49 protein-coding genes (1 of these 49 running past the window's edge) are annotated in these 56,666 nt (G+C 71.8%); 21 read left to right on the forward strand and 28 right to left on the reverse strand.

The annotated features are described in order from the left end of the window. The 3 genes from G3I42_RS11090 to G3I42_RS11100 all read right to left on the reverse strand — a co-directional run. On the reverse strand, window positions 1–531 hold a 531-nt coding region (locus tag G3I42_RS11090; RefSeq protein WP_343244516.1), incomplete at its 3' end, for an EsaB/YukD family protein. A 299-nt stretch (window positions 532–830) separates the two neighbouring features. After that, the gene (locus G3I42_RS11095) at window positions 831–1,127 is read right to left on the reverse strand and encodes a YbaB/EbfC family nucleoid-associated protein (RefSeq protein ID WP_164284928.1); all 297 of its coding nucleotides are present in this window, start codon (window positions 1,125–1,127) and stop codon (window positions 831–833) included. Between the two features lie 82 nt (window positions 1,128–1,209). Continuing rightward, the gene (locus G3I42_RS11100) at window positions 1,210–2,190 is read right to left on the reverse strand and encodes a ricin-type beta-trefoil lectin domain protein (RefSeq protein ID WP_164284931.1); all 981 of its coding nucleotides are present in this window, start codon (window positions 2,188–2,190) and stop codon (window positions 1,210–1,212) included. A 238-nt stretch (window positions 2,191–2,428) separates the two neighbouring features. Between G3I42_RS11100 and G3I42_RS11105 the strand changes: the two genes are divergently transcribed. The 3 genes from G3I42_RS11105 to G3I42_RS37505 all read left to right on the forward strand — a co-directional run bounded on the left by G3I42_RS11105 (window position 2,429) and on the right by G3I42_RS37505 (window position 4,352). Further along, entirely contained in the window at window positions 2,429–2,758 is a 330-nt protein-coding gene (locus G3I42_RS11105; protein WP_164284934.1) for a WXG100 family type VII secretion target, read from the forward strand. Between the two features lie 91 nt (window positions 2,759–2,849). Continuing rightward, window positions 2,850–3,173, forward strand: coding sequence for a WXG100 family type VII secretion target (locus G3I42_RS11110; RefSeq protein WP_164284936.1), 324 nt, complete (start codon window positions 2,850–2,852; stop codon window positions 3,171–3,173). Window positions 3,174–3,563: 390 nt separating this feature from the next. Then, the gene (locus G3I42_RS37505; RefSeq protein ID WP_164284938.1) at window positions 3,564–4,352 is read left to right on the forward strand and encodes a class I SAM-dependent methyltransferase; all 789 of its coding nucleotides are present in this window, start codon (window positions 3,564–3,566) and stop codon (window positions 4,350–4,352) included. 838 nt (window positions 4,353–5,190) lie between these two features. On the opposite strand, the gene pepE is transcribed toward G3I42_RS37505, so the two are convergent. Then, window positions 5,191–5,919 (reverse strand): dipeptidase PepE, encoded by a 729-nt coding sequence (gene pepE / locus G3I42_RS11125; protein WP_164284940.1) that lies wholly within the window; start codon window positions 5,917–5,919, stop codon window positions 5,191–5,193. Window positions 5,920–5,944: 25 nt separating this feature from the next. Beyond that, a complete protein-coding gene (locus G3I42_RS11130) occupies window positions 5,945–6,778 on the reverse strand; it encodes an IclR family transcriptional regulator (RefSeq protein WP_164284942.1) in 834 nt (277 codons plus the stop codon). Between the two features lie 158 nt (window positions 6,779–6,936). Here G3I42_RS11130 and G3I42_RS11135 point away from each other — a divergent pair, with 158 nt between their 5' ends. From G3I42_RS11135 to G3I42_RS11165, 7 genes are all read left to right on the forward strand, one after another. Continuing rightward, complete coding sequence (locus G3I42_RS11135; protein WP_164284944.1) at window positions 6,937–7,890, forward strand: DUF1177 domain-containing protein; 954 nt, start codon at window positions 6,937–6,939, stop codon at window positions 7,888–7,890. Further along, window positions 7,890–9,281, forward strand: coding sequence for a cytosine permease (locus tag G3I42_RS11140; protein ID WP_164284946.1), 1,392 nt, complete (start codon window positions 7,890–7,892; stop codon window positions 9,279–9,281). The genes G3I42_RS11135 and G3I42_RS11140 overlap by 1 nt, the downstream gene beginning before the upstream one ends. Continuing rightward, window positions 9,278–10,603: a M20/M25/M40 family metallo-hydrolase gene (locus G3I42_RS11145; protein WP_164284948.1), complete on the forward strand. Its 1,326-nt coding sequence runs from the start codon at window positions 9,278–9,280 to the stop codon at window positions 10,601–10,603. The genes G3I42_RS11140 and G3I42_RS11145 overlap by 4 nt, the downstream gene beginning before the upstream one ends. Window positions 10,604–10,909: 306 nt before the next feature. Further along, window positions 10,910–11,146, forward strand: coding sequence for a hypothetical protein (locus G3I42_RS11150; protein ID WP_164284950.1), 237 nt, complete (start codon window positions 10,910–10,912; stop codon window positions 11,144–11,146). A gap of 241 nt (window positions 11,147–11,387) precedes the next feature. Beyond that, complete coding sequence (locus tag G3I42_RS11155) at window positions 11,388–13,037, forward strand: molybdopterin-dependent oxidoreductase (RefSeq protein WP_164284952.1); 1,650 nt, start codon at window positions 11,388–11,390, stop codon at window positions 13,035–13,037. A 67-nt stretch (window positions 13,038–13,104) separates the two neighbouring features. After that, window positions 13,105–13,665: a hypothetical protein gene (locus G3I42_RS11160; protein WP_164284954.1), complete on the forward strand. Its 561-nt coding sequence runs from the start codon at window positions 13,105–13,107 to the stop codon at window positions 13,663–13,665. A 330-nt stretch (window positions 13,666–13,995) separates the two neighbouring features. After that, window positions 13,996–15,207: a ricin-type beta-trefoil lectin domain protein gene (locus G3I42_RS11165; protein ID WP_343244517.1), complete on the forward strand. Its 1,212-nt coding sequence runs from the start codon at window positions 13,996–13,998 to the stop codon at window positions 15,205–15,207. A 2-nt stretch (window positions 15,208–15,209) separates the two neighbouring features. Here G3I42_RS11165 and G3I42_RS11170 read toward each other — a convergent pair whose 3' ends face one another. From G3I42_RS11170 to G3I42_RS11190, 5 genes are all read right to left on the reverse strand, one after another. Next, a complete protein-coding gene (locus G3I42_RS11170; RefSeq protein WP_164284958.1) occupies window positions 15,210–16,121 on the reverse strand; it encodes an NAD(P)/FAD-dependent oxidoreductase in 912 nt (303 codons plus the stop codon). Next, complete coding sequence (locus G3I42_RS11175) at window positions 16,118–16,396, reverse strand: hypothetical protein (protein ID WP_164284959.1); 279 nt, start codon at window positions 16,394–16,396, stop codon at window positions 16,118–16,120. Before G3I42_RS11175 ends, G3I42_RS11170 begins: the two co-directional genes overlap by 4 nt. Before the next feature lie 90 nt (window positions 16,397–16,486). After that, window positions 16,487–16,627, reverse strand: coding sequence for a hypothetical protein (locus tag G3I42_RS37510; RefSeq protein ID WP_239096387.1), 141 nt, complete (start codon window positions 16,625–16,627; stop codon window positions 16,487–16,489). A gap of 675 nt (window positions 16,628–17,302) precedes the next feature. Continuing rightward, on the reverse strand, window positions 17,303–18,742 hold the full coding sequence (locus G3I42_RS11185) for an NAD(P)/FAD-dependent oxidoreductase (RefSeq protein WP_164284961.1): 1,440 nt from the start codon (window positions 18,740–18,742) through the stop codon (window positions 17,303–17,305). A 1-nt stretch (window position 18,743) separates the two neighbouring features. Then, a complete protein-coding gene (locus tag G3I42_RS11190) occupies window positions 18,744–19,304 on the reverse strand; it encodes a hypothetical protein (RefSeq protein WP_164284963.1) in 561 nt (186 codons plus the stop codon). A gap of 205 nt (window positions 19,305–19,509) precedes the next feature. On the opposite strand from G3I42_RS11190, the gene G3I42_RS11195 reads away from it, so the two are divergent. Beyond that, window positions 19,510–20,118 (forward strand): TetR/AcrR family transcriptional regulator, encoded by a 609-nt coding sequence (locus G3I42_RS11195; RefSeq protein WP_164285014.1) that lies wholly within the window; start codon window positions 19,510–19,512, stop codon window positions 20,116–20,118. An 86-nt stretch (window positions 20,119–20,204) separates the two neighbouring features. On the opposite strand, the gene G3I42_RS11200 is transcribed toward G3I42_RS11195, so the two are convergent. From G3I42_RS11200 to G3I42_RS11220, 5 genes are all read right to left on the reverse strand, one after another. After that, the gene (locus tag G3I42_RS11200) at window positions 20,205–22,529 is read right to left on the reverse strand and encodes a hydantoinase B/oxoprolinase family protein (protein ID WP_164284965.1); all 2,325 of its coding nucleotides are present in this window, start codon (window positions 22,527–22,529) and stop codon (window positions 20,205–20,207) included. Between the two features lie 10 nt (window positions 22,530–22,539). After that, the gene (locus G3I42_RS11205) at window positions 22,540–24,642 is read right to left on the reverse strand and encodes a hydantoinase/oxoprolinase family protein (RefSeq protein ID WP_164284967.1); all 2,103 of its coding nucleotides are present in this window, start codon (window positions 24,640–24,642) and stop codon (window positions 22,540–22,542) included. 206 nt (window positions 24,643–24,848) lie between these two features. Further along, a complete protein-coding gene (locus G3I42_RS11210; protein WP_164284969.1) occupies window positions 24,849–25,817 on the reverse strand; it encodes an oxidoreductase in 969 nt (322 codons plus the stop codon). Then, window positions 25,817–26,461 carry a chorismate mutase gene (locus G3I42_RS11215; RefSeq protein WP_164284971.1) on the reverse strand — a complete coding sequence of 215 codons (645 nt, stop codon included), beginning with the start codon at window positions 26,459–26,461 and terminating at the stop codon, window positions 25,817–25,819. Before G3I42_RS11215 ends, G3I42_RS11210 begins: the two co-directional genes overlap by 1 nt. A gap of 86 nt (window positions 26,462–26,547) precedes the next feature. Continuing rightward, on the reverse strand, window positions 26,548–27,354 hold the full coding sequence (locus tag G3I42_RS11220) for an alpha/beta hydrolase (protein WP_239096388.1): 807 nt from the start codon (window positions 27,352–27,354) through the stop codon (window positions 26,548–26,550). A 366-nt stretch (window positions 27,355–27,720) separates the two neighbouring features. Between G3I42_RS11220 and G3I42_RS11225 the strand changes: the two genes are divergently transcribed. Next, complete coding sequence (locus G3I42_RS11225; protein WP_164284974.1) at window positions 27,721–29,337, forward strand: MDR family MFS transporter; 1,617 nt, start codon at window positions 27,721–27,723, stop codon at window positions 29,335–29,337. Window positions 29,338–29,474: 137 nt separating this feature from the next. Here the strand turns inward: G3I42_RS11225 and G3I42_RS11230 are convergent, their stop codons facing one another. From G3I42_RS11230 to G3I42_RS11255, 6 genes are all read right to left on the reverse strand, one after another. Further along, complete coding sequence (locus G3I42_RS11230) at window positions 29,475–32,939, reverse strand: ThuA domain-containing protein (protein ID WP_164284976.1); 3,465 nt, start codon at window positions 32,937–32,939, stop codon at window positions 29,475–29,477. A gap of 110 nt (window positions 32,940–33,049) precedes the next feature. Then, window positions 33,050–33,952 (reverse strand): sugar phosphate isomerase/epimerase, encoded by a 903-nt coding sequence (locus tag G3I42_RS11235; RefSeq protein ID WP_164284978.1) that lies wholly within the window; start codon window positions 33,950–33,952, stop codon window positions 33,050–33,052. Continuing rightward, window positions 33,949–35,184, reverse strand: a complete 1,236-nt coding sequence (locus tag G3I42_RS11240; RefSeq protein WP_164284980.1) for a substrate-binding domain-containing protein — start codon at window positions 35,182–35,184, stop codon at window positions 33,949–33,951. The genes G3I42_RS11235 and G3I42_RS11240 overlap by 4 nt, the downstream gene beginning before the upstream one ends. Next, window positions 35,181–36,218, reverse strand: coding sequence for an ABC transporter permease (locus G3I42_RS11245; protein WP_164284982.1), 1,038 nt, complete (start codon window positions 36,216–36,218; stop codon window positions 35,181–35,183). The genes G3I42_RS11240 and G3I42_RS11245 overlap by 4 nt, the downstream gene beginning before the upstream one ends. Continuing rightward, window positions 36,215–37,345 (reverse strand): ABC transporter permease, encoded by a 1,131-nt coding sequence (locus tag G3I42_RS11250; protein ID WP_164284984.1) that lies wholly within the window; start codon window positions 37,343–37,345, stop codon window positions 36,215–36,217. Before G3I42_RS11250 ends, G3I42_RS11245 begins: the two co-directional genes overlap by 4 nt. Beyond that, complete coding sequence (locus tag G3I42_RS11255) at window positions 37,342–38,817, reverse strand: sugar ABC transporter ATP-binding protein (RefSeq protein ID WP_164284985.1); 1,476 nt, start codon at window positions 38,815–38,817, stop codon at window positions 37,342–37,344. The genes G3I42_RS11250 and G3I42_RS11255 overlap by 4 nt, the downstream gene beginning before the upstream one ends. A gap of 135 nt (window positions 38,818–38,952) precedes the next feature. On the opposite strand from G3I42_RS11255, the gene G3I42_RS11260 reads away from it, so the two are divergent. From G3I42_RS11260 to G3I42_RS11270, 3 genes are all read left to right on the forward strand, one after another. Then, window positions 38,953–40,188 (forward strand): ROK family transcriptional regulator, encoded by a 1,236-nt coding sequence (locus tag G3I42_RS11260; RefSeq protein ID WP_164284987.1) that lies wholly within the window; start codon window positions 38,953–38,955, stop codon window positions 40,186–40,188. Between the two features lie 191 nt (window positions 40,189–40,379). Further along, window positions 40,380–40,862, forward strand: a complete 483-nt coding sequence (locus G3I42_RS11265; RefSeq protein WP_203606650.1) for an Rrf2 family transcriptional regulator — start codon at window positions 40,380–40,382, stop codon at window positions 40,860–40,862. Window positions 40,863–40,969: 107 nt separating this feature from the next. Then, window positions 40,970–42,181: an FAD-dependent oxidoreductase gene (locus G3I42_RS11270; protein WP_164284991.1), complete on the forward strand. Its 1,212-nt coding sequence runs from the start codon at window positions 40,970–40,972 to the stop codon at window positions 42,179–42,181. Between the two features lie 262 nt (window positions 42,182–42,443). On the opposite strand, the gene G3I42_RS11275 is transcribed toward G3I42_RS11270, so the two are convergent. Next, on the reverse strand, window positions 42,444–42,869 hold the full coding sequence (locus G3I42_RS11275; RefSeq protein ID WP_164284993.1) for a hypothetical protein: 426 nt from the start codon (window positions 42,867–42,869) through the stop codon (window positions 42,444–42,446). A 432-nt stretch (window positions 42,870–43,301) separates the two neighbouring features. Here G3I42_RS11275 and G3I42_RS11280 point away from each other — a divergent pair, with 432 nt between their 5' ends. Continuing rightward, window positions 43,302–44,453, forward strand: a complete 1,152-nt coding sequence (locus tag G3I42_RS11280; protein WP_203606651.1) for a hypothetical protein — start codon at window positions 43,302–43,304, stop codon at window positions 44,451–44,453. A 45-nt stretch (window positions 44,454–44,498) separates the two neighbouring features. On the opposite strand, the gene G3I42_RS11285 is transcribed toward G3I42_RS11280, so the two are convergent. After that, on the reverse strand, window positions 44,499–45,047 hold the full coding sequence (locus G3I42_RS11285; RefSeq protein ID WP_164284995.1) for an ABATE domain-containing protein: 549 nt from the start codon (window positions 45,045–45,047) through the stop codon (window positions 44,499–44,501). A gap of 81 nt (window positions 45,048–45,128) precedes the next feature. Further along, on the reverse strand, window positions 45,129–45,602 hold the full coding sequence (locus G3I42_RS11290; RefSeq protein ID WP_239096389.1) for an SsgA family sporulation/cell division regulator: 474 nt from the start codon (window positions 45,600–45,602) through the stop codon (window positions 45,129–45,131). Between the two features lie 584 nt (window positions 45,603–46,186). On the opposite strand from G3I42_RS11290, the gene G3I42_RS11295 reads away from it, so the two are divergent. After that, window positions 46,187–47,113 (forward strand): alpha/beta hydrolase, encoded by a 927-nt coding sequence (locus tag G3I42_RS11295; protein WP_164284997.1) that lies wholly within the window; start codon window positions 46,187–46,189, stop codon window positions 47,111–47,113. A 155-nt stretch (window positions 47,114–47,268) separates the two neighbouring features. After that, the gene (locus G3I42_RS11300) at window positions 47,269–48,393 is read left to right on the forward strand and encodes a glycosyltransferase (RefSeq protein ID WP_164284999.1); all 1,125 of its coding nucleotides are present in this window, start codon (window positions 47,269–47,271) and stop codon (window positions 48,391–48,393) included. 60 nt (window positions 48,394–48,453) lie between these two features. Here the strand turns inward: G3I42_RS11300 and G3I42_RS11305 are convergent, their stop codons facing one another. Beyond that, a complete protein-coding gene (locus G3I42_RS11305) occupies window positions 48,454–49,401 on the reverse strand; it encodes an SDR family NAD(P)-dependent oxidoreductase (protein WP_164285001.1) in 948 nt (315 codons plus the stop codon). Between the two features lie 250 nt (window positions 49,402–49,651). Beyond that, window positions 49,652–49,924, reverse strand: a complete 273-nt coding sequence (locus tag G3I42_RS11310) for a hypothetical protein (RefSeq protein WP_164284925.1) — start codon at window positions 49,922–49,924, stop codon at window positions 49,652–49,654. Between the two features lie 283 nt (window positions 49,925–50,207). Between G3I42_RS11310 and G3I42_RS11315 the strand changes: the two genes are divergently transcribed. Continuing rightward, window positions 50,208–51,125 (forward strand): TIGR03619 family F420-dependent LLM class oxidoreductase, encoded by a 918-nt coding sequence (locus tag G3I42_RS11315; protein ID WP_164285002.1) that lies wholly within the window; start codon window positions 50,208–50,210, stop codon window positions 51,123–51,125. A 98-nt stretch (window positions 51,126–51,223) separates the two neighbouring features. On the opposite strand, the gene G3I42_RS11320 is transcribed toward G3I42_RS11315, so the two are convergent. Both G3I42_RS11320 and G3I42_RS11325 read right to left on the reverse strand, forming a co-directional pair. Continuing rightward, entirely contained in the window at window positions 51,224–51,670 is a 447-nt protein-coding gene (locus tag G3I42_RS11320) for a VOC family protein (protein ID WP_164285004.1), read from the reverse strand. A 36-nt stretch (window positions 51,671–51,706) separates the two neighbouring features. Next, window positions 51,707–52,564: an alpha/beta hydrolase gene (locus G3I42_RS11325; protein ID WP_164285006.1), complete on the reverse strand. Its 858-nt coding sequence runs from the start codon at window positions 52,562–52,564 to the stop codon at window positions 51,707–51,709. Between the two features lie 446 nt (window positions 52,565–53,010). Here G3I42_RS11325 and G3I42_RS11330 point away from each other — a divergent pair, with 446 nt between their 5' ends. Beyond that, window positions 53,011–54,069: an alpha/beta hydrolase gene (locus tag G3I42_RS11330; RefSeq protein WP_164285008.1), complete on the forward strand. Its 1,059-nt coding sequence runs from the start codon at window positions 53,011–53,013 to the stop codon at window positions 54,067–54,069. Window positions 54,070–54,375: 306 nt separating this feature from the next. Continuing rightward, a protein-coding gene (locus tag G3I42_RS11335) for a LuxR family transcriptional regulator (RefSeq protein ID WP_164285018.1) crosses the window boundary here: on the forward strand, window positions 54,376–56,666 show its 5' portion. Its footprint extends 487 nt past the window's final position; only the first 2,291 of its 2,778 coding nucleotides appear in the window; it begins with the start codon at window positions 54,376–54,378; its stop codon lies beyond the right edge, outside the window.

Below are 56,666 nucleotides of genomic sequence, written 5' to 3' on the forward strand. Positions count from 1 at the left end.
GCGCAGACCGGCGGGCAGGCTCCAGCCGCGCCGGGTGGCGTGCGCGGCGAGCAGGGCGAGGCAGATCCCGGCGATCAGGGCACCGAACCCGGCGAGCGGGCGGCCGGGGCCGGGACCGTCGAGCGCGGCGAACGCCCCCACCAGGACGGCGATCCCGGCGACGACGGAGGTACGGGCGCGGGCGGTGGCGTCCCAGACCCGGCCGGCCCGGTTCGCGGAGCCGATCTCCTCCTCCAGGTCGGCGACCTCGGCCTCGTCGAACTCGCCCGCGGCGAAGTCGCGCAGGTAGAGGGTGGCGCCGTCGACCACGCCGGATGCGGCGAGCGAGGTCTCGGGGGCGAAGGCGCGGGAGCCGGGAAGCGCGAGCGACCAGGCGGGCGGGAAGGTGTCGTCGGCGGTGCTCTGCCCGCAGGCGCGCAGAAGCATCGGCGTGTACTCGGCGATCGCCGCGTGGGCGGGGACCGACAGGTCGATCCTGCGGTGCTCGCCCACGATCGTCACGCGGCAGCGCTCGTCTTCCACTGCTGGCACGGGTGGTTCCTTCCGATGACGCGTACGGGGTGTCCACCGGGTGGTACGGCGGAGGGCGCGCCCTGCGGGGCGAGGCGCGCACGTGTGAGGCAGGCCCGGGAGTCCGGGGCGGGGGCGGGGTTCGCCGGTACGGCCCGGCGGGATGCCGGGTGTGTGCGGCGGGGCGACCAATCTAGCGCAACGTACGTGGCTGCGGCACACCCCGGTGGGCACATGTGGACGAGAAACCTGATGGGCCGTCAGGGTTTGCCGCGCGCGCCTGGCCGTGTTCCATGCCGAGGCGTGCCCGGGCTCCGGCGTCAGTCGAGCAGATCCCGGAACCGGGCGCGGTAGCGGGCCACCACGGTGTCCTGGGCATCGCGTACCGCTGCCAGCACGGTGGCGGCGAGGGTGTGGGTGTCCGCCGGGTCCGCGAGCAGCGCGGAGATCCGCAGGTACTGGAGTTCCCCGGCCGCGTTCACCTCGGCCCGTACGAGTCCTCCCCCGGCACTGCCGGTGGCGCCTTCAGCGGAGCGGCCGGTGTGCGCGGTCACGAGTCTGCTGCGCAGCTCCTCCATCCGTTCCAGAACGCTGTCCAGGTCGGGTACTTCGGTCATGGCGACTCCGGTCGCGAGGGGATGGGACGGGTGCGGGAGTGCGGCGGGTGCGGGCCGGTCGCGGGGCGGCCGGCCCGCTGCCTCAGCCCAGGCCCCACTTCTGGTTGGGGGAGCCCGCGCAGCTCCACAGCTGCAAGCGGGTTCCGTTGGAACTCTTCTTGTCGGTGACGTCCACGCAGTGGCTGGCGTGGGTGAGGTCGTCGGAGCTGTTCAGGTTGAACCGCTGCGCGTAGCTGCCGTTGCAGGTGGCGATCTGGATCGCCGTACCGTCGGCGGTCGACCCGCCCGCGACCTGCATGCACTTGCCGACCGAGCGGACCGAACCGTCGCTGTAGAAGGTCCACTTCTGCCAGGCTTCGTCGGAGCAGTCCCACAACTGGAGCCGCGTGCCGGAGGCGCTGTTGCCGTCCACGATGTCGATGCAGCGGTGCGACTGGAAGCCCACGATGCGGCCCGACTTGACCACGGTGGGTGCGGCGGCCGACCGGGACGAGGAGGAACCGGAGGACGAGAAGCCGGACGAGGAGGACGAGCCGGAGGACGACGTCTTGCCCTTCGCGGAGGAACCGCCGGAGGAGGATGTCGCACTCTTCCCGCTGGAGGAACCCCCGCCCGAGGTGGACGAGGCCCCCTTCCCCGCGGAGGAGCCGGACGAGGAGGACGAGGAGCCCTTCTCGGAGGTGTCGCCCGCCGCCGGGCCCACCAGGGCGGTGTCCGCTCCCCCGTCGGCCGCGGCCCCGCTTCCGGCGCTCTTCACGTGTGCCGTACCGGCTTTGGCACCGGCGCTGGGCGAGCCGGGGCGTTCACTGGCGTGCGCGCCGCCCGCGGTGGCCACCACCTTCGTGGGCCTGGCGCTGTCGCCGGAGTCCTTCTGCATCGTGGACAGCACTCCGTAGCCGATCGAGGCGGCGGCGACCAGCGCGACCACGGTGGCGACGACCACGAGCCGGGAGGCCACATGCGGCCGGTCGCGTTCACCGGCCCGGCGGGAACTCGCGGCGAAGCTGCCCGCGAACCCAGGCAGCCCCGGTCCCCGCGGTTTCGTGGGATCTGAGTCCCCCATGGATGGTCCTTTCAGAGTTCGAGGTGTGCGTCCGTATCCGGCCGTACGCACACATGGAAGCGGACAGCGATACGGTACGTGTGAGATATTGTCACGCGATGAACCGGAGTCGCGCCCAGGTGTCGGTACGGCACACATATGATGCCCTGTCCGAGAGCACCACGCGCCCACACCGCTGCTTCGGGAACACATTCCGGTGTGCGCACGCACACCTCGACGGAAGGCTGCCACTGTGTCCGTGACACGGGACGGAATCGTCTACAACGTGGACCCAGCCGTCATGGACGACTCGGTCAAGCAGACGTACGCCACCGCCGAGGACGTCCAGGCGCATCTGAGCGAACTGAAGAACTACGTCATCGGCCTGGAGGACGCCTGGCGCGGGATCGCCGCCGCCCGCTTCCAGGAGCTGATGCAGGACTGGGACGCCAACGCGCAGAAGCTCCACCAGGCGCTGGTCGCGATCGGCGACGGGCTCGGCGGCACCAGCGACAACTACCAGCGGGCCGAGCACGCGGCACAGGCCAACGTCTCCCGGATCGCCCTGCCCCCGGCCAGGCTGAACTGAAGGCCGGCCCGCCCTCGTCCACCGCTTCGGTGGCACCCGCCGCGCCCCGCGCCCGGCGGGCCCTTCCCGCTTTCCAGGAGGCGTTCCGCCCATGCCGGACCTCGCAGGATCAAACATTTTCGTCGCCAGCCGCCTCGAAGAAGCCGGCCCCCAGCTGAACAAGCGGGGCGCCGACATCGAGAGCGAGCTGGACGCGCTGCGCAAGAAGCTCCAGCCGCTCATCGACACCTGGATCGCCCAGTCCTCGACCGAGTATCAGATGCACATGCGCGACTGGGACTCCGCGGCGATCGCGCTCTTGGGCAGCGAGGCGGAGGGCGGGGTGCTGGGCACCATCGCCGCGATGATGCGCGTCAACTGGGGCAACTACGTGGACGCCGAAGAGGCCAGCGTCAAGACCTGGCACTACCAGTGAGCACCCGATACCGGGCCACCGCGAACGCAGCTGTTCGCGACGTGCGCGGCGCGAGCGCCGAGGCCCCGTGGACGACGCTGCCCGCCGCACGTCGTCGAACTGTCGGCCCTCTCCACAGCTAACGGCGCGCCTGCGTCCCGGAGTTGTGCAAGCAACCCGGGCGGGGCCGGGTGATGGCACTGAGGCGCCGTACGCCCGGCCGTACAACAGCGTGCCGGGCCTCGGCGCACTCCGTGCCGAACCGCTTCTGCTCGTGCACGACGAGGGTGACGGCGATGCCGGAGGGGCGGACCTCCCCGGCGAGCTTCGCGGTGGCCTCCAGCCGGGGCGATCGAGGCGCGGGCGCAGCCCCTGCGGAACCGGGCCGCCGCGGCACACGTCTCCCCCACCATGACCCCGAGCGAGCGCCGTGAGCGCGCGATTTCCAGCAGGCTGGTCTCGCCGTCCGCGGTGAGTGTGGAGCCGTCGAAGGCCAACGACTACAACAGCTTCGCCGAGGCATACGCGGCCGCAAACGAAACCAACCTGATCAATGCCTACTACGAACGGCCCGCCATGCTGGCTCTCGCAGGGGACGTGGCCGACCGGCGGATCCTCGACGCCGGCTGCGGCTCGGGGTCGCTGTTCGCCGCGCTGCGCGACCGTGGCGCCCGTGTGAGCGGCTTCGACGCGAGTGCCGAGATGCTGCGGCTGGCCCGGCAGCGGCTCGGCGACGGTGCGGACCTACAGGTCACGGACCTGGCCGACCCGCTTCCTTACCCTGATGGCACGTTCGACGATGTCGTCGCGTCCCTGGTGCTGCACTACCTGGAGGACTGGGGACCGGCGCTGGCCGAACTGCGACGCACACTGAAGCCCGGCGGTCGGCTGATCGCCTCCGTCGACCATCCCTTTGCCATCACCCTCATACACCGCGACGCCGACCCCGAGGCCGAGTACAACTACTTCGACACCACCAACTGGACCGTCGAGTGGACCATGGGCGGCCACACCGCCCTGGTGAGTCGCTGGAACAGGCCGCTGCACGCGATGATCGAGGCTTTCACCGGGGCCGGTTTCCGGATCACGGCCATCAGCGAGCCGGAGCCCGATCCTGCCGCCCGCGAGTTGTTCCCCGAGGCCATCGCGGCCAACCCACGTTTCCTGTGCTTCCTGTTCTTCGTCCTGGAGGCCGAGTAGCGACCAGGGCGACCAGCCCCGGCGGAGCGGTCGGCTGTCCTCGTCGTCGGCCGCTCCCTCGGGGGCCGGGCGCCCCGCTGGTTGAGGACGAGGACGTCCAAGGTGAGGTCCCGGCAGTGCAGGCGGGCCTGGTGCAGAAGACTGCGGATGAGTTGGCTGCCGATGCCGCGTCCCTGGTGGTCGGGGTGCAGTTCGATCCGCGCCAGGTGGATCGCCGTCGGCCGGTGCTCGACGTGGAGCATGCCGGCGTCGGCGCCGTCGGCGGTGATGATCTGCCATCGTCCCGGCGTGAACGCGCGGGTATGAAAGCCGTTCGACCAGCCGGCCGCCCTTCGAAGCGTGCTCCGGCGCGGACGAGGGGAACGAGGTGGGTTGCGTTCACGGCTCGCCACCGCTGCTGGGCGGACTCGACGGAGCTTGGCGAACGTCTTGATCGCTGCCTCGGCACGGTCGCGTTCCTCGACATTGCAGATGCCCTGGACGGCGCTCTTCGCTCTGAGCTGCGCGGATGGCGACATGGAGTCGAGGACGTTGGCCGTTTCAGGCCGCACGGGGAGAGCAAGGGCTGTACCTCACTGACCTTCGGGGACTTGCGGCACCACGGCGGCAGGACCGGCCTTCCTGTGCGGATGGTAGCCGTTGCGGTCCACGAGCCGCCGACCGTTCTCGTCGCGCTGGTCGGTCAACTCGGCAATGCCAGCGCGGAGTTCGCCCCCCTAAGACGGCGGCGCCAGCATCCGCCTCCCGCTGTCCCGAACGATCTCGTCGATGCCCGGCATCCGACGGGCGGACCTTGGACGGGCACCGGGACGGTGGGCACCGCCCCGGTGCCCGGCGGTCAGCGCGCCGGAGTGTCGAAACGGGGTTCCGTCGTGAGCAGGTGGGAGACGTCCGACCCGATCGCCAGTTCCCGGGGTGCCCCGGCCCGCGTGAACAGGCGGGCGGGGCGGGCGCCCTCGATGTGGGCCGCCTCGCCCTCGACGCGCAGCCAGGAACCCTCGCGCAGGCCGAGGACCGGGACGTCGTTCTCCTCCAGGAACTCGGTGAGCCGTTCCTCGCGGGTCTCGCCCTTGTGGGTGCTGGCGGGGTCCGGGTCCAGGTAGTGCGGGTTGATCTGGAACGGCACGAGGCCCAGCGTCTCGAAGGACGGCGGCTGCACGATGGGCATGTCGTTGGTGGTCCGCAGGGTGGGCGCCGCCATGTTGGTCCCGGCGCTGGCGCCCATGTACGGCAGCCCGGCGACGACCGCGCCCGCCACGGCCTCGCGCAGCCCGGTCCGGTACAGGGCACTGAGCAGCCGGAAGGAGTTGCCGCCGCCGATGAACACGGCGTCGGCGGCCTTTAGCGCGGCGACCGGGTCGGTGTGCTCGTGGACCCCGTGCACGGTGATCCCGGCGGGCTCCAGGGCGCCGCGGACGCGCGCGGTGTACGTGTCGTGGTCGGCGAGCGCGTACGGCACGAAGGCGAGGCGGGCTCCGGCGGGCAGGAACGCGGTGACGGTGTCGAGGGCGTGTTCCAGGTAACCACGGCCGTACTGGGTGGAGTTGGAGAGCAGGAGCAGATTCACGGGGTACTTCCTCGGGGTTGTCCGGTCAGGCCGTGGGGGTGCGGCGGGGCTTGGGTTTCGGGCGCTGCGGCGGGTGGGTGAGGCGCTTCTCCAGGAGCGCGGCGGCGTGCCGCAGCGGTTCGAGGCGGTTCTCGGGCGCCCCGTCGAACCGCTCCTCGGCGCCGCCGAGGCTGAGGCTTCCGTACGGTTCGCGGCCCAGGAAGACGGGTACGGCGAGGGTCGCGATGCCGGTGTCGTACTCGCCGACCGTCCAGGCGTATCCCTGGGCGCGGACCTTCAGGAGTTCCTGCTCCAGCGTGTCCGGGTCGGTGACGGTCCGGTCGGTGAAGCGGGCCATCGGGCGGCCGCGGAAGAGCCGGTGGCGCTGCTCGTCCGGCAGGTAGGCGTAGAAGGACTTGGAGGTGGCCCCGGCGTGGGCCGGGTAGAGCTCGCCGATGAGCGGGTGGTAGCGCAGCGGTCCCGCCTCGCCCTCCTCGGCGGCCACGCATCGCATGTGGAAGCTGTCGGGCAGGCAGAACAGCACGGTGTCGCCGGTGACCCGGCGCAACTCCTTGAGGACCGGTCCGGCCAGCAGTTCCAGTGAGCCCGAGCGCTCCCAGAGGCGGCCCAGGCGCAGCACGGCGGGGCCGATGCGGTAGCGGCGGGTGGCGGGGTCGGAGACCAGGAAGCCGCGCCCGGCGAGGGTGGCGAGCAGCCGCTGGGCCACGGAGGTGTCCCAGCCGAACTCCGTCGCGACCTCCGTCACGCCCCAGTCGGGCCGGGTCCGCTCGAACGCCAGCAGCACGAGAAGCGCCCGGTCCACGGTCTGCAGCGCTCCGGCGGGCGTCCGCCGGTCCACTTCGAATTCCGCCATAGCCATCTCACCATTCAGACCCCGGACCGACCCGAGTTGCAGATAACGGGAAGTTATTGCGCTCAACGCTATCCGATCCCGAATCTGCTCTCAGCACCCCGCCCTGATGCCGGTTGTCCGGCGGCTCCGGACGGGTGTGACGAATGCGCGAGAAAGGCCCCCTCATGTTGAAGTACGTACTGGACCTCGTCGAGCTGCTCGACGATCCCCGGGCCAATGGCAGGACGGTCGCCGAGTACCTGGACGCCGCGGCGGGGGCCGAGGGCTCGTCCGCACAGGTCACCACGGTCGCCGGTGAGCGGGGCTCGACGGACTTCGTGTCGGTGCGCATCCCCGGTTCCCGGGGCCGCACGGCCGGGGGCGACGCCCGCACCCTGGGCATCGTCGGCCGGCTCGGGGGCATCGGCGCCCGGCCCGAGGTGACCGGCCTGGTCTCCGACGCGGACGGGGCTGTCTCGGCGCTCGCCGCCGCGGCCAAGCTGCTCGACATGCGCCGCCGGGGCGATGTGCTGCCCGGTGATGTGATCATCGCCACCCACATCTGCCCGGACGCCCCGACCGAGCCGCACGACCCGGTGCCGTTCATGGGCTCGCCGGTGGACATCGCCACGATGAACCGGCACGAGGTGAGCGACGAGATGGAGGCCGTGCTCTCCATCGACACCACCAAGGGCAACCGCATCATCAACCACAAGGGCCTCGCCCTGTCGCCCACCGTCAAGGAGGGCTGGGTGCTCCGCGTGAGCGAGCAGCTGGGGGAGCTGCTGGCGGTGGTGACCGGTGAGCCGTTGGTCACGTACCCGGTGACCACCCAGGACATCACCCCGTACGGTAACGGTGCACATCACATCAATTCGATCCTCCAGCCGTCCACCGCGACGGCCGCCCCCGTGATCGGCCTGGCCATCACCTCGGCCTCGGCGGTGCCCGGCTGCGGAACCGGAGCGAGTCACGAGAGCGACATCGCCTCCGCCGCCCGCTACGCCGTCGAGGTCGCCAAGGGCTACGGCGACGGTCGGCTGGATTTCCACGACGCGGTGGAGTTCGACAACCTCGTCAGCCGCTACGGCTCGCTGACCCACTTGCAGTCCTTCGGTCGTACACCCCAGGAGTCCTGATGGCAGCCACCCCGCAGTCCGGTGCCGTGGCGCCCGCGCCCAAGAGCATCGGCAGCGACGACTACTCGCTCTCGCGCGTCCCGCGTGACAAGCGGTTCGGCTTCTGGACGATGCTCCTCCAGTGGCTGGCCCAGTCCGGTTCGATCTCGCAGTTCACGCTCGGCGCCACCATCGGCGTCGGGATGACCTTCGGCGGCGCGGTCCTGGCGTTCACGCTGGGCGCGGTGATCCTGGAGGTGGTGATCTTCGCGATCGGCCTGGCCGGGATGCGCGAGGGTCTGGCCACCCCGATGCTCACCCGCTGGGTGGGCTTCGGCCGCAACGGCTCGGCGCTGGTCAGCTTCGTGCTCGCGGTCAGCCTGGTCGGCTGGTTCGGCGTGCAGAACAAGATCTTCGGCGACAGCGTCTCGGCGCTGGTCGGCGGCCCGTCCTGGATGTGGTGCGTGCTCGCGGGCATCGCCATCACGGCCCTGGTGATCTTCGGGTTCAGGTACATGGCGAACTTCGCGAAGGTCGTCACCCCGCTGTTCTTCGCGATGGTCGCCTTCTCCGTGATCCGGACCCTGAACGACCACTCGCTGAGCGATCTGGTCCACTCGCCGCCGCCGGGCGACACGATCCCGCTGTCCGTCGCCGCCACCGCCATCGCCGGCGGCTACATGACGGGCGCGATCGTCTCCCCGGAGATGACCCGCTACAACCGCAAGAGCTCGCACGTCTTCCTGCAGAGCGCCTCGTCGATGATCCTCTCCGAGTACATCGTCGGCCTGACCGGTGTGCTCCTGGGCCACCTGGTCAAGAGCAGCGAGGTCTCGCACATCGTGCTCTCCACCTCCGGCGCCTTCGGGGTGCTCGTCGTCCTGATGTCCACGGCGAAGATCAATGACTGGAACCTGTACGGCTCCTCGCTCGGCGTCGTCAACTTCTTCCAGGTCGTCTTCAACAAGCGGGTGCACCGCAGCGTGGTCACCGTCGTCCTCGGCATCGCGGGCACCGTCCTGTCGGCCGTCGGGATCATGAGCCACTTCACCGAGTTCCTCACGATCCTCGGCGTCGCCATCCCGCCGATCGGCGGGATCATCGTTGCCGAGTACTGGGTCGTCAAGCGGATGCGCAAGCCGCTGGACGAGACCCGGGAGTCCGAGACCCTGCCGGCGCACTCCCCGACCTGGGTGCCGGTGTCGATCGCCATCTGGATCGCCGCGTTCTGCGTCGGCAAGTTCTACGACGGCGGCATCCCGGCCCTGAACTCGCTGGCCACCGCCTTCGTCCTGTACAGCGTCCTGGGCCTGCTGGGCTGGATCAAGCCCTACGGCGCCTCCGTCCTCGCCGACGAGCAGGACTCCGCAGCCCCGGCCGCCCGCACCACCACCTCTGTGGGAGCAGCATGAGCACCGCACCCGAAACCGCACCGGTCCCGGCCTCCGAGGAGGCCCAGGACGAGGTGATCGCCCTCTGCGCCGAGCTGATCAGGTTCGACACCTCCAACCCGACGAGCGACGAGCGCGCGAGCGCCGAGTGGGTCGTGGCCCGCCTCGCGGAGGCGGGCATCGACTCGGAGCTGATCGAGTCGGCGCCGGGCCGGGCCAGCGTCATCGCCCGGATCGCCGGCCGCGATGCGGGCCGCGGCGCCCTGCTGGTCCACGGCCACCTGGACGTGGTCCCGGCGGACGCTTCCGAGTGGCAGGTGCCGCCCTTCTCCGGCGAGATCCGCGACGGCTATCTCTGGGGCCGGGGCGCGATCGACATGAAGGACACCGTGGCGGTCATGCTCGCCGCCGCCCGGCACTTCGCCCGCACCGGTACGAAGCCCTCGCGCGACCTGGTCCTCGCCTTCCTCGCGGACGAGGAGGCGGGCGGCAAGTTCGGCGCCCACTGGCTCGTCGAACACCGCCCGGAGCTGTTCGCCGGGGTCACCGAGGCGATCGGTGAGGGCGGCGGGTTCTCCTTCGCGATCGACGACACCCGCCGGCTGTACCCGATCGAGAACGCGCAGCGCGGCATGGCCTGGATGGAGCTGACCGCCACCGGCCGGGCCGGCCACGGCTCCTCCCCCAACGACGAGAACGCGGTCACCGACCTCGCGGAGTCACTGACCCGGATCGGCCGCGAGACCTTCCCGATCCGGCTGATCGAGCCCGTCCGCGCGCTGCTGGAGGAGGCCGCCCGGCTCTACGGCGTCGAGTTCGACGAGGACGACATCGACGGCAGCCTCGCCCGGCTGGGCCCGGTCGCGGACTTCATGCAGGTCGTCCTGCGCAACTCGGCGAACCCGACGATGTTCGCCGCCGGGTACCAGACCAACGTGATCCCCGGGAAGGCCACGGCCCGCGTGGACGGGCGTTTTCTGCCCGGCCACGAGCAGGAGCTGATCGACACCATCGACCGGCTGCTGCTGCCCTCGGTCGGCCGGGAGTGGGTCAACCACGACATCGCGATGGAAACCACGTTCGACGGCCCGCTCGTAGACGCCATGTGCGCGGCGGTGCGTGCCGAGGACCCGGACGGCCACCCGGTGCCGTACTGCAACCCCGGCGGCACGGACGCCAAGGCCTTCACCCACCTCGGCATCCGCTGCTTCGGCTTCAAGGGCCTGAAGCTCCCGCACGACCTGGACTACGGCCGCCTCTTCCACGGCGTGGACGAGCGCGTCCCGCTGGAGGGCCTGCGCTTCGGGGTCCGCGTCATGACCCGCCTCTGGCAGAGCTGCTGACCGGCCCGCGCCCCGCCTGACACTGCTGGAAGCCGGCACCCGCCGGCGGGGCGCTCCACGCGCCTGACCGCCGGCACACGGCGCGGGCGCCGGGGTGACCGTTCCCGGCCCCTCGGGCAGCGTGGCTTCCTTGGCCGTGCTCTTCAGGATGCAGGCGCACTCCGGGGTCGTCGTGGACATGGCCTTGCACGCGTGTGCCGCCACTCGAACAACCCCCGCCATGGTCTCCCTGGAGCCGGTCGGCTCCAGGGATTCGGGTCGCCTGGAGTCCTGTGACCCGGGACCCAGGTCGATCTCCTCGCCTCGGTGACCGAGGCGCTCGCCGAGCTGCGCGTCCGCCTGCTCGGCCATTGCCATGACTGCCTGCGCTTCCGGGAATCGGCCACGGCGGGCGTCACCGCGTACCGATCCGTCGATTCGCAGATCCCCGCCGTCTTCCAGCGGCTGATGTCCGCGGTTCATGAGACGAGCAGCATGGCGCTCCACCACCGCCCTCACCTGGATCACATCGACTTGGATCGCCGCGACCTCAGAGGCGAGTAGAACGTTCTGTCTTGACTTACGTGGAGCAAGTCGTAATGCTGAGGCGAGACAGAACGATCAGTCTTGGCCGCGGAGTCCGGCGAAGAGAAGCGTGAGTCGGCGAAATATCCGTCCCGTCTCGGTGCCGCGCCTTGGCCGGCCGACGGGAGGGGTCGACGCGGCGCCGCGTCGTACGACGTCGCCGACGCCTCGTCAGCCGGTCCGGCTTCTCCGGCCGGGGCACCACCTGCACGGAGGACGCATGAGCGAGCAGCGACCCGGCGACGAGAACGGGAGGGCGGCCACAGGCAGGCCGGCGCCGGCCCCGGGGAGGGAGGACGTACGGCGGGACGCAGCGACCAGCACCGCCACGAGCCGCGTGGCCGCTCTCGGCGGGCGGATCGCGCGCGGTGCTTTGGTCGGCCTGGTGGCAGGCGGCGCGGGGCTGGCGGTGGGCGAACTCGTCGCGGTGACCACCGGGGAAGCGTCGGCGCCTGTGGCGGCAGCCGGGGACTGGGCGATCAGCGTCACACCCACGTGGCTCGAACAGTTCGCGATCCGCAACTTCGGCAGCAACGACAAGACGGTACTGCTGACCGGCGTCTATGTGACGCTGGCGTTGGCGGCGGTCGTCGACGGGGTGCTCGCCCGCACCCGGCTGACTCTCGCGAGCATTCTGACCGCGGTGACCGGCGTGGTCGGTGCGCTCGCCGCGGTCACACGACCGGCCGCGGACACGGCCGCGGCGCTGCCGTCACTGCTCGCCGGGCTCGCCGCGGCGGTGGCGCTGCGCCGGCTGACGATCTGGTCGTTGAAGGTGACAGAGCCGTCCGCCGAACCGGGTGAGAGGCGCCGCTTCGTGCTCGGAGCGCTGGGTACGGCCGCGGGCGCGCTCGCGGCCGGGTACGGCGGCAACGCATGGATCAAGAAGCGCTACAACGTGTCCGAAGCGCGCGCCAAGGTGGTATTGCCGACCCCGGCGAAGGTGCTGCCCGCACCACGCGCCTCGGTGCACCCAAAGGTGCCCGGCCTCGGGCCGTTCTTCACTCCGACCTCCGAGTTCTACCGGGTGGACACGGCGCTGACGCTCCCTCGGGTAGATCCGAGGGACTGGAAGCTGAAGATCCACGGCATGGTGGAACGCCCGTTCGAGATCACCTTCGACGAGCTGCTCTCCTACAGGTTCGAGGAGCACGACATGACCTTGAGCTGTGTGTCGAATCCTGTGGGCGGGCCGTACGTCGGCAACGCCCGCTGGCTCGGCACGCCCTTGGCGCCCCTGCTGCGCCGGGCCGGCGTTCGTCGCGGGGCGGACATGCTCTTGTCCACCTCGGCCGACGGGATGACCCTCGGCTCGCCGGTCGAGGCAGTGCTCGACGGCCGGCAGGCGATGCTGGCGGTCGCGATGAACGGCGAAACGCTGCCGGTCAGGAACGGCTTCCCGTGCCGCATGCTGATCCCCGGCCTGTACGGATACGTATCGGCCACCAAGTGGGTGACCGATCTGAACATCACCACGTTCGCCTCCTCCGACGCCTACTGGACGCCGCGCGGCTATGCGCCGCAGGCCCCGGTCAAGACCGCGTCCCGGATCGACGTGCCGAAGTCGGGGGCGACGGTCCCCGCCGGGACCGTGGTGCTCGCCGGCACGGCCTGGGCCACCCACCGCGGCCTCGCGGCGGTGGAAGTACAGATCGACGGCGGAGCCTGGCACGAGGCGACGCTGGCGAAGGCGGACACCGCGGACACCTGGCGGCAATGGTCCTACAGGTGGACGGGCGCGCCCAAGGGATCGCACAAGGTCAAGGTGCGTGCGACGGACGGCACCGGCGCGGTACAGACACCGCTCGTCCAGGACGTGCTGCCGAACGGCGCCACCGGCCACCACACCATCACTGTCCGGGTCTCCTGATCACACCGGACCGCTCCACGCATTCCTCGATGAGTCGATGTGCATCGCACACGAGTTAAGGATGGTCATGTTCCGTACGACTTCACCGCGCACGGTTGGGTTCGGCCTCTCCCTCGCCGCCCTGGCGACGTTCGCCGCAGCATGCGGCGGCTCTGCCGATGACGCGTCGTCGGCAGATGCGAAGGCATCGTCCGCGGCGTCGGATTCGGCCGGCTCAGGTGCGGCGACGGGCTCCGCGGCGCCGAACTCGAAGGGCGCGAAAGCGACGTTGGTCCTGAAGACCGCGAAAGGCAGCGCGGGTATCTGGCTCACGGACTCGGCCGGACGCACCCTGTACCTGAACACCAAGGACAAGAAGACGGCATCCACCTGCTACAACACGTGTGCCAAGAAATGGCCGCCCCTCACCACGACCACACCCGTGACCGTGACCGGCAAATACACCGTGCCGAGCAACGTGGGCACACTCGTCCGCGACGACGGCACGAAGCAGGTCACGTACGGCGGCCACCCGTTGTACTACTACAAGGGCGACACCGCTGCCCACCAGATCAAGGGGCAAGGCGTCGACGGGAAGTGGTTCCTGATCGGGCCGATCGCCAACATCATGAACGGCAGCAAGCCGTGACGTGACAACCAGGGGGCCAGGGATCGGCACCGGCTCACCTCCGCGACCGTGCGGCGGGGCCGGTGGCGATCACCTCGGAGCAAAACCGAGGCCGAGGGCGCCCCGGGCGGGCGGTGTGCCGGGGGCGTACGCGGTCTTGGCCCGGGGCCCGTCACCCGCTAGGGTCCGAGCGACAACGTTGCCAAGCGGGGTACGGTCCCGCGCTCGTGCGGTGCCGCCCCACCTCTGTGGAGGTGCCCCATGCTGGATGGTCCGCGCTCCGAGATCCGCTTACTGGCCCGAGGTTCAGCACGGATATGGTGCGCCGTCGCGGCGGCTCTGGCCCTCGCCGTGCCCGCGACAGCCGCTCAAGCCGCGCCCCCGTCTGACCACGCGGCCTCGGCAGCCGCCGCCTCGGGACTCGATTACGTCGCGATCGGCAGTTCCTTCGCCGCCGGGCCCGGCATCCCGCCGGCACAATCGGGCAGCGGAGCCGCGGCCTGCGCCCGGTCGGCCGTCAACTACCCCAGCATCGTCGCCCGCGAGACCGGGGCGAACCTGACGGATGCCTCGTGCAGCGGCGCGACCACCGCGAACGTCCTGACGGCCGGCCAGGCCGGCCAGCCGCCGCAGATCCAGGCCGTGACCCCGGCGACCCGCGCGGTCACGGTGACGATCGGCGGCAACGACGTCGACTACCTGGGCAGCATCAACGCCTACTCCTGCCGGACCAGCGGCGGCACCAACTGCGGCACCGTGGACCAGGGCGCGATCGACCGGACCTTCCCCGAGCTGGCCGGGCGGATCGAGAACATCGTGAACGGTGTGCACAGCGCGGCACCGCAAGCGCACGTCTACCTGGTGAACTACTTCACCATCCTGCCGGACTCCGGGGTGTGCGCCGACGTCCCTCTGACCGACGACCAGGCGGTGTTCGAGCGCGGCATCGCCACGCGCCTCGCGGACGCCACCGCCACCGCCGCGAGCGCCACGGGCGCGACCCTCGTCGATCTGGCGTCGGCCAGCCACGGACACGACGCGTGCGCCGCGAGTCCATGGGTGGAGACGTACCGTCCGGCCGCGGGCCGCTCCACGTACCACCCCAACGAGGCGGGGATGAGGGCGGCGGCCTCGCTCGTGGAGTCCGCCCTGGAGTCCCAGGGACAGGCGCGCACCGCGACCCTCCGCTCGGGGATCGCGGGCAAGTGCGTCGACGTGAGGAACTCCGGCACTGCCGACGGCACGCCGGTGCAGCTGTACGGCTGCAACGGCACGGCCGCACAGCGGTGGACGTACGTTCCCGACGCGGGCGGCGCGCTGCGGGCGCTGGGCCGCTGCCTCGACGTGAGCGGCAGCGGGACGGCGAACGGGACCAAGGTCCAGCTCTGGCAGTGCAACGGCTCCGGCGCCCAGCGGTGGGTGACCGGGGCCGGCTCCTCGTTGGTCAACCCGCAGTCGGGCCGGTGTCTGGACGACCCGGGAAGCTCCACGGCCGACGGGACCCAGCTCCAGATCCACGACTGCAACGGTACGGCCGCGCAGCGGTGGACCCCGACGAGCTGACCTCAGTAGCCCGCCGCACACCGGGCGACCGCGCCCGCACCCGCCACGTAGCCGGACGCGACGGCGGCGGCCATGGACGGCGGAACGGAGGTGGCCATGTCACCGGCCGCGAAGAGTCCTGGCACGCCGGTCCGGCACATCGGGTCCACCGCGACCGCCTCGACGCCCGTCATGTCGTCCGGTTCGGTCAGGCTCGCTCCGAGATCGCGGGCGAGTCCGGAGCGCTGATGGAGGATCGTCTTGACCAGAAGGGCGTCGACGGCCAGTTCGCCGCCGTCGGCGAACCTCACGGACCGCAACTGGCTTCCCGGTCCCGCGAGGCCGCTGACGCGCCGCTCGTCCAAGCCCACCCCGGCGTCCGCCAGTTGCCGGCGCTGGGGGCCCGTCAGGTTGCCGCCGTTGGTCAGCAGGGTGATCCGGTCGCTGAACGCACGGAGGTTCAGTGCTCCGTGCACGCCGACCGCACCGGACGCGAGCACCCCGAGGGGCCGATCGCGGACTTCCCAGCCGTGGCAGAACGGACAGTGGAAGACGGAGCCGCCCCACCGCTCGTCGATCCCGGACACTCGCGGGTAGCGGTACTCCGCACCGAGCGCCAGCACCACGGTCACGGCCCGTTCCTGCCGTCCGTCGCCGAGGGTCACGGTGAAGGACCCGTCGTCGGCACGCTTCGCCCGGGTCACCTCGCCCTGCCGCAGCTCGACGGACGCGTAACGGGCCAGCTCCGAGCGCGCCGCCTCGTAGAACTCGGCGGGAGGGCGTCCCTCGTGGCCGAGGAGGCCGCCGAGGGTGGTGGCGACGAGATTGCTCTGCCGACCCGCGTCGACGACAAGGGTGTCGAGCCGCGCACGCCCGAGTGTGAGCGCCGCGCTCATCCCGGCGGCTCCCCCGCCGACCACTATGCACTCCTTCATGCTGTTTTCCTCTCAGGTGTGTTGTCGGGGGTCCGGACGGGCCGGGTACGGCCGGCGTCTTCGGGGCCCACCATCAGCGCCGCAGCCGCCCTCCCGGAGGGCTTCCCCGGCGTCACGTCGGCGGAGACCGGCCAGGTGTGTGAGGCGACAGCCGGCAGGACGGCCGCCGAGCCGACGACGGCTGCCAGGGCGAGGCCCAGGAAGATGAGGTAACCGCGGAGAGCCATGCACCACCGCCACAGAGAGGGGAGAACGTTCAGCCTTGCGAACGGCATGAAGCAGCTCCCTTGCGTACCGTCAGGACCGATAGGGGTACCCCTTTGCCGGGCGCGCCCGCGCCCGGCTCCCGCCGTCACCGTCGCCCGCTACCGGACCGGGCTCTGCCCGGCCCAGAAGGTGGTGAGGGCCCGCGCGCTGCCGGACGGGTCCTGCACCATCCACCAGTGACCCGTTCCGTCGAGCGCCGCGACCTGTGCTCCCGCCCGGGCGGCGGACCTGCGGCGCATCTCCTCCGTGCCGACGAAATGGCGGAGCGGTAGAAGGCCAGGACAGCGCGGCCCCTGCCGGGTCCTTGCGCGGCGGCCAGCCGGGCGGCGACCGGACGGGCGATCCCCGTGGCGACCGTGCGCGCGGTGCGTTCGTCGAACGTGCCGCCCAGAAGCTCGGCGAGCGACGCCTCGCCGGCATCCGGCGTCTGCCACTGCCTCGCGAGATCGTGCCAGACGTAGTCCGGGTCGAACACGCCGAGGAACTCGCTGGCCCACGTCCGCAGCAGATCGGGGCTCCGCGACCAGCCAGTCCCGGTAGCCGGTCACGGTGCAGTCGCATCCGGGCGGTACGGGGGCGCCGAAGCACGGCGGGGACAGACGCACGAAGTCCGTCCTGCCCGGTTCGGCGCACAAGCGGTCCCGGACGGCCGCGCTCTCCGGGTTGCCGTTCACCAGCACTGCGGCCACGCGGACCTCCTGAAGCGAAGTGGGCCGTCGATCGTTCTCGAACCCCACCTCCGTGTGTGACGGCCGAGAAGAGCGAAGGGCGTTCCTTCGGAGCACCCGGAGCGGGTGGAACAGCCGCCCTGGTGTCTCAGCCGGTCGTGTTCCGCGCACGCGGGATCGACGGCTTCGCGCACCTCGTGGCCCGCCCGCGTCGGCGCGCGGCCGGGCGGGCCCCCGGCCGCCTGGTCATCGGCCGTACGCTTCCAGCAGCCGGAGCCACACCTCGCTGATCGTGGGATACGCGGGGACCGCGTGCCAGAGCAGGTCGAGGGGGACTTCGCCGACGATCGCGATCGTCGCGGCGTGCAGCAGTTCCGCCACATCGGGACCGGCCAGGGTGAAGCCGACGATCACCTCGCGGTCCTCGTCGACGACCATGCGGGCACGGCCCTGGTATCCGTCGGCGTGCAGGGCGGCTCCCGCCACGGCGCCGAGGTCGTAGTCGACGACACGGACGGAAAGCCCTGCGGCCTCGGCCGCTGCGGCGGTCAGTCCGACCGAAGCGATCTCCGGTTCGGTGAAGGTCACTTGAGGCACCGCCCGCGCGTCCGCCGTGGCGACGTGGCGGCCCCAGGGGCGAGCGTCGACGGGTTCGCTCTTGGCGCGCGCCACGATGGCGTCGCCCGCCGCGCGGGCCTGGTACTTGCCCTGATGGGTCAGCAGCGCGCGGCGGTTGACGTCTCCGGCGGCGTACAGCCACCCGTCGGTGAGCGGCGTGCCGTCGTCGCCGAGCACGCGCAGCGTGTCGTCCACCGTCAGCCAGTCGCCCGGTGTCAGGCCGACCGCGGCGAGGCCGATGTCCTGGGTGTTCGGCGTGCGACCGATCGCGACGAGGATCTCGTCGGCCTCGATGACCTCGCCGGTGGTGAGGGTGAGGTGCACGGCGCCGTCGCCGTCACGTTTCACGGCTTCGGCCTCCGCGCCGAGGAGTACCGAGGCACCGGCATCGCGCAACGACCCGGTGACCAGTTCCCCGGCGAACGGCTCGGCGCGCGGCAGGACGCCGTCGCGGGCGAGCATCGTCACCTTCGACCCCAGGGCGGCGAATGCCGTCGCCATCTCCGATGCCACCACGCCGCCACCGATGACGGCGAGGCGGCCGGGAACCGCCCGTGCTGCCGCCGCCTCCCGGCTGCTCCACGGCTCCGCCTCGCGCAGACCGGGGATGTCCGGCAGCAGGGCAGCGCTGCCGGTCGCGACCACGACGGCGTGCCGTGCGGTCAGCGACGTCGTGGCGCCGGCCGCGTCGGTGACCTCGACCACCCGGTCGGAGCCGATGCGCCCCTGACCCCGGTACAGCGCGATCCCGGCAACGTCGAGCCAGGACACCTGCCCGTCGTCCTTCCAGTGCGAGGAGAAGGCGTCGCGACGGCGGAGCACTGCCGGGACGTCCAGCTCTCCGGTCACCGCCTCGCGTGATCCCGGCACCCGCCGGGCCGCGCGCAGCGCGGCCGTGCTCCGCAGCAGTGCCTTGGTCGGCATGCAGGCCCAGTACGAGCACTCACCACCGACCAGTTCCCGCTCGACGACGGCGACGCTCAGTCCGCCCCGCGCCACCCGGTCCGCGACGTTCTCGCCGACCGGGCCCGCGCCGATCACGACGACGTCGTACGTGTGATCGGCCATGTCAGCGCTCCTTGGTGGCGCGGCCCAGGCGCAGGGCCGAGATGAGGAAGAAGACGCCGCCGGGGATCGCGTAGCCGACCGCGCTGGTGAGCGTGGGATCGTCCGCGCCGGCGGATGCCACGAACGACGCCCCGGCCAGCACCGAGATGCCGCCGCTGAGGATCATCGGCCACTGGCCGCCCATCTTGCGGCGGGGGACGGCCACGATCAGCTGGACCAGCCCGGACACGATCGCCCAGGCGCCCCAGACGCGCAGCACCGCCGGGATGCCGGAGGCGCAGGCGATGCCCACGCCGATGGCCGCGATCAGGCTGACCGCCATGTTCACGTAGAGCAGCGCCGGCGAGCCCGTGGTGCGCGAGGCCCTCGTGTCGACGACGGCCGCGCCGACGTCGAACAGGGGGTACAGCACGAGCAGCACGGCCGCGACCGGGCTGATCCTGTCGGTCGTCGTGAACATCACGAGGGCCCAGACGAGGGCGAACGCGAACCGGACGAAGTAGAGACGCCGCAGGGCGGACGCCGTGGTGGTGATGCCTGACGGAGCAGCGATGGCGCTCACGATGTTCCTTTCGGTGAACACGCGAAGGGAGGTGCTGTTCTCGCGTTCGGCCGGCGCGACGAGCACGTATGAGCCCTGATGAGGCGGTACGAGTTCGTACGGGACCGGCCGCACATTCACGAGAATGAACGTTCTGTTCCCTCGAAGAATGGCAAGGATGCGGCACGCCGTCAAGACCGAACGTTCTACCCGTTATGATGGCGGCATGGTGCGCAGCGAATCCGAAAGCCGACCGTCCGAAGCGCGGAACCGACTCCTCGCGACAGCAAGCCGGGTGTTCTACGCGGAGGGCATCCACAGCGTCGGCGTCGATCGCATCGTCGCGGAAGCACAGGTGACACGGGCCACCTTCTATCGTCACTTCCCCAGCAAGGAGAGCCTGGTCGTCGCCTATCTGGAAGCGGCGGACCACGTCATGCGCGAACGGGCCGCCGCGGCCGTCGCCGCCGGGCTCACGCCGGCCGACACCCTCCGCGCTCTCGCCTCTGCCATCGCCGAGGACATCCGGTCCCCCGGCTTCCGGGGGTGCGCGTTCCTCAATGCCGTCGCCGAGTTCCCGGATGCCGATCACCCGGTGCACCAGGCCGTCCTGGCGCACCGCCAGTGGTTCCTCGACACCGTCACCGAGCTCCTGTCGAAGACCGGGGAGCGGCCCGCCGAGCCCGCCGCCCGCCACTTCGTGATGCTGCGGGACGGCGCGATGGCCGCCGGCTGCCTCTCCGATCCGGAGCTGGTGGGCGAGACCTTCCTGCTGGGCGTGGAAGGACTTCTCGAAGCGCACGCCTCCCCCGCCCGCCCGAAGCCGTCTGCCTGACCGCGCCGGGCCCGCCTCGCCGGGCGCGGGCGCTCACGCGCCCGAACTCGCCCGAAGAGGCGGCCCGCCCGGCCTGCCGGTCGGGGTCAGGCCCACTTCCGGTAGTCGTCGTAGGGCAGCGGATGATCGACGGGCACGACACGCGAGCTGACCGCGGTCAGGCATCCCGGGCAGAACAGCTGGCGGAAGACGATGTCCGTATCGACGTACACCGACGGGTCGTGCCAGATGTGCGGTCCGGCGTGCGCCGGGGGCAGGTCGCGGCGCGCCAGTGCGGCGACGAAGGCGCTGTCGGCCAGCGGGCCGATCCCGGTGCCGCAGTGCGCGCACACCACCGTCCTGCCGTGCGGGGCCTCCACGAAGGCGAGATTGTCGTCGAGCCGGTGGGCGCCGCTCAGGGGGTGTGTCCCGAGGGGTGACAGGTCAGCGCCGGGCAGGCCCGCGTCCGTCGCGCGCTCCCGCCGCAGCAGTCGGCGGGTCTCCTCGGTCGCGGTCGCGTCCACCCGGTTGCCGTCGCCGAGGACGACGCCGTAGACCTCCTTCGCCGCCCGGGCGGAGACGCCTGCCCGCAGGACGTCGTCGCGGACCGTCCCGGCCGGACGGAGCAGCGGGTCGCCGTACCCGCCACCGGCCTGCCAGTGCAGGTAGAGCGCGTCCCGGGGTCCGAGGTGCGACTCCCCTTCGCAGGGCAGCACGTCGATGTCGCCGCCGAGGTCGTCCAGGCCGCCCGGGATCGCCGTCGCCCCGGCGAGCTGGGGCACGTCGATGCCGCGGACGACGAGGTCGAGCTGCGAGTTGCCCGGGTACCCGCCGGCCAGGCCGACGTTCTGGTTCGCGACTTTGCCCGTGCCGGAGATGACCAGCGACATGCTCCCGGTCTGATCCGGGTGCTGCACGTAGCAGACGGAGCCGCTCATGCCGCCGCGCTGCCGGCCCGGTCCGCCGGAGTCGGTCTGCTCCCGTCGCCACAGGGCGACCAGGGGGTAGAGGTACTCGGTCATCTCGACGTCGGGCGCCCGCGCGGAGGGGATGATGAGCCGGCCGCCGGTGTCGACGCCGTCGTGGTGGACCTGGGCGCCGTACCCGCCTGCCATGACGTCGAAGACGGGCGACACGAAGCCCTTGCTGCCACCTCCGCGGACGTCGACGCCGGACACCACGCAGAGATCGGTGGTGCCGTTGCAGATCGACTGCACGTCGCCGCGGTGGTCCGGTTCGGCGTCGAGCATCTTGGCGATCACTTCGGCGATCAGGTTGCCCGCCCCCCACGCCGGGCCGAAGGGGCCCTTCCCCACGGCCGCCGGGAACGAGGCGTTGGTGATCGTGTCCTCGTCCGTGACGATCTCGAAGCAGCGCATGAGCCCGCCCGCCGCCCAGGGGATGGTCCCGGCCAGCAGCGGCAGCATCGTGAAGACGATGCCCGCCCGCAGGCCGGGGTAGGGGCAGTTGATGATGCCGGTCTGCCCGGCCGTCCCCCGGAAGTCGAAGACCAGCCGGTCGGCTTCCTTCGTCATCGCGACCTTGATCGCGTGCAGGTCGCGGTCGCCCGTCCGCGACTGTTCCTGGTAGCCGACGGCGGTCCAGGTCCCGTCGGGCAGGGTGGTCAGCTTGGCCCGCAAGCGGCGCTCGGCGTCGTCCATCATCCGGTGCATGACGGCCTTGACGGTGTCGGCACCGTACTTGTCGATGAGCCGGAGGATCTGGTCGGCCGCGTTCTTGTTCGCGGCGATCTTGGCGCGCAGGTCGAGTCCCACCATGTGGGGGAGCCGTGACCTGCGGACCCAGGCGTCGGCCACGTCGCGCTGCAACACCCCGCCCCGGACCACCTTGAGGGGCGGTGTGGGCACCGCCTCGCCGAACACGTCGTGAGCCGACGGGCTGAAGGAGCCCGGCCGCGGCCCGCCGAGGTCCACTTGGTGGGCGATGGCTGTGGTCCAGCCGAACAGCTTGCCGTCGTGGAAGACGGGTGCCAGCACGGCGGCGTCGTTCTGGTGCAGTCCGCCGCCGATCCAGGGGTCGTTGCAGAGGAACATGTCGCCTTCGGCGATGCCCGGATTGTCGCCGCGGTGGCGCAGCGTCCAGACGATGGCGAGGTCCATGGAGCCGATGAGGCCGATGTTGTAGGCGCCGACCTGGACCTGCTCGCCGAGCTCGTCGCAGATGGAGAAGTTGAAGTCGTTGGACTCGGTGACGACGTGCGAGCCCGACATCCGTCGCAGCGTCTCCCCCATCTCCTGGGTGATGGCCCACAGGCGGTGCCGTACGACCTCATAGGTCAACGCGTTGACTTCGCCGCTCCGTTGGTCGTCGATCCGGTGCAGGGGTACGGACGGCGATATCTGCCGCAGCAGTTCCTCGCGCGGCACGGGGCGGCTGGTGAACTCGTCCGACCCGGGAATCTTCGTTGTCATGGAGCTGTCCTCACCGGTAGCTGAGTACGAGGTTGCCGAGGCGGTCGACACGGCCGGTCACCCCGGCGGGGATCACCACGACGGTGGTCGGCACGTCGACGATCGCCGGCCCCGCGATCTCGTGGCCCGCGCGCAACCCGGCGTAGTCGTAGACGGGGGTGGGAACGAAACCGGTCTGCGCGTCGAGGCAGACGGAACGCTCTTCCAGGAGGGCCTCGGCCGGGTCGGAGCCGGTGGCCTCGGCGACGTCCGGCAGGACGACGGGGAAGCCGAGGCCGGCTGTGGCTCGCGCGCGGTAGGTGATCGCCTGCACGCCCGCTTCGCGGTAGCCGGCCCCTGATCCGTTGACGCGCTCGTACTGTTCCTCGAAGCGCTCCAGGATCTCGTCAGCAGTGTGCTCGGTGAAGACGCCGTCCGGGACGGCGGTCGCGAGTTCGTTGACCTGCATCGAGTAGCGCAGGTCGACCTCGCGCCGCATGGTCACCTCCTGGAAGTTCACCTTCTGCCGGTCGAGCGCGCCCCGCAGGTCGGCTTCCAGCCGCGCGTAGTGGGAAGCCAGCGTCGTGTGGGCGACAGGGAAGGAGGAGGGGTCGGAGAGTTCCGCGCTCAGGACGATGTCCGAGGCGGCGAGCCCGTAGGCGGAGAAGGCGGAGGCGACGGGGCCGAGCGGGACGACGACCTCGCTCACCCCCAGGTCCCGGCAGTACCCGGCGCAGTGGGCGGGACCGGCGCCGCCGAAGGCGTAGGCGACGAAGTCCCGGGGGTCGTGGCCGGCTTGGACGACGGCTCGGCGCAGGAGGTCTCCCGCCTGCGCGTTCTGGACCTCGTGGATGGCGATGGCGGCCTCTTCGACGGTGAGGCCGAGCGGTTCCGCCACGTGCCGGCGGATCGCCCGGCGCGCCAGCTCGGTGCTGAGCGGCTTTCGGCCGCCGAGCAGTCCGCGCGGGCTGAGGATGCCGAGGACGAGGTTGGCGTCGGTGTTGGTGGGATGCGTGCCGCCGTTGCCGTAGCAGGCGGGGCCGGGGACGGCCTCGGCGCTCCGCGGGCCGAGGCGCAGGTTGCCGCCGTCGTCCACGGAGGCGAGCGCCCCGCCGCCGGAACCGATCGTGTGCACACGGATGGTCGCCGCGTTGATCGGGTACTGGTTCACGATCGATCCCGGCGCCATCACGGGCTCTCCGTCGACGATCAGTCCTGCCAGGAAGGTGGTTCCGCCGACGTCGGTGGTGATGACGTTGCGGTGGCCCAACTGCTCGGCCATGCGCATCCCGCCGATGACCCCGCCGGACAGGACGGACCCGACCGTGGTGATGGCGTGTTCGGGCGCCCGGTCGGCCGTGATGGTGCCTCCCTCGCTCTGCATGACCAGCAGGGGGCCTTTGAGGCCGTTCTCCTCCAGTCGCTCGCGCAGCGGGGTCAGGTACGCGCGCAGCCGGGGCCCGATCTGGGCGTTCATGACCGTCGTGGCGGTCCGCGCGAACTCGCGGATGCGGGGGCTGACCGTGCTGGAGAGCGTGACGTACATGTCCGGGGCGATCTCGTGGATCAGCTCGCGGACACGCCGTTCGTGCGCGTCGTTCTTGAACGACCACAGCAGGCAGACGGCGATCGCCTCGACGCCCTGGTCCACGAGGGACCGCGCGACGTCGCGGACCTCGTCCTCGTCGAGGGGCACCAGCACCTTGCCGGCGTGGTCGATCCGCTCCGTGACCTCGCGTGCGCGGTGCTTGGGGATCAGGGGTGCGGGTTTGCGCCGGCGGAGGGTGTCCTGGATCTCGTGGGCGGCCTTGCCGAGGGTGCGCCCCTCGGCGTTCATGATGTAGATGGCGTCCCGGTGGCCTTTGGTGGCGATGAGCCCGACATCGGCCACGGTCCCCTGCACCAATGCGTTGATCGACGCGGTCGTGCCGTGGGCGATGTAGTCGGTCTGCGAGAGCAGTTCGCCGAGGCCGATGTCCAGCTCGCCGGCGATGTCCTCGATCGTCCGCATGACGCCGAGCTCGCGGTGCGGCGGGGTCGTCGGTGTCTTGGCCGAGACGATACGGCCGGCACCGTCCGAGGCGACGGCGTCGGTGAACGTCCCGCCCACGTCGATGCCCAGTGCGTATGACATGTGTCTTCTCCGGTTGTCTACCGCTTGTGGGTGTCGCAGCGCTCAGTGGATGTGCTCAGGAGCAGTCCGGCGAGGGTGTGACGCCCGCGCTCGCGCGCCGCTTCTGCCCGGGGGTCCCCGTCGACGGCGCCGTCGGTCCGCGGCAGGGTGCGCGCGGACGCGAGCACGTCGCGCGCCGGCTCTCCTCTGTTCCTGACGCCGAGGTGTCAGTAGCTGACCTCTGTCAGCAGCTCCGTCTCCCTCCACAGTCGCCGCTGCAGTCCGATGTCGTGGGACAGCCCGGACGAGGTTCCCCGCACGGGGTACCCGGTGCGTTGCGCGCGTCCGGGCGGGCAGTAGTAGTCGCCGCCGCGCGCGTCGGGGTCGGTGGCGGCGCGCAGGGGGCCGAGAGCGCCCTTCGCCGCGCTTTGCGACAGCGCCAGGACGATCGGGTTCACCTTGGGGTTGAGCACGGTTCGGACCAGCCGGTTCATCTCCCGCCCGCCGTCGGTTCGGGCGATGCCCGGATTCCCGGCCAGCGCGATGGTGCGGGAACCGCTGGCTTCGAGCCGCCGGTTCAGTTCGTACGTGAAGAGCAGATTGGCCAGTTTGGCCCGGTAGTAGGCCGTGGTGAACCGGTACTCCGGTCCCTGCTCGGGGTCGAGGTCGGCGGGATCGATGCTGCCTTGACGATGGCCGTTGCTGGCGACGGTCACCACCCTCGATCCGGGCACGTCGGTCATCAGGTCCAGGACCAGGCCGGTGAAGGCGAACGGGCCGATGTGGTTGACGGCGATCGTCGACTCGAAGCCGTCCTCGCTGACCCCGTACCACCGGCGGATGCCACCGGCGTTGTTCACGAGCAGATCGACGCGGTCGTACGCGGCGTGCAGGTGGTGAGCCGCCGCGCGGACGGAGGCCAGCGAGGCGAGGTCGAGCGGGAGAGTGCGAACGGTGGCACCGGGCGTGAGGGTGCTGATCCGGTCGGCGGCCGCGGCCGCCTTGATCGCGTCGCGACAGGCCAGCACCACGTCCGCGCCCCGCCCGGCGAGGGCCGCCGCGATCGCGAACCCCAAGCCGGTGTTCGCGCCGGTCACGACGGCCGTACGGCCCCGCAGCCCGGGGATGTCCCGAGCGGTCCAACGTCGGTCTGCCACAGTGGTGCTCCAGGTGGGAGGTGGTGGGGGCAGGGGCATCAGTCCCGGCCGTCGACGGGGTCGCACACCGAGGGCGTCGCTGCCCGGAGGGCCTGGCGGTGCAGGGCGTCCAGACGGGCCAGGACCGCGCCCGAGGTCGTCGACCACGCCAGTTCGACGGAGCACGCGGCGGGGTCGGCGCGGAGCTGTGCGGTGGTGCCGAGTGCGTGGAGCAGGTCCGTGGTGAGGCGGTCGAGGCGTGCGCGGATCACGGTGAGATCCGGCCGCGTCGTGGGGGCTTGCCGCGGGTGGGCCGTCCACCGCGCGAACAAGCCCTTCTGCACGACCTTGCTCGCCGTGATCTGGTCGCGGAAGAACGCCACCGCCGCTTCGGGACGCACACCGTTGGCAGCGGCCTGCTCACGGACCCGGTCGAGGACCTCGCTTTCCCGCGCGGGGTCGTCGATCGGCGAGTCCGTGCCGAACTTGGACGCCGCCACGTCGTCGCTGACGCGAAGACGCTCGATGATCAGGTCGGTCAGCGAGCCGAGTTCGCCGAACGATGTGCTCGCCCCGGCCGTGCCGGCGGCGGCGACCTTCCCGTGGGGCTCCGCCGCCAGGGCCTGGGGGACGGTCATAGCCGCCGTGGCCACGCACAGCGCGGCGAGCACGGCACCGCGGGCGGCATGGGTACGCAGGTTCATCGCTCTTCCTCACATGTGTTTCTCGCAGCGGGCGCGCGAGACGCTCCCGCACGCCAAGGCCAGGGAGCGGGCGCGGCAGGCCCTGTTCACCGGGTGTTGCGCGCGGCTTCCTCGATCACGTGCGTGACCTTGTCCGGACGGCTGATCATCACCGCGTGGGAGGCATCGACCTCTTCGGTGTGCGCACCGGCCCGCTGTGCCATGGTGCGCTGGAGGCCGGGGGCGATGGCGTGGTCCTGGCGGGTGATCAGGTCCCAGGAGGGGATCGAGCGGAACGCTTCTTCGGCGCTGGGTTCGCTGACCGCCCTGATGTTGGCGGGCCGCTGGGTGGTCGCGAGGTCGGTGGCGGTGGTCTTGTCGAGGTCACCGGCGAAGACCTCGCGGAAGTGGGCCGGGTCGATGGACACCTCCGTACCGTCGGGGACCGGGGTTTCCACGAGGGGGATCGGCGGCGTGGACCGGGCGGCCAGGTCACCGACGCTCTCGCCCTTCACGGGGATGAAGCCGGCGATGTAGACCAGCGCCTTGACGTCGGGGTCCGACGCGGCGGAGTTGGTGATCACGGCGCCACCGTAGGAGTGACCGACCAGCACGACGGGGCCGTCGATGGTGGCGAGGTAGCTGGAGACGTAGGCGGTTTCGCTCGTGAGTCCCTGCAAGGGGTTGGCGAGGGCGCGGACCGGATAGCCGTCCGCGCGCAGGCGTTCCATCACCCGCGTCCAGCTGGAGGAGTCGGCCCACGCGCCGTGGACGAGGACGACGGTGGGTTTCGGCGTGGAGGGGCCTCCGCCGGTCGCCTGCGCCACGCCCGGGGCGCTGGTGGCGGCGAGGAGCGCCAGGGCGCCGGCGGCGAGGGCCGTACGGCGAGAGGCCGTACGGCGGGGGATGCGCATACGCATGAGGGTGCCTTTCGGTTCGGTCGGGTGTGACGCCTGGTCACCGGGCCCGCGTCCCGGTTCGCGGTTCCCGGTTCAGCGGCGGCTGTACGGGGCGAACGCGTACGCGGTCACGTGCTGTACGGGGCATGCGACCACGCCGCCCTCCACAACCGTCGAGGGAGAACGTTCGGTATTGCCATTAGACAGAGGACGCGAGAGACTGTCAAGACCGAACGTTCTATCTCCACCCGTTGTCACCCTGACGGCCCACCACCCCCGGTCAGCGCGCGGCGCTTTACCCCGTCGCGCGCACGGTCCTGGGGGCGCGTCGTCCCCGAATGCGCGCCGTCTTCCACCCACTGACACCAGATGAGGACCCTGATGACCACCACCCCCAGAGCAGGTGTGCGATCGCCTGCCCCGCAGGAGAAAGGGGCCACGGGCACCGGCCACGAGCCGATGACCCATGCCCACGTCATGCGCGCGCTGTCGGGACTGTTGCTCGGCCTGTTCTGCGCGATCCTGTCCTCGACCGTCGTCACCAACGCGCTGCCCCGGATCATCGGCGATCTCGGCGGTGGCCAGAGCGCGTACACGTGGGTCGTCACCTCGTCGCTCCTGGCGGTGACGGCCTCCACGCCCCTGTGGGGCAAGCTGGCCGACCTGTTCAGCAAGAAGACACTGATCCAGTCGGCCCTCGTGATCTACGTCGCCGGGTCCCTCGTGGCCGGCTTCGCCCACAATCCGGCGACCTTGATCACCGCACGGGTCATCCAGGGGCTGGGCGGCGGCGGTCTGTCGGCGCTGGGGCAGATCGTGCTGGCCGCGATGATCGCTCCGCGCGAGCGCGGCCGTTACTCCGGCTACCTCGGGGCGACCTTCGCTGTCGCCACCGTCGGCGGCCCCCTGCTCGGCGGTGTCATCACCGACACTTCGTGGCTCGGCTGGCGCTGGTGCCTGTTCGTCGGTGTCCCGTTCGCCCTCGTCGCCCTGCTGGTGCTCCAGCGCACGCTGAACCTGCCGGTGACGAAGCGCCGGGTCAAGGTCGACTGGGCGGGCGCCTTCTTCGTCACGGCCGCCGTTTGCACCTTGCTCGTCTGGGTGACCTTCGCCGACAACAAGTACGCGTGGCTGTCCTGGCAGACCGCCGCGCTCGTCGGCGCGGCGCTCGTGCTGACGCTGGTCTTCCTGGGTGTCGAGAGGAGGGCGGCCGAGCCGGTCATCCCCCTGGGCCTGTTCCGCAACCCGACCATCGCGCTCGCCTCCGCCGCTTCCCTGTTCGTCGGGGTCGCCCTGTTCGCGGGAACGGTCTTCTTCAGCCAGTACTTCCAGCTCGCCCGAGGCGATTCCCCGACGATGTCCGGTCTCCGGACGATCCCGTTCATCGCCGGGCTGTTCGTCTCCTCCACCGTCTCCGGCCGGATCATCACCCGGACCGGCAGGTGGAAGGGCTGGCTGCTGACGGGAGGGGCGCTGCTGACGGCGGGCACGGCTCTCCTGGGCGCCCTGCGCCACGACACCCCTTACCTCTACACGGCCTCCTGCATGGCATTGATCGGTCTCGGGGTCGGGATGACGCTCCAGAACCTGGTGCTCTGCACGCAGAACCAGGTGTCCCCCGAGGACCTCGGTGCCGCTTCGTCGACGGTGACGTTCTTCCGCTCCCTCGGAGGCGCGGTGGGGGTCTCGGTGCTCGGCTCGGTCCTGTCGGCCCGTGTCGGCCACCACGCGCTGGAGACGATCGGCCAACTGGCCCCGGGTGACAGGGCCACCGCGGGGAAGGCATCCGGAGGTGGCCGGCTGCCCGACCTCGCGGCGCTGCCCTCCCCCGTCCGGAGCTGGCTCGAAGGCGCCTACGGCCACGGCATCGGGGATGTCTTCCTGTACGCCGCCCCGATCGCTCTCGTCGCGTTCCTCGTCACCCTGTTCATCAAGGAGACCCCTCTGGCGGCGGCCGGCGCCCCGAAGCGCGGCGGGGAGGCGGACCGTACCGGCTGACCCGGACCCGACTCCCTCCTTCCGTGCGGCGTGGTGAGGGCGGCGCGGTGGTGGGCGGGTGTCCGCGTACGGGTGGTCAGCGCGGAGGCGCGGAGCGGGGGTTTTCCGCTCCGCGCCGGTTCACCGGGCCGGTCCGGTTATCTCAGGGTCCATTTCTGGGTGGTCCGGCCGTCGCACTGCGCGATGATCAGTTGGCTGCCGTTGGCCGTGCCCGCCGAGTCCAGGCAGGTGCCGCGGTTTCGGATGGTGCCGTCCGACTGCACGGACCAGTCCTGGTTGGTGCCGCCGTTGCAGTCCCACAGCTGGACCTTGGTGCCGTTGGCGGTGCCGAAGGCGTCCACGTCGAGGCACTTGCCCAGCGTCCGCAGCGTGCTGCCGTTGGCCTGCCACTTCTGGTTGTCGCCGTTGTTGCAGTCCCACAACTGGACCTTGGTGCCGTTGGCCGCGTTGGCGCCGTTGGCGTCGACGCACTTGCCGCCCGCGCCGGTGATCTGTTTCGCGGCGGACTGGCCGCCTTGGGCGACACCGTTCCCGACGAAGGTCAGCGAGTCGATGTCGTAGGAGTTGTCCGACGTCGTCTTGAAGACGAGGTACAGCTCCGTCGTTCCGGCGGGCCGGGTGAGGTCGACCGCCGGGGTGCTCCGGTACGTGTCCCAGCCGCCGGTGCTCGGGACTGGCACCGAGGCGATCAGCGCGCCGGTCGGCGAGCCGTTCCGCAGCTCGACCGTTCCGCCGCCCGAGGGCGAGGAGAGACGCAGTGAGACCTTGTCGATACCGGTGAAGTTGACCGGGGAGAAGGAGGCCCAGTCGTTGTTGCTGATGTCGCCGAGCCGGGCGTCCGATTCGGCGTCCCCCTGGGAGACGACGCGGATGCCGGACTGCCGGGTGAAGAACTCGGCCTGCTTGTGCTTGGGCTGGAGCACCGCCTTCGCGCTGCCTGCCAGTGCGGGTGCGCCGGACGCGCCCTTGTCCGTGTAGCTGGACGTGGCGACGTAGGACACGTCGAGGTCGGCGTGGCCCGCGTCGGTCGCCGGGACGATGGTGCCCGAGCAGCCGGTGAGGGCGTCGGTGTCGTGCGCGTGTTCGTCGTGTCCGAGCGAGGGGACGGTTTTGACCTTGGAGCAGTCGATCGTGCCGTCCTCGGGGTCGGTCACGTTCACCGTGTACGGGATGCGGTCGCCCCAGTCGTACATCCCGCCGTTCGGCAGGGAGAGTTTGACGGTGGGTGCCGTGTTGCCGGAGGTCACGGTGAGGTTGGCGGTGCCGGTGCGGCCGCCGGTGTCGGTGACGGTGAGCTGGGCGGTGAACTGGCCCTTCGCCGTGTAGGTGTGGGTGGGGGACGCCTGGTCGGAGGTGGCGCCGTCGCCGAAGTCCCAGTGGTAGGAGATCGTGCCGCCCTCCGGGTCGCGTGAGCCTTCGCCGGAGAACTTCACCGTCAGCGGCGCGGAGCCGGATGTCGGGGTGGCGGTCGCTTCGGCGAGGGGACGCCGGTCGCCGGAGCTGTAGTCGATGCGGTACAGGCCGGAGTCCGGGTTGTCCCGGCCGAAGCCGCTCCCCCACTCCAGGAGGTACATCGCTCCGTCGGGCCCGAATTTCATGTCCATCGGGGACTTGAAGCTCAGGTTCGGCAGGAAGTCGTTGATCTTGAGGAGCTTCCCGTCGTCGTCCAGCCGGAATTCGTGCAGTCGGTTGCGGGACCATTCACCGAAGAACGGTGTCTTGTCGAAGTACGCGGGGAACTTCGTCTCCGAGGGGTTGTCGGGGTCGTAGTGGTACACGGGGAAGGCGGCGGGGGCCTCTCCGCCGTCGCCCATCTCGGGGAACTTCCCGCCGTTGGCGCCGTTGCCGTACCAGACGTCCGCCTTCTTGGCCGCGGGGAGGTTGGTGATGCCCGTGTTGTTGGGCGAGTCGTTGACGGGGCTGGCGCAGTTGAAGCTGGGCCCCGACTGGCCGGTGGCGTAGTTGTAGTCGCGGTAGGGGATGTTGTCGCCGACGCAGTACGGCCAGCCGTAGAAGCCCGGCTGCTTGATGATGTTCCATTCGACGGTGGCCGCCGGTCCGCGCGCGGCGTTGTCCGATCCGGCGTCCGGTCCGTAGTCGGCGGCGTACAGGGTGCCGTCGGCGGGGTCGACGGAGAAGCGGAACGGGTTGCGGAAGCCCATCGCGTAGATCTCGGGCTTGGTCTTCGCCGTGCCCGGGGCGAACATGTTGCCCGCGGGGACGGTGTAGGTGCCGTTTGCCTCCGGGTGGATGCGCAGGATCTTGCCGCGCAGGTCGTTGCTGTTGGCGGAGGTGCGCTGGACGTCGTTGTCGGCGTGTCCCGCGCGCTCGTCGATCGGGGCGTAGCCGTCGGAGCGGAACGGTTCGGTGTCGTCACCGGTGCCGATGTAGAGGTTGCCGTTCGGTCCGAAGGTGATGTAGCCGCCGGTGTGCCCCGGTTCCGGGGACTGGCGCGACGAGGGAACCTTCATGACGACTTTTTCGCTGGCTTTGTCGAGTGTGTCGCCGCTGACGGTGAAACGGGAGACACGTGCGATGTCCTCGCTGCCGCCGGCCGGCGAGTACATGAGGTAGAGCCAGTGGTTGGTGGCGAAGTCCGGGTCCAGCGCGAGGCCGGTCAGTCCGTCCTCGCCGCCGGTGTAGACGTCGATGGTCGCGGCCGTGAGGACATCGCCGGCGGGCTTGTGGATCTTCACCTTGCCGCCGTACTCGGCGTAGAAGACGCGGCCGTCGTCGGCGACGTCCAGTGCCGCGGGGCCGACGGTGTTCTCGTCGAGGGGGACCTTCTCGTAGTCGGCCCAGGTCGTCGGGCCGCAGTCGGAGGGCACCTTGCCCCCCGCGGCTTCGACGCCGCCGACGATGTGGTTGCGGAAGTTCGGGTCCGCGTAGCTGGCCGCGTCGTGGCCCATCGCGGTGGCCCACACGCTGCCGCCCTCGGCGTCGCGGCACCAGGAGATGGGGTGGTCGGGCCCCATGGCCTCGCTGCCGGGGTTGTACGTGGTCTCGTCGGCGGTGACGAGGACGTGGACGTCACCGCGCGGGTTCGGCTCGAAGTTGTACCACTCCTCCTGGCGCGCCCAGCGGTCGGGAAGGTGTGCGGTGGAGGGGTGGATGTGGTCGGCGACCTTGGCCGTGCCCTGGAGGCTTCCCGGGGAGTGGGCGGGCATGTGGGCGCCGCCGTTGATCAGGTCGTCCCACCAGGGGAAGTCGTTCTCGATGCCCATGTCGAGCGTGTTGTGGACGGCGGCGATGCCGCCGCCGTCGCGCACGTAGGTCTGTACGGCCTTGCGCTGGGCGTCGGTCTCCCAGACCATGCCGGAGGTCTGCACCATGGCGATGACGTCGTACTCGGCGAGGTCGTCGTCGTTGAAGACGGCCGCGTCCTCGCTCTTGGTCAGTTCCCAGCCGCGGTCGGCGGCGACCTGGTCGAACATGGTGATGGCCGCGGGGATGGAGTCGTGGCGGTAGGCGCCGGGGGCGGTCTTGGTGAACAGGAGGACGTGGAAGCCCTCCTCGTGCGCGGTGGCCGGGGTGGCCAGGCCGGCCACGAGAAGGACGGAGCCGGCTAAGCTCAGCGCCCATCTCGCCGTTCTTGATCTCATGGTTGGCTCCTGCCGGTGGTCGTGGGGCGGATACGGGGCGGTGCGTTCTGGGGTGTGCGTTCTCGGGGGTGCGTTCCGGGGGCTGTGCACACGTGTGCCGGTTCTGCGTGTCAGGCGGGTGGCTGGTCCGGGGAACGGGTGCGGCGGTGCTGGGCTTCCCGGAGGAAGGCGAGTCCCCGGGTCGCGAGGGTGTCCTGGCTGGGGGCGAGTCGCCGCCAGACGGAGGCGGCCACCGCGATGGTCGCGTTGTGCGCGGTGAACGACTCGATGCACAGGGGCCCCGTGTGGCCCTCCTCGTCCAGGGCGGCGAGGAAGCCGGGCCAGTCGAGATGGTCGTCGCCGGGGGTCCCCCGGTCGTTGGCGCACACCTGGACGTGGAAGAGGCGGCCGGTGGCCTGGCGTACGGCTTCGGGCAGGGAGCGCTCCTCGATGTTCTGGTGGTACGTGTCGAGCGCGACGCCGATGGTGTCGGCGGGGAGTTCCCTTATCGCCTCCACGGTCTGGGCCACGGTGTTGAGGAAGCTCGTCTCGTACCGGTTGAGCGGTTCGACGGCGATGCGGACCCCGGCCGCCGCGGCGTGCGCGAGGACCGGCGCGAGGTTCGTCCGCCACTGCTCGTAGGCGGCTGTCCGCTCCGTCTCGTCCATTCGCCACGTGCGGCCGACGGCGGCGTAGACGGGTCCGGCCACGACCGGCGCGCCGATGTGCGCCGCCGCGTCGACACACCGGCGCAGGTAGTCCTGGGTGTCGCGGATCGCGGAGGTTCCCGCGTTGACGAGGTCGCGCCCCGGCGGCATGACGGCGGCCACCGCGGCGGCGGTGAGGCCGTGGTCGCCCAGGAGCGCGGCGGTGGCGGCGGGCTGCCAGTCGCCGGGCTGTTCCAGAGGGAGTTCGGCGCAGTCGAATCCCCACGCGGCCAGGCGCGGCAGGACTTCCGTCAGTGCCTCGTCCGTGACGGGTGAGTGCCAGATCCAGGGGTTGGCGCCGATCGCGCGCTCCGTGGCCGGGCTCACTTGCCGCCCCAGTCGCCGGGGTAGCCGGGCAGTTTCTCGCAGCCGCAGGCGCCGTAGTGCAGGGGCGGCATGCCCTTCTTGTAGTAGGCCTCGAAGTTGTCCTCGGTCACCACCGGCTGCGGCAGGGTCCACGTCTTCGGCACCTCCTGGCCGCCGAGGATGCGCAGGGCCGCGATCACGGGGGTGCGCCACTGGAAGGTGGGGTAGGTCGGTGCGACGGCGGTCAGGTCCTTGTCCTTCCACGCCTGGAGGAAGTCCTGCTGGTCCTCGCCGGTGATCGGCGGGATGTCCTTGCCCGCGTCCTCGAAGGCTTCGACGGCGGCCACGGCGGTGGCGCCGGAGTCCATCCACACGCCGTCGATCGTGCCGTGCCGGGCGAGGGCGTCGGAGACGATCGACTTCGTCTTCGACGGGTCGCCGTCGGTGAACTTGGCCTCGGCGACGGTGAGTCCGGCCTCGTCGAACGCCTTCTCCGCGGCGGCCCAGCGGGTCTCCAGGACGTCCACCCCGGGGGAGATGCGCAGGGCGACGATCTTGCCGCCCTTGTCCACCTCGTCGACGAGGAAGTCGGCCGCGGCGGCGCCGTAGGCGTAGCCGCCGATGGGGCTGATGAAGGTGACGCCGCAGTCGGTCTCCACTCCCCGGTCGAAGACGATCACGGGGAGCTTGCCGCACGCCTCCTGGACCGCGGGGGTGAGGGTGGCGGTGGTGTTGGGCGAGACGATCAGCGCGTCGCAGTCCTGGTTCGACAGTTCCTGGATGTCCGAGATCTGCTTGTCGTCCTTGCCCTGCGCGTCCAGGACGGTGAAGTCGGTGATCTGGTCGTGCAGCTTCACCTCCGCCTTCATGCTCTTGAGACCCACCTGCCGCCAGGGGTTGAAGACGCCCGCGTTGGAGAAGCAGAGGTGGATGTCCTTGGCACCGCCCGCTTTGGCGAACTTCGAGGTGTCGGTCATCTGCGGGTCGAGCATCTGCTCCCACGGCTTGTCGGCCGGGCCCTGCGGGGTCTCCCGCGCGAGGGTGAGCTGGCGCTCGTACGCGGCGGGGTCGAAGAACTTCGACTGCGTACCGGTGCTCCGGCTCTGCTTCGAGGCGGCGGGGGCGCCGCCTTCGTCGTCCTGCGGCACGTCGGAGGTGCAGGAGGACAGCAATGCCGCGGCCATCAGGACGGCGAAGGGGGCGGCCAGGCGGGTCTTGCCGCCGCGGCGGCCGGGGTGGAGTGCGCGGCTCATGAGGGGGTGCCTCCGGAAGCTGGTGAACGACGACGGCGCAAACGGTTCAGCCCTGGTCGGCCCACGGTTCCGAGACCGACGGCCGCGATGACGATGACGCCTTGGACGGTGGACTCCAGCGCGCCGGAGACGCCCTGGAGGTTGAGCAGGGTGAAGAGCGCCTGGAGGGAGAAGGCCCCCGCCATGGCGCCGACGACGGAGCCGCGCCCGCCGCCGAGGAGGACGCCGCCGAGCACGACGGCGGTGATGGCCTCGAACTCCAGGCCGCGGCCCGCTTGCGCGGACACCCCGGAGAAGCCCGCGACGAGCACCGAGGCCAGCGCCGCCGCCGTTCCCGAGAGGACGAACGCGAGGGTGCGCACGCGGGGGACGCGTACCCCCGCGAGGTGCGCGGCGCGGTCGCTGTCGCCGGTGGCGAGGAGCGTGCGCCCGAAGTCGGTGCGCATCAGCCATACGGCGGCGGCGCCGACGACGAGGCAGGCGAGGACGGCCCAGGGGAGCCAGCCTCCGGCGGTCCCGCGTCCGAACTCCCGGAAGCTGTGCGGCAGTACGCCCTGGGGGGAGCCGCCGGTCCAGTAGAAGACGGCGCCTTCGAGGATCAGCATCATGCCGAGGGTGGTGATGAACGAGGGCACCCGGAGCCTGGTGCTGATCAGTCCGTTGGCCAGCCCGACCACGGCCCCGGCGAGCAGCAGCCCGCCCGTGACGAGCGGCCAGGGGGCGTCCGGCCGGGAGCCGTAGAACTCGGCCCCCGCGACCACTCCGGCGGTGACCACCGCGCCGACGGAGAGGTCGAAGCCGCCGGAGACGATGACGAGGTACTGGCCCGCGGCGAGGATCACCAGGGGCGCGGCGCGTTTGACGAAGGCGAGGAAGCTGTCGGGCTCGTAGAAGCCGGGCTCGGTGATCGCGAGTGCGGCGAGGAGGAGGACGAGGAGCGCGTAGACGGGGCCGCCGGTGCCGAGGCGCCGGAGCGCCCGGGCCGCGGGGCGGGCGGTCGTCGTCGCGGGCTTCGTCGTGGTGTGCGTGGTCATGCGGACTCCTCCTGCCCGCGGATGCCCGCCGGGGACTCCTTCTGTCCCCGGACGTCCGCCGGGCCCTTTCCCGGCCGTCGCCGGTCCGGTTCCGGTCGTCCCCGGCCCCCTCGGCGCGGCCGTCCGGCGCCCGGTCGGGTGCGGGGCCGGGCGTAGAGGGCGACGGCCGCGATGATGACGACGCCGCGGACGACGTTCTTGAAGAAGGGGTCGACGGAGAGCTGGTTGAAGACGCTGTCCAGCACCGAGAGGACGAGAACGCCGCCGAGGGTGCCGGTCACTCCGCCGCGTCCGCCGGCGAGGGCCGTGCCGCCGAGTACGACGGCCGCGATGGACTCCAGGTCGTAGCGGGCGTCCGTACCCGCCCAGGGGGCGCCCGCGCCGAGGCGGGCGGCGAGGAAGAGGGCGGCGGCGCCCACGCACAGCGCGCACAGGACGTGCGCGAGGACGACGGTGCGTCCGGTGCGTACGCCGGAGAGCCGGGCGGCGTGCTCGTCGCCCCCGGTGGCGTACATGTGGTGGCCGAGTCGGGTGCGCCGGGTGATCAGCCAGACGACGGCGGCGACCGCGATCAGCAGGAGGACGGAGACGGGGACGAAGCCGATCCGGTCGTAGCCCAGCCGCCGGAAGGAGGCGGGTACGTGGCCCGCGGGGCCGGTGTAGGTGTCCTCGATGTAGCCGCGCAGGATGAACGCCATGCCGAGCGTCGCGATGAACGCGTTGACTTTCAGTCCTGTCACGATCAGGCCGTTGACGAGGCCGATGGCGAGGGAGAGCGCCAGGACGGCCAGGACGGCGGTGAGGACGCTGCCGCTCTCCATCGTCTCCGCGGCGACCAGGGTGCCGAGGCTGACGGAGTAGGCGACGGAGAGGTCGAGCGACCCGGTGACGATGACGATCGACTGGCCGACCGCGACCAGGCCAAGCGCGACCGAGTTCTGGAGGATGCCGGTGAGGGTGGACCGGGTCAGGAACTCGCCCCCGTCCAGGGTGACGACGAGCCAGCCGACGAGGGCGACGGCGAGCGCGGCGAGCCAGACCGCGACGGCGGGATCGCCGAGACGGAGGCGCCCGGGGGCGCCCGGTCTGCGCGGAGGCGCGGCGGAGGCGCCGGAGACCGCCGTCATGCGGCACTCCCCTCGGCGGTGTCGCCGGTCGCCAGCCGCATGATGTCCTCTTCCGCTGCGCCCGCGGGCAGTTCGCCGGCCAGCGTCCCTTCGGCCATCACCAGGACGCGGTCGCTCATCCCGATCAGCTCGGGCAGTTCGGAGGAGACGATGAGCACGGCGAGCCCTTCGCGGGCGAGTTCGCGCACGAGGGTGTGGATCGCGGACTTGGCGCCGACGTCCACGCCACGGGTCGGCTCGTCGAAGAGCAGCACGCGGGGGTGGACGGCGAGCCATTTCGCGATGACGACCTTCTGCTGGTTGCCGCCGGAGAGGTACCGCACCTCCTGGTCCAGCCCGCGGGAGCGCAGCGCGACCCGCTCCAGCAGGTCCGCGATGTCGCCCCTGCCCCCGCCCGGCATGGCGCGGCGCACGAGCAGGGCGTTGTCGCGCACGGACTGACGGGGCACCAGCCCCTCGGCCTTGCGGTCCTCGGTGATCAGGGCGATGCCGCCGCGGATCGCCTGCCGCGGGGTGCCGGGCAGGAGGTGCCGGCCGGCGACGGTCATCCGGCCGCGGGTGAACGGGGCGGCGCCGAACAGGGCCCGTACCAGCGCGGTGCGGCCCGATCCCTGGAGGCCGGCGACCCCCGTGATCTCGCCGGCGCGCAGGGTCAGCCCGATGCCGGTGAGGCGCTCGTTGCCCGCGTCGTCGAGGGTCAGAAGCGGCTCGCCGATCTCCTCGGGCCGGGCGCGCGGCGGGTAGTAGGAGCGCAGTTCGCGGCCGACCATGGCCCGTACGACGTCGTCCGGGGTGGTGTCGGCGGTCACGAGGGACGCTGCCTTCCGGCCGTCCTTCAGCACGGTGATGCGGCGGGAGAGGTCGAAGACCTCCCGCAGGCGGTGGGTGATGTAGAGGATGCCGATGCCGCGGGCGGCGAGTCGCCGGATCAGCGCGTGGAGCAGGTCCACTTCGTGATCGGCGAGCGGCGCGGTTGGCTCGTCCATGACAAGCACACGCACGTCGGAGGCGGCCAGCGCCTTGACTATTTCGACCGTCTGCTGCCGGGCCACCGACAGTCCGCTCACCTGGGCGCGCGGGTCGATTCCGGTCTCGTCCAGTTCGGCGAGGAGTTCGGCGGTGCGTCGTTCCATCGCGCGCCGGTCGACCAATCCCCAGCGCACCGGTTCACGGCCGAGGAAAACGTTCTCCGCGACGGAGCGGTACGGGAGAAGCGCGAATTCCTGGTGGATCAACGCGATACCCGCGGCTTGTGCCTGTAAGGGGTGCGAGAAGGAACGGGGAATTCCGTCGAGGGTGATGGTGCCCTGGTCGGGCGAGTACTCCCCGGCGAGCACCTTCATCAACGTGGACTTGCCAGCTCCGTTTTCTCCGACCAGAGCGTGCACCTCACCCGGTTCAAGATCGAGTGACACCCCGTCCAATACACGCGCCCCGAGAAAGCTCTTCGAGACACTGCTCATTGTCAGCATGTTCGGAGGATTGCGATCCCACTTTGCCCTGTCAATACCTCAAGCAAAAGCGATTTCAAGGGTATTCACACCTACTTTGATCGGTGATCAAACAAAGAATGGCCAGCAAACGGTTTCCTCCTTAGGGTTGCTCCTGTGACGGACCATTTCGCCTCGCCCCTCCTGTCGTCGGACCCCCCTCCCACCCCGAGCGCTCCCCCGGGCCAGAGTTCCGGTGAGGTGCTGGCGCTGGTCAGATCCGGCATCGCCGTCACGCGTGCCGAGATCGCCCGCCGCACCGGACTCGCCCGTTCCACCGTCTCCCAGCGTGTCGACGCCCTGATCGCCCACGGGTTCCTCGTCGAGGACGCCGAGGCGCCCTCGACCGGCGGCCGCCCGCCGCGGCGCCTCTCCCTGCGCACCCACGGACACGCCGTCGCGGGCGTCGACATCGGGGCCTCGCACTGCCGGGTGGGGCTGCTGGGGGTCGACGGGGCCCTGCTGGCGGTCCGTGAGGACCCGCTGACGATCGCGAACGGGCCCGCTGCGGTGCTCGGGCACGTCGAACGGACCCTGCGCATGCTGCTGGAGCCGGCCGGGGGCACGGCTTCGCGGACGCTGCGGGCCATCGGCGTGGGCGTGCCGGGCCCGGTGGAGTTCTCCACCGGGCGTCCCGTGGACCCGCCGATCATGCCCGGCTGGCACCACTACGCGATACCGGAGTTCTTCGAGGAGCGGTTCGGCGTGCGCGCGCTCGTGGACAACGACGTGAACGTCATGGCGCTGGCCGAGCAACGCCGGGCATCCTCCGGCGTCTCGCACCTGCTGTACCTGAAGATCGGTACGGGCATCGGCTGCGGCATCGTCGCCGACGGGCGGGTCCACCGCGGCGCCCAGGGGTCGGCCGGGGACATCGGGCACATCCGCGTCGGTGAGCGCGAGGACCCCTGCCGCTGCGGCAACTCCGGTTGCCTGGAGGCCATCGCGGGGGGCGCCGCGCTGGCCGGCAGGCTCGGTGAGCTGGGGCTGGAGGCGGCCGGGAGTCTCGACATCGTGCGGCTGATCAGGGAGGGGAACCGCGAGGCCGTCCGGATGGTCCGGGAAGCCGGTCGCGCGGTCGGCGAGGTGCTGTCCGGGCTGGTGAACTTCTTCAATCCGGAGACGGTCGTGGTCGGGGGCGCCCTCGCCGCGGTGCACGACCAGCTGCTCGCCGGTGTCCGGGAGGCCGTCTACCGCCGGTCCAATCCGCTGGCGACGCGTGTCCTGCGCATCGAGCCGAGCCGGACCGGGGAGAACGCCGGGGCGCTCGGCGCGGGCATCCTGGCCATCGAACACGCGCTGTCACCGGCCCAGGTGGACCGCGCCTTGGCGAAGGACGCGACGGCGGCATGAGCGGGCGGCGGGGCGGCGGTCTGGGCGGACGGCGGCCGGGAACGCCGTCCGGGCGAACGGCTGCGTGACGGCCGGTCCACCGGGGCGACCGCTCGCCTGATCACTTCCCGCGTGCGCCGCGCCGGGGCCCTCCGCCGTGCGGGGCCGATTTGACTCAGCAATCCAGGATATTTAGTGTCCAGGTTATGAGGATGAGCAAGGGCGTCGAGTGGGCTGTGCACACACTGCTCAACCTGGCGTGGGCGGACCACGGCGAGCCCGTGTCCACCGCGCGGCTCGCCGCCGGGCACGACCTGCCGGGCCCGTACCTCCACAAGCAGCTCCAGGCCCTCGTCCGGGCCGGGCTGCTGGAGTCGGTGCCGGGCGTGCGGGGCGGCTTCCTGCTGGCCCGCGCGCCCGAGGCCGTGAGCATGCTCGACATCGTCCTCGCCATCGAGGGCGACGAACCCCTCTTCCGCTGCACCGAGATCCGGCAGTGCGGCCTCATCGGCGCGCAGTGCGCAGGACCCGGCGACTTCGCGCGTCCGTGCGCGGTGAAGACCGCGCTCGGCCGGGCCGAGGCCGCCTGGCGCGAGGCACTGGCCGCGCAGAGCCTGGCCGACGTCGGCCGGGAGAGCGCGGCGCACGCCCCGGCCTTCCCCGGCGCCGCCCGCCGGGCTCTCGGCGGCGACTGACACGAACTGACACACCACGGGCGGTCGACGCCGGGCGCGTTTCTCGCGCGCCGCGCGCCGCCCTCATCGCGCGGCACCCGCCGCGCAGACGCGGGAGGTAATTCCGGATGAAAAATATCCTGGTTATTGGCGGCGGATTCGCCGGTGTCTGGAGCGCGGCAGGCGCCGTCCGCGCCCTCCGCGAGCACGCCGGCCCCACCGAGGAGGTCCGCGTGACGCTCGTCAGCGCCGGGGACGACCTCGTGATTCGGCCGCGCCTGTACGAGGCCGACCCCGGCGCCAAGCGGGTCGCGCTCGACCGGGTGCTCGGCCCCATCGGCGTGCGCCGGGTCGCCGCCACGGTCACGGGCATCGACACCGGGGCCCACGAGGTGACGGCACTCGACCGCGACGGCGAGACGCTCACGCTTCCGTACGACCGCCTCGTCCTCGCGGCGGGCAGCCGGACGGCCCGGCCGCGCTTCCCCGGCGGCGACGACGTCTTCGACGTGGACACCATGGGCGCGGCAGCGGCGCTCGACCACCACCTGCGCCGGCTCCCCGGACGTACGGGTGCCGGGCAGTACACGGCCGTCGTCATCGGGGCCGGCTTCACCGGTCTCGAAATCGCCACCGAGCTGACCGGGCGGCTCGCCGAGGTCGCTCCCGAGGGCGCCCCGGTCCGCGTCGTGCTCGTCGAGCGCGCGAGCGAGCTGGGCCCCGAGCTGGGCGCCGGGCCGCGTCCGTACCTCGTCGAGGCCGTGCGAGGGCTCGGCGTGGAGGAGCGGCTCGGCAGCACCGTGGAGCGGTACGAGGACGGCGTCGTGCACCTCGCGGGCGGGGAGACGATCCCGGCCGCGACCGTGGTCTGGTCCGCCGGGATGGCGGCCAGCCCGCTGACGAAGCTCGTGCCGGGCGAGCGCGACCGGATGGGGCGTCTGGTGGTGGACGAGTTCCTGCGCGTCGTCGGAGTGCCCGGCGTGTACGCCGCGGGCGACACCGCCGCCGCCGAGGCGGGCGAGGGCCACCTCGTGATGCAGAGCTGTCAGCACGCGGTGCCGCTGGGCAAGTTCGCGGGCCACAACGTCGCCGCAGGGCTCCTCGGCGTCGAGCAGATGCCTTTCGCGCCGGCCTCCTACGTCACCTGCCTCGACCTGGGGCCCGCGGGCGCGGTGCTCACGGCGGGCTGGGACCGCGTGGTCCAGCTGACCGGCGCCGAGGCCAAGGAGATGAAGCAGCGCATCAACACCGAGTGGATCTACCCGCCGGTGGACGACGCCGAGGCGATCATCGGCCTGGCCGGCTACCACACCATCTGGCCGACCGACCAGGTGTCCTGAGGACCGGCCAGGTGTCCTGAGAAGGTCCGTCCGGGGAGCCGGACGGACCGGGTGGCGCCGGGCTCACGGGGCGGCGGACGAACTCGTCCTCCGCGAGCCCGGGCGCCCGGCGTCACCCGCGTCCGGGACACCGCTCGGCCCGATCCCGCACGCGCGCCGGCCGCGGCGCGATCCGTACGGCTGCCGCCGCGCGGGCAGCACCTGCCGACGTCCACGCGCTTGTCGGCGTACCGCCGGTCCCCGGGCCCGAGGGGTCGCGGGTTCAGGTGCGCGGTGTGGCCTCGATCTCCAGCCAGGCGCCCGCGCCGGCGTTGGCCGTGGTGCCCTTGGCGAAGAACTTCCAGCCGCCGGCCGTGGGGTCGACGTTGAGCCCGTCGATGTAGAAGGTGTCGCTGCTCGTGTTGTACCTGCCGAGCACGCTGATGCCCGTCTGCCTGCCCCCGCCGTAGTTGACGACGTTGAAGGTCTGGCACGTGCCGCGGGCGACGGTGGCCGTGCCCACGCCCTGCTGGTCCTGCTGGGCCGTGTTGAAGACCAGGAAGGCGTCGTAGTTGCCCTGGGCGCAGAGCTGCACCCGTCCCGCGCCGATGGCCGCTTGGGCCGAACCGCTCGACAACAGGACACCGGCCGCCACGGCGGCTCCGACGACACAGGCCGCGGCACGCCTGGACAACGACTTGGAGTTCATGCGACACGCCTCTCTCGGCATCCCCGGAACCTCCGGGTGGGCACAAGGTATGAGGCGCGAGGTGCCTGAATCAAGATACGTGTTTCGGACGCACACCTGTCTGGAAAACGTGCCATGACCGGGGGTCCCCGCCAGGTGAGCGGCCCCATGGGCGCGCGTCGACGCCCCCTGCGTACCGGGAGATGTGCACATGTTCGTCTCGGTCACACATGCCGGTGGTAAGGTGCGTTCCTGATCCCGTCCCCGGGCCCGGGCAGCGTCCCGTCGGCCCCGGCGCGCCGGATGCCCGCTCGACTCGGGTGCCGGTCCCGGCTGTCGGCCGGGGCCGTCACGCGCCGTCCCTCACACGTTCCGGCTGACGCCGGGCGGGACCGGCTCCCCAAGCACCGCCGCTTCATCACGCGTTCCGCGCGCTCGTTCGGAAGGACCCCCATGACGTACCGCCCCGCGTCCCCCTCCGCGGGAGATCTCCCCGCGCGTTCTCCGGGCAGCGGCGAGAGCACGGGAGCGGGCCGGCTCCAGGACGCCGTGGCGACGGTGGAGGGTGGGCCCGCAGCGACGGAATCCTCCGCTCGTGGCGCTGCCCCGGGCGGGGCGCGGGTTGCGCGCTCCCCGGGTGACCGTGCCCGGCTGTTCGCCGCGTACGAGGAGGCCGCCCACGCGGACCCGGCCGGGGCCTGGGCGGCGTTCTGCGCGGACTGGAACTGGGCCGCGCCGCTTCCGCACGCGATTCCCCAGGTGTCCGAGGGCATCCGCCCAACGGTCCGTCCGGTGGCCGGTGGTCATCGTGTCAGCGGCACGTGGCGGCTGCCGGAGCAGGCCGCCGCGCCGGGGGCGCACGACCACGCGGCCGGGACAGGGGCGCCGTTCCCCTGGCTCGTACTGCCCCTGCCCGACGGGGCCGCGGCTCCCGGAGGCCCGGACCTGTTCGTCACGCCGCTCGACGCGCTCCGCTCCCCCGGCCCCGCCCCGGCCGACGAGGTCGTACGGGTCGACGACCTGCATGTCGCGGACGGGCTCGCCGCGTACTCCGACGCCACCGCGCTGCTCCGGAGGGACGCGCTCTTCCTCGCCACCGCGACCGCGGGAATGGCGCTCGGCGCCTCGGGCCGGCTGGTCGCGGCGCTCGCCGCGCTGGACCCGGCCGGCCCGCTGGACTGGATCGCCGCCCGCCTCCGCGGGCCGTCGCCCTCCTCCCCCGCCGCCGTGGCGGCCGAGCTGGACAGCCTGCTGCACGCCGAACGCCTGGGCTTCACCGCGGAGCTCCACAACGTCCCCGGCCGGGGACGGCTGGTGGCTCTCGCCGGCCGCGCGCCGCTCGACGTCAGGGTGTCGCGCGCCGCCGCGCTGGCCCGGCATGTGGCCGCGACGGTGTACGAGTGCGCGCTGCCGTTCGTCGTACGGGCGTCGGCCGGGGACGACCGGGTCCGGGCAGCAGGTGCGGACCGGGGAGCGCACCCCGTGGAATCCCTCGTCGTGGACTGCGCCCCGGTCCTCCAGCACCTGCGGCTCACGGTCGACCTGCTGGAGAACGTCGTCGCGGAGGGCCGCGAGGCGGCGGGACAGGGGCCGGTGGCTCCGTAGGGGCAGCGAGGCGACACCGGTTCCGGCGGTGATGTCCGCCCGGACTCAGGTGAGCGCGGTCTGCTGCCGGGCGCGGTAGGCGGCGGCCTTGACGCGGTTGCCGCAGGTGCGCATGGCGCACCACTCGCGGCGGTGACCGCGCGAGCGGTCCAGGTAGACCTGCGTGCACTCGGGGCGGGCGCACTCGCGCAGCAGGGCCGCCTCGTCGCCGCCGAGGAGTTCCACGGCCTCCCGGGCGAGCGAGGCCAGCCCCTGGGCGACGGAGCCGGTGCGGATCGCGCCGTCCCGGCCGAGACGCAGCCGTACGGGAAGGCCGATCGCCTGCTTGTTCAGCGTGGTGACCGCCTTGGTGGGCAGTTCTTCGCCCCACAGCCGAGCGGCGACCAGCGCGTAGATCGCCTCGCGCAGGTCGACGGCGACGGCGAGGTCCGTCTCGTCGGCGCCCGGCGGCAGGTCCATCATCCCGGACTCGACGAACCAGTCGTCGAGCAGTTCGGGGGTGGCCAGCTTCTCGGCGGGCGCGGCGTTGCGCCGGGCCCGCAGGGTGCCGACGAAGTCCAGAGGCAGGGTGCCGCAGGGAAAGGCATGGTTCACATCACCATACTGACGAGTTACTGAAGAATACGCAATGCCCCCGCTTCCCCGGGCAGCCCGTGGGCTCGGCGCGTTCCCTGGTCAGTCCGTGGGTTCGGCGAGCTCGTCGCACAGCGAGGTCAGGAAGCCGTCCCAGTCGAGGGCTCGTCCCTCCGCGTGCGCGGGCACGCGGACGTACGTGGCGTCGAGCCACTGCGACAGCGCCCGGACCGGCAGTTCGAGCAGGGCGCTGGACTGCCTGGACTCCAGCCGCATCCATGCCGCCCTCCCCTTCTCCCCCGGCGCCGCCCATACGCGCACGTCGCCTTCGCCGCTCTCGTCGTAGAGCCCGTGGCACAGCAGTTCCCGTCCGATGCGCCAGGTCACGCCGGGGCCCCGCGGGGGCCTGAGCGTCAAAGACACGAGCATCGGTACGGAGGGGTCGAAGCGGAACGACGCCCACAGCGGCCGACGGGTACCGCCGTCCAGCACCCGGAGGATGACCAGGTCGAGAGCGGGCCTGCCCTCATCAGCCGGCGTCTGGCGTATCCCGTGGCCGGACTGTTCGCCGTCCATGACAGTTTTCCCTTCGGCAAAGCGACGTCATCGCTACGACTGTGGTCGATGCGGAAGGGGGAAGCCATCAGTCACTTGACCGGGAGCGGGAATACGTCGTCCGCTGCTCCGTGGGCTCCGAAGCCCTCCGCGGGCGTCGGCGCGGGCCTGCTCCGCAGGTGGGGAGCCCTGGCGGACGGGAGGCGTACGTAAGCGGGTACGTCATTTGACTTGCCGACCGACGCGGCAGAACACGGGGATGGCGACGGGACGGCGGGCGGGTCGGCGGTACGGCGGGGCGAACGGCGGACAGGGCACGCCCAGTGCGCCCGCACGTTGCCGAGGACACCACGTTCCCCCATCGCCGCGCAGCGTATCCGATGCGCCGCCGCCGATCAATCACACGTATCACGGATGAGGCCCGAGGTATGTGTCCGCGTGGCTGCCCGCGTACGCGCATGCCGGGAGGCGTCTCCAGGCCACGAGGAGACTCGCCCACCCGGTGAGCGAAAGGTGGCGTGGATCACACCCGCTGGATCGCACTTTCGCCGCGCGGCGACGTCATGCCGGTGTCAGCGACCCTTTCCCCTCAGCGGAGTGACACCATGACGTTCTTCACCTCCCCCACTCCCCCGGCCGGCGGGGCTCACGGGCCTCTCGCCCCGGGCACCCACTCCTTCGAGCTCGGCGGCATCGCGCAGCGCTACCACGTGCACGGCACCGGCCCGGTGTGCGTGGCCCACTCCGGGGGCCCCGGCATCCACTGGGAGTACCTGCGGATGCCGCTCCTGGAGCGGCACCTGACCATGGTGTACGTCGAACCGATCGGCACCGGCGCGTCCGGCCGTCTCCCCTCCCACCCGCACGGCTACACGCGGGAGCGCTACAGCCTCTTCCTCCAGGTGCTCATCAACCGCCTGGAGGTGCCCTCGGTCCACCTGCTCGGCCACTCCCACGGCGCCTTCGTCGCCGCGCATCACGCCCTGCGGCGGCCCGAGCGCCTTTCCGGGGTGGTGCTGTACGAGGGCGCGCCGATGACAGGGCCCGAGCACGGCGCCGAAGCCTCCCTGCGCGTGGCGGAGTTCGCGCGGAAGTACGCGGGTCACCCGGGCCTGCCCGGCGTGCTGGACGCCTTCGCGTCGATGTCCGCCCTCCACGACGACGCCTCCACGCTGGCCGTCGCCCGAGGCGTCCTCCCCTCCTACTTCGCGGACTACTGGGGCAACGAGGAGCGCTACGCCCCGCTGCGCGAGGGAGTACGCGCGGGGTACGTCTCCGGGCTCGACGAGGACCTGCGCCCGGAGGTCGTCGACGACCGCGCCGCGCTCAAGGGGCTGGCTGTTCCGGCTCTGGTGGTGGTGGGCCGCCACGACGTGATCTGCGGACCGCGCTGGTCGTACGAGATGGACGAACTCATCCCCGACTCTCGGCTGGTGGTCCTCGAACACAGCGGCCACCTGGGCCACGTGGAGGAGCCGGAGACCTTCGCGGCCGCCGTCCGCGACTTCGTCCGCGCGCACCCCACCGCCTGAGGCCGGCGTGGTGCCGAGAGCGCGTCGCGTCTCCCGGCACCACGCGCCGGGTCCATCGATGCCTGGAGTCGGCGAAGACGGCACAACCGAACCGGGGGCAGGTGTGCACACCCTCGTGGACATGTTGATACGTGTGATGAGTTAAGCTCCTGCGCATGCGTGTTCTCTTCTCCAGTACTCCGCAACACGGCCACCTCCTGCCGGAGTTGCCTCTCGCTCGCGCTTTCCGGGACCGGGGGGACGAGGTCGCGTTCCTCACCTCCGCCGGTTTCGCCTCCCTGTTCGCCGACGAGGGCTTCACCCACCTGCCGGTGGGGCCCGAGATAGATGTGCTCCTGGCGGAGGCGGCGCGACTGGCGGGTGTGAGCGACCCGACCCAGCCGAGCCCCGCTGCCGCCGCCGAGCTGTTCGCCAGTGCCCGCATCAATACGACCGGTGACGAAGCCGTCGCCGCTGCCCGCGCGTTCGGGCCCGACCTCGTCGTCGTGGAGGGAACCGACTACGTGGGACCCCTGGTCGCCGCGGTTCTCGACGTGCCCTACGCCAAGCTGGCGCTCGGCCCCGCGATCCCCGTGGAGTTCACCAGCGTCTTCGACGACGTCGCCGAACTGCGGTACAAAGAGCGCGGGTTGACGGTGCCGGCACCCACCTGGAACCTCGACCCGTGCCCCGCCCTGCTCCAGGCCCCCGGCTGGGAGCCCCCGCCGGGACACCTGCCGATCCGGGCCGAGGCGCACCGCGGGGCCGGGGCGCCGAAGGCGGCGACCTTCGTGCCGACCGGTGACCGCCCCAGGGTGCTGGTCTCCTTCGGTACGCACTTCACCGAGCCCGCCGTGCTGCGCCCGCTCGTCGCGGCGCTCTCCGCCCACGCCGATCTGGTCGTCGCCGTGGGGCTGACCGCGACGGCCGCCGACTACGAGGACGTCTCCGGCGGCGTCGAGATCGTCGGCTTCACGCCGCTCGCCGACCTGCTCGGCGGCATCGACCTCGTCGTCACCCACGGCGGCGCCGGGACCACCATGGGCACCCTGTCGCGGGGTGTGCCGCTCGTCGTCGTGCCGCAGGGCGCGGATCAGTTCGTGCAGGCCGGGGCGGTGGCGGCGTCGCGTACCGGCGTCGCGGTGATGCCACCGGCCGCGCCCGAGGCCGTGGCCGAGGCCGTGCGGGAGGCGCTCGGCAACCCGGAGTACCGCGACAACGCGCGACGGGCGGCCGGACAGGTCGCCGCGGCGCCCTCCCCCGGCGAGATCGCGGAGCGGCTGGCCGCGGCCATCGGCTGAGACGTCGGCGAACGCGGTGCGGGGGCCGATCCGGATGTCCGGATCGGCCCCCGCTCGTCGTCAGCTGAGTGCGCCGAGGGCCACCGGCTGGGCGTACTCCCACAGCCGGTCGGCGGCGACCGGGTCGATCGACCAGCGGGCGACGCCTGCCATCGGCTCGGGGCCTCCGTCGACGACGGGGGACTCCTGGTTGTCCTCGAAGTAGCGGCCGCCGATGCCGTCGAGCAGCGGGGAGGCGGCCAGCAGGACGGTGGTGGCGGCGCCCTGCTCCGGGGTCTTGTAGTAGTCCGGGGTGACCAGTTCGCCGTGCTCGTCCATGGCGCCGAATGCTCGCATCGTGGCCTGGTCGAGATGGCGGGTCAGGTTGGTGTGGATCCAGCCGGGCGCGCAGGCGTTGGCGGTGATGCCGTACTCGGCCCAGCGGCGCTGGATGCCGACGGCGAGGAGCACGTCGGCGGTCTTGGACCGGGCGTAGGCGGTGAACGCGTCGTAGGGACGCCGCTCGAAGTGCGGGTCGTCGAAGTCGAACGGGGCGCGGAGGTGGGCGCCGGAGCTGAGGGTCACGACGCGGGCGCGGTCGGCCTCCCGCAGCGCGGGGAGCAGCCCCAGGGCGAGGCTGAAGTGGCCGAGGTAGTTGGTGGCGAGCTGGGTTTCCCAGCCCTGGGCGTTGAACCGGCGGTCCGGGAGCATCATCACGCCGGCGTTGGCGACCAGCATGTCGAGCGGGCCGCTCCATGCCGCGCAGAACGCGCGGACGGAGTCGGGGTCGGCGAGGTCCAAGGCCTCGGCCCGGACCTGCGGGAACTCCGCCACGAGCCCGTCGGCGGCGCGGGGGTCGCGGGTCGCGACGGTCACGTGCGCGCCCGCCGCCGCGAGGGCGCGCACGGTCTCCGTGCCGAGTCCGGAGGCGCCGCCGGTCACGAGGGCCCGGCGGCCGGTCAGGTCGGTTCCTTCGAGGACTTCGGTGGCGGTGGCACGCATACCGAAGGGAGTGGTCACAAGTGTCATACCTCTACAACGTGGGCCGTACGGCCCGGGGTTCAGTCGGAGAGAGTGGACACGGGTCATACGTGCATGGGCACCGTCTGGTTCAACGGCGACACTTCGGGCATCGGCATCGGCGCCGAGGGCACCATGGCCAACGGGGGCGCGGGGGCGTACCTCCACACCTGGTGGTCACTCCCGGGACGACCGCCCTGGGCTTCTGCGGCGGCCCCGCTCTCCGCCGTGCGCGAGCGGGGCCGCTCCCCCGGGTCCGTCACAGCCCCAGGTCCAGGACGAGACACGAGTACGGGCTCCACGAGCCGTCCGCACCGAAGCGGTCCGCGCGGAGCACGTCCCCGACCGGCGCAACCCGCACCTCCTGCCGCGTCTGATCGGCACGCACACGTTCCGGAAGCGCGCCGAACCGTGCCTGCCGAGCGGCGGCACAGGGATCGACGGCGGGTCCGGCATCGGCGCGGGTAGCGACGGCAGTGGTGCTGAGCCCGTCGTTCTCGCCGAGCGGTGGGGTGGTGCTGGTGGTGGTCATCGTCCACTCCTCGCGGGGATCGTGTCCGAGGTGCCTGCGGGTTTCAGTGTGCACCTCATGAAGTAACCGGTCAATACGGTGACGACAGAGGCGTGGCGGTGCGCTGCGCCGGCCCTCCACCCGGTGCGGGACCCGGCTGAAGAGCACCACGAACCCCGCGTGCGCGCCCAACGGAACAAGCACACACCGGTGTGCCGCCGCTTCCGCACACGTACAGTCGATGGCACCGCACACACCCCGACCGGTGCTCACTCCACCGGCACCCACCCCAAAGGACGCGAACATGCTGCTGGGCCTGGCCCTCCCCACCTTCGGTACCGACGCCCACACCGAGGGCATCGTCCACGTCAGCCGGGTGGCGGAGGAGCTGGGCTACGACTCCTTGTGGACCGGCGACCGCGTACTGGCCCCCCGTTCCCCCAGCGCGCCCTACCCGAGCGGGGACGGGGCGATGCCCCGTACGTACGAGAACCACATGGACCCGCTGACCAGCCTCGCCTTCGCCGCCGCGCACACCAGCCGGGTCCGGCTGGGCACGAGCACGCTCAACGGCCTGTGGCACGCGCCGATCATGCTCGCCCGGTCGCTGACCACCCTCGACGTGCTCAGTCACGGACGTCTGGACGTCGGCCTCGGCCTCGGCTGGATGCCCGACGAGTACACGGCGGTGGGCGTGCCGTGGGAGGGGCGCGGCGCGCGGCTGGAGGAGACCCTCGACATCCTGGAGGCGTACTGGGCGAGCGAGGAATTCGCGCACCGGGGACGGCTGTTCACGGTGCCCGAGACCGTCGTGGGGCTCAAGCCCGAGCAGCGGTCCGGGCCTCCGGTGCTGCTCGCCGCGTTCACGCCCGCCGGTCTGCGCCGCGTGGGCAGGCGGGCCGCCGGGTGGCTGCCCGTGGCCATGCCGCTGCCCGCTCTCCTGCGCGGGTGGCAGTCCGTCGTCGAGGAGGCGAGCCGGGCGGGCCGCGATCCGGAGAAACTGCGCATGGCGCTGCGGGTGAATCCCACCCTGACCGCGTCGAAGGCCGATCCGGAGCAGGTACCGGGCGCGGGCACGCTCGGCCAGTACGTCGATTACGCGCGCGCCGCCGCGGAAGCCGGGGTGCACGAGCTGTTCATCGATCTCGGCCAGACGCCCGCGACCCTGGAGGAGCGCGTCGACATGGCGGGTCGCTTCCTCGAAGGCGTACGCAAGGGCTGATCGGCTCCGGGGGCAGGGCGCCGAGGAGGGGCGTGCCCGCCCGGAACCGCGCCGCGTGGGCGGCGCCGCGCTGGACCGCGGTGCCGCCCACGTCGTTCTCAGCGGCCGGGGGCCCGTTCGGTGACTTCCTGGAGGAGCCATTCGTTGCCGTCGGGGTCGGCGAAGGAGGCGAAGGTGCCGTAGCTGGGGCGGCCGGGGGCCAGGCCCGGCACGCGGTGGGTGCCGTCGGCGTGGTGGAAGGCGCCCGTGGCGTCGTGGAAGGGGCCGTCGACGTCGACGCCGCGTGCGGTCAGTTCGCCGATCGCCTTCTCGATGTCGGTCACGATCAGGTGGAGCCCCCGCGCGGAGCCGGCCGGGGCGCTGGTCAGGCCCTCGCCGAAGATGACCGAGGCGGCGGAGCCGGGGGGCGTCGCCTGGACGATGCGGTATCCCTCCTCGATCGGGAAGTCGGCGTCGGCGCGGAAGCCGAGCGTTCCGAGGTAGAACTCCTTGGCCTTGTCGACGTCGGAGACGGGGAGGACGACTACTTCGAGTTTCAGGTCCATGGCTGTGCTCTCGCTTTCGGGGCGGGTCGGGACCGGTCAGCGGGTGGTGCGGGCCGCGTCCTCGATGACGCGGGTGACGACGGCGGGACGGGAGACGGCGACGGAGTGGGAGGCGGCGACCTCCGTCACGTGGGAGTGGGCCCGCGCGGCCATGAAGCGCTGGGCGGCGGCGGGGATGTTGAGGTCCCGGGTCGTGACGACGTCCCAGCTCGGGATGGTCTTCCAGGCGGCGACGGTGGCCTTCTCCTCCAGCGCGGACTGCGCGACGGGCCGCTGGCCGGCGGCCGCGAGGGCGGCCTCGTCCCGGGGGACGTCCGCGGCGAACTGGTGGCGGAACTTGTCCTGCTGGATGTAGAGGTCGGTGCCCTGGCTGCCGTCGGGGTTGGTGGTGTTCACCGGGTCGAGGGCGTCGGGGAGAGTGGAACCGGGGAACTTGTTCGTCAGTTCCAGGGCGGATTCGCCGGGGGCGGGCAGGAAGGCGGCGACGTAGACGAGGGCCTTGACGCCGGTGTCGTACGCGGCGGCCTCGCTGATGACGGAGCCGCCGTACGAGTGGCCGACGAGGATCTTCGGTCCCTTGATGTGGCCGAGCAGGGCGCGCAGCGAGGTGGCGTCGCTGTGCGGGCCGCGCAGCGGGTCGGCGGCGGCGACGACGGGGTATCCGTCGGCGCGCAGCCGGGAGATGACGCCGTTCCAGCTGGAGGCGTCCGCGAACGCGCCGTGTTCCAGGACGACGGTGGGCTTGGGCTCGGGCGGGTGCGCGGCGCTCTTGGCGGGCGCGTCGGCACGGGCGGTGCCGGCCAGGGCGAGGGCCCCGATCACGAGGCCCGCCGTCGCGACCGCGCCGGCTCCCCGCAGTGTCTTCCGCTCGCCCGCGCCCTTGATCTTCTTCACGACAGTTCCTTTCGCCAGTGGTGCGCTCAGCACACCATCCGCCGTCACCTGTTCAGGCGGTGACTAAATTGCCAGCCCTCGCATCACCTGTCAAGATAGTGATGACGAAAGGGGGTTCACGTATGTTCAACGGCAGAATGTCGATCCGGTGGGCGCCTTCACATCCGTCAGTTGACGGTCGATCGACGGCATCGGCCCGGTCCAGTCACCGGGTCCAGGCGGAGGACACACGCCGTCAGGAAGGGGCGCCTGTACACCCGTGACGCGGCGACGAACCGTGCGGGAACGCCACGGCACGCTTCGCGGACACACCTGTGGGCCGGCAGCGTCACGTATGACCGTCATCTGACTGATGTACCGCGCCGGGGCGGCGGGAAGAGTAGGACCGACAGCACAGGGCCGCGCGTCTCGCCGGCCACGACATCGCAGCGTACGGAGGGTTTCAGATGATCAGCAGGCGCAACTTCAACAAGGCGGTCGGGCTGGGCACGGGGGCGGCCGCCGTCTCCCTGACCGGCCTGCCGGGTGTCTCGGCCGCGGCGACCCCGCGACACACCGGCAAGACACCCGTCGTACCGACGATCACACCTGGTACGCACACCTCCTTCCCCGCGCTCAAGCAGGTCAAGGCCGGACTGCTGAACGTCGGCTACGCGGAGCTGGGGCCCGCGCGGGGGCCGGTGGTGATCTGTCTGCACGGCTGGCCGTACGACATCCACAGCTACGTCGACGTGGCCCCGCTCCTCGCGGAGCAGGGCTACCGCGTCATCGTCCCGTACCTGCGCGGCCACGGCACGACGTCCTTCCTGTCGGCCCGGACGTTCCGCAACGCCCAGCAGTCGGTGATCGCGCTCGACATCATCGCGCTGATGGACGCCCTGAAGATCCCCCGGGCCGTGATCGCGGGCTTCGACTGGGGCTCGCGCACGGGCGACATCCTGGCCGCCCTGTGGCCCGACCGCGTCAAGGCCCTCGTCTCGGTGAGCGGTTACCTCATCACCAACCGGAAGACGCAGCTCCAGCCGATCAAGGCAGCCGACGAGCACACGTGGTGGTACCAGTACTACTTCGCCACCGAGCGCGGCAAGACGGCCATGGAGAGCGACGAGCACCGCCCGGAACTGACCCGGCTCGTCTGGGACCTCGTCTCGCCGTCCTGGGATTTCGACGACGCCACGTTCGCGCGCACGGCCGCGGCCTTCGAGAACCCGGACTACGCCGCCATCGTCATCCACAACTACCGCTGGCGGCTCGGCCTCGAAGAGGGCGAGCGACGCTACGACCGTTACGAGAGCGCGCTGGAGAAGGGTCCCGCCATCGGGGTGCCGACGCTCACCATCGATCCCCTCCTCGACCCCTTCACCGCACAGCCCGGCGACGGCAAGGGCTACCGCGACCACTTCACCGGGAAGTACGAGCACCGCGCGCTCAACATCGGGCACAACGTCCCGCAGGAGGCGCCGACGGCCTTCGCCCAGGCCGTGGTCGACGTGGACCACTTCTGACGTACGCCTCCTGACACACGCCTCCTGACGTACGCCGCTCCGGCCGCCACTCCTCGCCCGCACATCGCGCCCCCGTACACCCCCTCTGACGAGCCGCGCCCGGTCCCTGCCCCCGGGACCGGCCGCGCCCACCCCCGCCGGGCCCCTCGCACCGCTCCCCCGCGGTCGGCCGCCGAGCGATCGCCCGCCCGCGCGGGTGACTTGCGCGAGCGGCCGATCGCTTAAGGTGAGGGGTCGAGTCGGCATGTCGAAGGGCGGGGCAGGGCGTCGCGCTTCTCTCGCGCCATGGCCGTGGGAGGCAGCACGATGGACGGAGTGGACTGTCCGCGACACCCCGCTTCCACGCTCCTGGTCGGCCGCGAAGCCGACCTGGAACTCGTCCGGTCCTTCCTCGACGACTCCGTCGTCCGAGGCGCCGCCCTGCTCCTGACCGGCGAGGCGGGGGTGGGCAAGAGCGCCCTGCTCGACGCGGTGGCCGACTCGGCGGAGGGCCGCGGCGTACGCGTACTGCGGGCCGCCGGCGTGCAGTTCGAGGCGGACATCAGCTACGCGGGACTCAACCAGCTGCTCCTCCCGCTCTTCGGCTCCTTCCAGGACCTGGACCCCCTGCACCGCGACGCGCTGAGCGTCGCGGTCGGCATCGGCGAAGGCCCGCCGCCCGACCGGCTGCTGACCTCTACCGCCGTCCTGCTCCTGCTGCGCGCCGCCGCGCGCTCCAGGTTGCTGCTCGTCGTGGACGACCTGCCCTGGCTGGACCGGGCGACGACCGCCGTCCTCGGTTTCGTCGCGCGGCGGCTCGTCGGCAGCAACGTGGGACTGCTGACGGCGAGCCGCAGCGGCGCGGACAGCTTCTTCGAGTCCGGCGGCCTCACCGAGTACCGGCTGCGCCCCCTGGACGAGCAGTCCTCGGCCGCCCTCCTCAGCCAGGTCCATCCCGGGGTCTCCCCCGCCGTACGGCGCCGGATCGTGGCCGAGGCGCGCGGCAACCCGCTGGCACTCGTGGAGTTGCCCGAGGCGCTGACGGACCGGCAGCGGGTGTCGCTCACGGCCGTGCCCGCCGTCCTGCCGCTCACGCAACGCTTGCGGGCCGTCTTCGCCTCGCGCGTCGCCGCCCTCCCCGCCGCCGCCCGCGAACTGCTCCTGCTCGCGGCCCTGGAGGCGACCGGGGACCTCGCCACCGTCGAGGCAGCCGCCACGGGCCGGGCCACTCTCGCCGACCTCGGCCCGGCCGAACGCGACCGTCTCGTGTCCCTCTCCCCCGACGCGCGCTCGCTCTCCTTCCGGCACCCCCTGATCGGCGCGGCGGTGGTGCACCATGCGTCCCTCGCGGAATGCCGCAGGGCACACCGGGCGCTCGCCGAGGTCCTGCGCGACAAGCCGGAGCGCCGGGCCTGGCATCTCGGGGAGGCCGCGGCGGGGCCGGACGAGGACGTCGCCGCGCTGCTGGAGGAGGCCGCGCGTCACCGTTCCCGGCGCGGGGACGCGCTCGGCGCGGTGACCGCGCTCACCCGCGCCGCCGGGCTCAGTCCCGCCGCCGCGGACAAGAGCCGGCGGCTGGCCGAGGCCGCGTACATCGGGGCCGACGCCGGGGGCGAGTTGGAGGACGCGTCCCGGCTGCTCGCGGGCGCCAGGCTCGCGGACGCGGCGGGGCGGGAATCGCTGCACGCGGCGGCCGCCTCGGCGTTCCTGCTGATCAACAAGGACGGCGACATCGAGACCGCGCACCGGCTGCTCGTCGGCGCGATCGAGGAGGGGGATCACGGCTGGGAGGCGGGCAACGACGCGCTGATCGAGGCCCTGCACACGCTGCTCCTGCTGTGCTGGTACGGGGGCGAGCCGCGGCTGTGGCACCCGCTGCTCCGGGCACTGGACCGGCTCCGCCCCGAGCCGCCCGAGCTGCTGTGGGTGTGCGCGCGGACCTTCGGCGACCCGGCGCGTACGGGTCCTGCCGCGCTGCCGCGCCTGGAACGGCTCCTCGCCTCGGTGGGCACCGATCCGACCCGGGTCGTCCGTGCCGGCACCGCGTCGGTCTACCCGGACCGGCTGCCGGACACGCGGGCCGCCTCCTGGCGCCTGGTCGAGCAGGGCCGCTCCGGTTCCGCCCCGGTACGCCGCCACCTCGGCGCCCTGATGCACCTGGCGCTCGACCACTTCCACCTGGGCCGCTGGGACGAGGCCGCACGGCTCGCCGCCGAGGGCGTCGCCCTGTGCGAGACGCACGACTACGGCTTCTACGCCTGGTACTTCCAGTACGTCCAGGCCATCGTGTCGGCGGTACGGGGCGACACGGCGTCGAGCACGGCGCTGACCCAGCGGATCATCCGGTGGTCGGCGCCGCGCGGCGCGCACGGCGCGCGCTTCTTCGCCTGCCACGCCAGGGCGCTGGCCGCCCTCGGCGGGGGCGACTTCGAGACCGCGTACCGGTACGGGGCCGAGCTGAGTGCGCCGGGGACGCTCGCCCCGTACGTCCCGCACGCGCTGTGGGGTGCGCTGGACCTCGTGGAGGCGGCCGTGCGTACGGGCCGGGACGCCGAGGCCGCCGCACACGTCGCCGCGATGCGCGCCTCGGCCATGGGCGCCCTCTCCCCGCGCCTGCG

This window comes from Streptomyces sp. SID11385 (assembly GCF_010548245.1).
GTDB lineage: Bacteria > Actinomycetota > Actinomycetes > Streptomycetales > Streptomycetaceae > Streptomyces.

Bases quoted from the DNA above. Each gene is read 5' to 3' on its own strand.
- G3I42_RS11100 (WP_164284931.1), bottom strand. From the start codon at position 2,190: ATGGGGGACTCAGATCCCACGAAACCGCGGGGACCGGGGCTGCCTGGG.
- G3I42_RS11210 (WP_164284969.1), bottom strand. From the start codon at position 25,817: ATGCCCCTGCCCCCACCACCTCCCACCTGGAGCACCACTGTGGCAGAC.
- G3I42_RS11275 (WP_164284993.1), bottom strand. From the start codon at position 42,869: ATGAACTCCAAGTCGTTGTCCAGGCGTGCCGCGGCCTGTGTCGTCGGA.
- G3I42_RS37505 (WP_164284938.1), top strand. From the start codon at position 3,564: ATGACCCCGAGCGAGCGCCGTGAGCGCGCGATTTCCAGCAGGCTGGTC.
- G3I42_RS11255 (WP_164284985.1), bottom strand. From the start codon at position 38,817: ATGCTGACAATGAGCAGTGTCTCGAAGAGCTTTCTCGGGGCGCGTGTA.
- G3I42_RS11305 (WP_164285001.1), bottom strand. From the start codon at position 49,401: ATGACACTTGTGACCACTCCCTTCGGTATGCGTGCCACCGCCACCGAA.
- G3I42_RS11290 (WP_239096389.1), bottom strand. From the start codon at position 45,602: ATGGACGGCGAACAGTCCGGCCACGGGATACGCCAGACGCCGGCTGAT.
- G3I42_RS11270 (WP_164284991.1), top strand. From the start codon at position 40,970: ATGAAAAATATCCTGGTTATTGGCGGCGGATTCGCCGGTGTCTGGAGC.
- G3I42_RS11245 (WP_164284982.1), bottom strand. From the start codon at position 36,218: ATGACCACGCACACCACGACGAAGCCCGCGACGACGACCGCCCGCCCC.
- G3I42_RS11265 (WP_203606650.1), top strand. From the start codon at position 40,380: ATGAGCAAGGGCGTCGAGTGGGCTGTGCACACACTGCTCAACCTGGCG.
- G3I42_RS11250 (WP_164284984.1), bottom strand. From the start codon at position 37,345: ATGACGGCGGTCTCCGGCGCCTCCGCCGCGCCTCCGCGCAGACCGGGC.
- G3I42_RS11155 (WP_164284952.1), top strand. From the start codon at position 11,388: ATGAGCGAGCAGCGACCCGGCGACGAGAACGGGAGGGCGGCCACAGGC.
- G3I42_RS11160 (WP_164284954.1), top strand. From the start codon at position 13,105: ATGTTCCGTACGACTTCACCGCGCACGGTTGGGTTCGGCCTCTCCCTC.
- G3I42_RS11175 (WP_164284959.1), bottom strand. From the start codon at position 16,396: ATGCCGTTCGCAAGGCTGAACGTTCTCCCCTCTCTGTGGCGGTGGTGC.
- G3I42_RS11330 (WP_164285008.1), top strand. From the start codon at position 53,011: ATGATCAGCAGGCGCAACTTCAACAAGGCGGTCGGGCTGGGCACGGGG.
- G3I42_RS11230 (WP_164284976.1), bottom strand. From the start codon at position 32,939: ATGAGATCAAGAACGGCGAGATGGGCGCTGAGCTTAGCCGGCTCCGTC.
- G3I42_RS11280 (WP_203606651.1), top strand. From the start codon at position 43,302: ATGACGTACCGCCCCGCGTCCCCCTCCGCGGGAGATCTCCCCGCGCGT.
- G3I42_RS11130 (WP_164284942.1), bottom strand. From the start codon at position 6,778: ATGGCTATGGCGGAATTCGAAGTGGACCGGCGGACGCCCGCCGGAGCG.
- G3I42_RS11215 (WP_164284971.1), bottom strand. From the start codon at position 26,461: ATGAACCTGCGTACCCATGCCGCCCGCGGTGCCGTGCTCGCCGCGCTG.
- G3I42_RS11295 (WP_164284997.1), top strand. From the start codon at position 46,187: ATGACGTTCTTCACCTCCCCCACTCCCCCGGCCGGCGGGGCTCACGGG.
- G3I42_RS11315 (WP_164285002.1), top strand. From the start codon at position 50,208: ATGCTGCTGGGCCTGGCCCTCCCCACCTTCGGTACCGACGCCCACACC.
- G3I42_RS11095 (WP_164284928.1), bottom strand. From the start codon at position 1,127: ATGACCGAAGTACCCGACCTGGACAGCGTTCTGGAACGGATGGAGGAG.
- G3I42_RS11110 (WP_164284936.1), top strand. From the start codon at position 2,850: ATGCCGGACCTCGCAGGATCAAACATTTTCGTCGCCAGCCGCCTCGAA.
- G3I42_RS11185 (WP_164284961.1), bottom strand. From the start codon at position 18,742: ATGGCCGATCACACGTACGACGTCGTCGTGATCGGCGCGGGCCCGGTC.
- G3I42_RS11170 (WP_164284958.1), bottom strand. From the start codon at position 16,121: ATGAAGGAGTGCATAGTGGTCGGCGGGGGAGCCGCCGGGATGAGCGCG.
- G3I42_RS37510 (WP_239096387.1), bottom strand. From the start codon at position 16,627: ATGCGCCGCAGGTCCGCCGCCCGGGCGGGAGCACAGGTCGCGGCGCTC.
- G3I42_RS11320 (WP_164285004.1), bottom strand. From the start codon at position 51,670: ATGGACCTGAAACTCGAAGTAGTCGTCCTCCCCGTCTCCGACGTCGAC.
- G3I42_RS11225 (WP_164284974.1), top strand. From the start codon at position 27,721: ATGACCACCACCCCCAGAGCAGGTGTGCGATCGCCTGCCCCGCAGGAG.
- G3I42_RS11205 (WP_164284967.1), bottom strand. From the start codon at position 24,642: ATGTCATACGCACTGGGCATCGACGTGGGCGGGACGTTCACCGACGCC.
- G3I42_RS11135 (WP_164284944.1), top strand. From the start codon at position 6,937: ATGTTGAAGTACGTACTGGACCTCGTCGAGCTGCTCGACGATCCCCGG.
- G3I42_RS11195 (WP_164285014.1), top strand. From the start codon at position 19,510: ATGGTGCGCAGCGAATCCGAAAGCCGACCGTCCGAAGCGCGGAACCGA.
- G3I42_RS11300 (WP_164284999.1), top strand. From the start codon at position 47,269: ATGCGTGTTCTCTTCTCCAGTACTCCGCAACACGGCCACCTCCTGCCG.
- G3I42_RS11200 (WP_164284965.1), bottom strand. From the start codon at position 22,529: ATGACAACGAAGATTCCCGGGTCGGACGAGTTCACCAGCCGCCCCGTG.
- G3I42_RS11310 (WP_164284925.1), bottom strand. From the start codon at position 49,924: ATGACCACCACCAGCACCACCCCACCGCTCGGCGAGAACGACGGGCTC.
- G3I42_RS11140 (WP_164284946.1), top strand. From the start codon at position 7,890: ATGGCAGCCACCCCGCAGTCCGGTGCCGTGGCGCCCGCGCCCAAGAGC.
- G3I42_RS11145 (WP_164284948.1), top strand. From the start codon at position 9,278: ATGAGCACCGCACCCGAAACCGCACCGGTCCCGGCCTCCGAGGAGGCC.
- G3I42_RS11220 (WP_239096388.1), bottom strand. From the start codon at position 27,354: ATGCGCATCCCCCGCCGTACGGCCTCTCGCCGTACGGCCCTCGCCGCC.
- G3I42_RS11240 (WP_164284980.1), bottom strand. From the start codon at position 35,184: ATGAGCCGCGCACTCCACCCCGGCCGCCGCGGCGGCAAGACCCGCCTG.